This window comes from Pseudomonas botevensis (assembly GCF_019145475.1).
GTDB lineage: Bacteria > Pseudomonadota > Gammaproteobacteria > Pseudomonadales > Pseudomonadaceae > Aquipseudomonas > Aquipseudomonas botevensis.
The window spans coordinates 112232-168598 of the sequence record NZ_JAHTKI010000003.1 but is presented as its reverse complement, the minus strand read 5'-3'; the positions used below and the strand labels follow the sequence as shown (position 1 = coordinate 168598).

Here is a 56367-nt window from a genome sequence, read left to right as displayed (position 1 = left end):
GTGTCAAGATGCTGTCGATGACCATTGGCCCGATGATCCATTGGTTGCGGAAGCCACCGCAAAAGCCAAGCCTATAAAGACTTAACTTAAGTGGTAGATGACTGCATGCCTACCATGACGTTGATGTTGATGTTGATGTTGATGTTGATGTTGATGTTGATGTTGGTGTTGAATAGTTTGGCTAGCCTATCGCATCACGATAGGCCTGTCGTGATGCGATAGGGGCTCGATCCTTTTTTCAGTTTCACTGCGGAGCAAAGTCAACATTGACGGTGAAGCTCAAAAAACCAAGAAGTTGAGATATCTTCTGGGGAGTTGAGTTGGGAGGGCACTTGTTTAGAAAATCGTTTACTTCCTTGGTGATGCCGTAGCTAAAGTCTTTCCATTCCCCATATTCATACGAGAATCTTATTAGGTCGCACATTATGAAGGTCTCTTTGCCTTTGTGCTTGTTTTTCGGGCGATGAAATACTTTGCCCGCAATGAAAGCTACTTCCATATGTTCGGAGTAGGTGTCAAGGTGCGGGTGAATTATGGTGAATGAGTCTTTATCTCTTGGGTAAGCAGACTTGCCGTTTAGAGGGGCTATTAAGACGCTTTTGTCATGTTTGCTCAAATTGCATTCTTTGCAAGCCAGCGCGAGATTTAGTGGCTCAAATAAAAAACGTGGATGCTCTGACTTAGGGATTATGTGTTCGACGTCCCAAGTCAAGCCGTGTTTTTCTCGCTTGAGCATTCGGCAGTACGCGCAGACGAAACCTTGTTCTTCAAGGTAATGATCGCGAATGGAAGCTCTAAGCGGAACAATTGGCCCTGTTGTAGAGTTCCAAATACGATGGTTTACCCCATCGTATGCCTCTACAAATGTGAGGTCTGCACCTGTGAAGGCTATAGGTTTCATCAATACAGAGCCTCAAGCTGTCCGATAAGGTGATATACCGGGTCGGTGTCACTCATTTTGTTTTTGATCAGCAGAAGCTTATGGATTGTTTCTTTGTCTTCTAGTTCTAGTTTTTCGCGGCGAGTTATTTTTGTAAGAAGAAGGAGAGTTATTCGGAGTAAATATTCGTTGTTTTGCCCTGGGGAATGAAATATTTCTGCAAGTTGGAAATCTGCGGATCGTTTGGCGTACTCGTAAGAGTGATAAAGTCTTTTTTCTTCCAGGTTGAGCACGTAGCCGCTTTCGGTTGCGAGGCCGGACACTAACTGTGGGGAGTGAGTCGCGATTATGAAATGACAGCCATAGTAATCAGAGAACACTTCTTGTAGCTGTTTGACAAGGTTTGATTGCCATTGAGGGTGTAGACTAATTTCTGGCTCATCGATGCAGATTAATGATCCATTCTGAATTGAGCCCGCAATACCAAGCATAATGGTCAGCATACACTGCTGCCCTGAGCTTGCCTGGCTTAGTCTTAGTCTCGATTTCTCATTTGATTTGATCAGGGTTACATCGTAAATTTTTACGAGGCCGACCTTCAAGAGTGGTACTAAATCACTCAGAATTTCTCGATCTATTCCTGAGTCAAGGCCCCAAAAATTAAGTTCAATATGATATCTTTTTTGCCGCCTTAGTGTTTCATGAAATTTTATGCGATGGCTGTCGATAAACGGAATGTATTCTTGCTCGCCTGCCAGATATTCAATGAGGTCAGGATGGCAGCTCAGGTATAGTTCGTTCCTCTCCAATTCGCTTAATTTTTTTAACTGCTTCATATCCAGGCTAAGCTTGAGGTCGAGATAAGGAAAGAAGCCGAGATAATCAAAAATCTTCGAGAGCTTGTGCGTATTTTGTTGACCTTTTAATAGGCCATCTATTAGGGAAGCAATGCTGCTAGGCACGCTGCTTCCATGTGGTCGCTCTGTACCTATGTAGCTATAGCTCGATGACGCCAACTCTTTTTTAAACTGGCTTGAGTTTGGGAATCTATCGTGCCGCCCCGTGGATACAGCAATTACATGAGTAGGTGACCAAGTCGAACCTTTTGAAGGCATAACCTCCCCACGCCCATAACTGAGTGGTTCTTCAATTAGGTCGTCAGGATCGAAGTACGAGGATGTTAGCTCATTCTGATAATACAGCGCATGCCATATGTCCGGATGAACATTTGAGTTTGCAGGTATTTCTGTATCAGTATGCTTGTGGCTTGAGTAGTTGTTATTGTGATTGGAATAGAAAAGCTGGTAGTTAGGGTGGCGCTCACTAAATTCAAAATGCTCTTTGGTTTTGGGGCGAAAGTGCTCAAGATCTTTGTCGGCAAAAATATAGTTGCTGACGATTTTTCTCAATAGCCGACTTTTGCCCACCGCATTCTGCCCAACAATCATCGTGTAAATGTTGTCACGCATGTTTGTGAGTCGATTGTCGGTCAGCGGCACCCAGAAACCATCAGCCTGAACTGAATCAATTTGAAATCTCATCAATGATGATCCCTATCTATTACCAACCTAGCCGTCATCGCCTTCCGTTAGCCTGGAAAGCTTATTCAAGACGGCAATATGCCACTGCGGGAACGCTATCGCTAGCGTATCAATAGGTCACACCGTGCTGCTGTGGGCGCTGGACTGTTTTCTTACGGCCTGGACAGCTTGCCGGCATGGGTGGGTGGTGATGCGAGCCGGCAGGTTGCAGATGTGATCTAGAGCTCAGAACGTTGTTGGCTTGGAAGCGAAAGTGAGGCGATGAATGTTTGGATGATGAGCTTTGACGGTGCAGAATTCACTGGCACCAAGGGCCCCAGGATGACGGGTTGTCGACGTTCTCGATGCTCATGCTGAGCTCGCTCTGCATATCTTGGAATACGCGATCCAGGCTGGGTAGGACCTGAGATTCTCTAAGCGCATTCACGATTTGGAGCAACTGCCTGCCCTGGGCAACCGGCATTCGAATGTTGCAATAGACTGTATCGTCCTTTTCGTCCTGCATTGCCATCTTCAGGTTGGTTGGGGCGTGCTGCCTGCGGCAGACCGGCTGTCGTGAACCGAGCCGCAGCAAACTGCATCCGTCACAGCGCCACGACCAAGACCCTTGCGGCCTCGGTTCTTGCCCAATCGAACAAAGAGCGGGGTCAGTAACATGGCCCAGTATTTCGTTAACCACCGGGCTCAAGCCAACGGCGATCACGAGGTGCATACCAGTTAGTGCATCTACTTGCCGGCCCCCCACAATCGTCTCGACCTCGGCTACCACACGAGCGGTGTGAGCGTAGTGCGTCAAGCTCGCAATACGTACCAGCAGTCGAATGGCTGCCGGACGCGCGCCTCGGTGTGCCACACCCAATAGGCAAAGTCGTGAACCTATGGTTATGACTATTGGGGCTGCCGGCGCCTTCTTGGGGTGGCCCCAAAGTTCATCGCTGTAGGACTCTTCAGGAGTTTGAATCGTGAGCTCTTTGGTCTATTGCACCTTTGACCTGAAATATCCGTCGTCCAGCCTCGTTGGCTCTACCGGCTTTCCATGCGCATGAGGAAAGGTGTCAATGGTCTGCAGAGAGCAGGAATGGAGGGTGATTTCGGGGTGTCAATGGTGATGGCTGGGTAGGGTGATTTCAGTCAATCACTGGAGCTAGAATTGACAGTCAACCACCGTCGCACCCCGATTGAGCTAGGCCCCGGTTTTTCTGGGGGCAGGGGGTGTCAATCTTAAGAGCAGTCATTTGGTATGAGCGATTACTGGCCGGATGATCCTTTGGTGGCTGAAGCGACGGCGCGGGCCAAGCCGCGCAAGTAAGGGGAGGGCCAGCCTCCCCTCCAGGCTTCAGGCGAGAACACCGCTGATCAGGCCTCCCCGTAGAGGGCCTGGGCAGCGCTGCGTTTGTGTTTGATGCCGTAACAGATCCACATCAGGGCAATCCACAGCGGAATCGCATACACCGAAATCCGGTCGACCGGATCCATCAGCATGACACCCAATATGAACACCACGAATACCAGGCAAACGTAGTTGCCGTAGGGGTGCCACAAGGCCTTGAACAGGGGTGTCTGTCGGCTGCGGGTCATGTGCTGGCGAAACTTGAGATGAGACAGGCTGATCATCGCCCAATTGATCACCAGCGTCGCAACCACCAGTGACAGCAGCAGTTCCAGGGCATATTGCGGGATCATGTAGTTCATCACCACGGCGAGCAGGGTGACGGCGGCCGACGCGAGGATCGAGCGCACGGGGACGCCGCGTCTGTCGATCCTGACCAGGCCTTGCGGAGCGTCGCCTTGCTCGGCCAGACCCAGCAGGATACGGCTGTTGCAGTAGGTGCCGCTGTTGTAGACCGACAGCGCGGCAGTCAGCACCACGAAGTTGAGAATGTGCGCAGCCGTGTCACTGCCCAGCATCGACGACACCTGGACGAACGGGCTGGCGCTGTAGGTATCGCCAGAGGCGTTGAGCGAGGTCAGCAGGCTGTCCCACGGCGTCAGCGACAACAGCACGACGAGCACGCCGATATAGAAAATCAGGATGCGGTAGATCACCTGGTTGATGGCCTTGGGAATCACCGTGCGAGGCTTTTCGGCTTCGGCGGCGGTGAAACCGAGCATCTCCAGGCCGCCGAAGGACAGCATGATCACCGCCATGGACATCGCCAGTCCGCCCACGCCATGGGGCAGAAAACCGCCGTGTGCCCACAGGTTACTCACCGACGCTTGCGGTCCGCCGTTGCCGCTGACCAGCAGATAGCTGCCCATGGCGATCATGCCGATCACGGCCAGCACCTTGATGATTGCGAACCAGAACTCGGCCTCCCCGAAAATCCTCACGTTAATCAGATTGATCGCATTGATCAGCACGAAGAAGACGGCGGCCGATACCCAGGCCGGAATCTCCGGCCACCAGTAGTGAACGTATTTGCCCACGGCCGTCAGTTCCGACATGCCCACCAGGATGTACAGCATCCAGCAATTCCATCCCGACAGGAAACCGGCGAAGCCGCCCCAGTATTTGTGGGCGAAGTGGCTGAACGAGCCGGCGACCGGTTCCTCGACGATCATTTCGCCCAGTTGCCGCATGATCATAAAGGCGATCAGGCCACAGATGGCGTAGCCGAGGATCATGGCCGGACCGGCGGCCTTGAGGGCGCCCGCCGAACCCAGGAACAGGCCGGTGCCCACCGCTCCTCCGAGGGCGATCAGCTGGATGTGGCGATTTTTCAGGCTGCGCTTCAGTTCGCCTGAGGGCGCGTTGGATCCGCTCATGAGTAGGGCTCGCGTCAGTTTGATGAGTGGCGTTGCAGGGGGCTTGAAGCGCTACTACTCACGCGGCATCGATGAAGCGCCTGCGCCTGCAACGAATGGTTCGGTTTTTCAACGGTTTCAAAGCTTTTCGAGTCTGGAATTTTTCTTTTTTACATCAACAGGTTGGCGAGATCTCACGTGCCGGCGTCGGTATCGTTTTGCGAATTCGAACAATAAATCTTGCGGAAGAAACATATTTCTATCTGTTGAATTTGTAAATGGGGAATGGTACTTAATGCACCGCAGAAGGAAGTGCCGACGATTCCAGGGACGTGAGGAGTGATGGACGTGAAGGGCAGCGAGACAGCAGGAACATTCGATTTTGTGGTCAGCGGATACGCTGATCCGCAACGCTATTTTTCAGGCGCCGCAGACGATATCCGTGCCCGGTTGCTGAGTGAGGGGGCCGTTGTGATTCGTGCCGCCGATCAGTGCCGGGACCCGGGCGTTTTTGAAACGGCCATTGGCGCGCTGGGCTTTGAGACCCGGGACTACGTCGGCGGGAGTTCTCCGCGCTCGACCATTCAGGGAAAAGTCATGGAGGCGACTCGCACGCCTGCGGACTGGTCGGTGATCCTTCACCAGGAAATGGCTTATGTGAAAAGCCCGCCCGAGATCATTGCATTCGTCTGCGTGGAGCCAGCCGGCAAGGGCGGCGAGTCGGTCATCGGGGACATGCGCAAACTGGAGCGGTTGATTGATCCGAAGACGTTGCAGCAACTGACGGATCGCGGTCTCAAACTGCGCAGAACCTTGCCCGACCAGGCGCGGGTCAATCTCAAGCCGGGTGTGAAGAAAAGCTGGCAGGAGACATTTTCCACCGCCAGCGTGGCCGAGGCAGAAGTGCTCTGCCGGGCACGGGGCTGGGATTTCGAATGGAGCGGTGAAGACTTGATCCTCTGGCAGGACTGCATCTCGCCGTTGCGCCAGCATCCCCTGAAGGCGGCAAGCATCTGGTGCAACCAAGCGCACTTCTGGGGCGCGGCCGCGATGATCGAGTGGGCACGGATCGACGGTCGGGAGCAGGACGCAAGCGAGCTGATCAACGCGCACCGTCGCAGCCCGCAACTGCTCGAAGCCATGTGCTTTGGTGACGGTGAACCGCTTGCGCAGGATCTCACCCTCGAGCTGTTTCATACCGTCAGAGGGCTGGAGCGCGACGTCGATCTGGCACAGGGCGACATTTTACTGCTCGACAATGTTCAGTACGCCCATGGCCGGCGCGCTTTTTCGGGCAATCGGAAACTCAACGTGATCATCGCCGATTGGGCGGCTGGTCAGTCACACGCAGTTCAGGGATGAAAAAATGACGATTCAGGAAAAGAACTTCACGTCGGATGACGCATTTGTCCTCAACCCCGGTGTCGATGTCGGCCTCGCGGACCTGATCAGGTTCTCCCGGCCCGGAAAGAAAATCGTCGCATCGCAGGCCACGCGGCAACGGGTCCAGGCCTCGCGGGAAGCCCTGGAAAACCTGGTCGCACAAGGAGCGGTCATCTATGGCGTGAATACCGGAATGGGCGGTTTCGTCGACCATCTGGTGCCGATCGAGAAAGCCCACGAACTTCAGTCCAACCTCATTCAGGGTGTCTCGACCAACGTTGCCGAGCGCTTTTCCGACAGCATTGCCCGCGCGACGATGTTTGCGCGAATCGTCTCCTTGTCTCGCGGGAACTCGGCGCTCTCCCTGGAGAATTTCGACCGCTACATCGCCATCTATAACGCGGGGCTGATTCCCGAGATTCCGAGCAAGGGTTCCCTCGGCACCAGCGGCGACCTGGGGCCACTGGCGGCTGTCGCGCGGATGCTGACCGGAGACGGATTCGCCTATCTGGCCGGCACCCGGATCCCGGCGGCGCAGGCACTTGAACAGTTGGGGCTGGAACCGCTTCACCTGAGCTACAAGGAAGGTCTGGCCCTGATCAATGGCACCTCCTGCATGGTCGCTGTCGCCGCGATGAATGTGGTCGAGGCCAGAAGCCTGCTGGAGCAATACACCTCGATCTCAGCGTTTTCGTTCGAGTCGCTGCAGGCGCGGGTGCGTCCTTTCCACCCTGATGTCCATCGGTTGAAGCCGCATCTGGGGCAGCAAAAGATTGCGCAGGCCATCTGGAGCCATCTTGAAGGATCGGAACTGGCCATCGACGATCTTGAACTCTCCTCGCAATTGAGCGCGCTGCGCACCGATCAGGTTCGCCAGGAAGACATGCCCATCGAGGATGCCTACTCGATTCGCTGCACACCGCAGATTCTGGGGCCGGTTCTGGAAACCATCGAGTTCGTCGAGCGCGTGGTCGCCAACGAATTGAACTCCTCGAACGACAATCCACTGGTCACCCCCGAGAATGGCGAGGTTTTCCATAACGGGCACTTTCACGGGCAGTACATCGCCTCGGCCATGGACTATCTGACGATTTCCATGATCACCCTGTGCAACCTCTCCGATCGCCGGATCGACCGCTTCCTGACAAAAGCCAACAGCAATGGCCTGCCGTCGTTCCTGTGCGCGGAAAATGGCGGTCTGCGTTTCGGCCTCATGGGCGGGCAGTTCATGTCGGCCTCCCTGACGGCGGAAAACCGCTCGCTCGCCACGCCCGTGTCGATCCAGACCCTGACCACCACCGGTGATTTCCAGGACGTGGTGTCCTTCGGCCTGGTGGCTGCGCGCCGTGTCGCCGAAGTCCTGCAGAACACCCGTTACGTCATCGCTTTCGAATTGATCTGCGCCGCTCAGGCCGCCGATATCAGAGGCAGTGCGAAGTTGGGTCCCAAGGGCCGCGCCTGGCATGCGCAGGTGCGGGAGCGGGTGCCTTATCTTGATCGTGACATCGCCCTGACCGGGTATCTGGAAACGATCGTCGCCCAGATTCTGGGAGGGCATGCCCGATGAGTTCGGCAGGCAAGGATCATTTGCTCGAAGGCGCACAACCCGTGGCGGAGACCGGTAACGTCCGTTTGAATGCCAACGAAAACCCGCTTGGCCCGTCGGGGCTGGCACTGCACCTGTGCCAGTCGATGCCGCAGCTGCTGAGTGAATATCCCGAAGTGACTTACAAGGCCTTGCGCTCGGCGATCGGTGAGCGGTGGCGCGTCGATCCGCAGCGGCTGGTGGTCGGCGCGGGTTCCGATGAGCTGATCGATATTGCGCTGCGCAGCCTGTTGAAGCCCGGCAGCCGCATCGTGGCGCTGCACCACAGCTTCAAGATGTACAAAATCCGCTCGGCGTTGCTGGGTGCTGACTATAGCGAGATTTTTCCGGACGCCGGGGACAGCTATGAAACGGCGTTGAAGATCGCTCTGGAAAAACAGCCCGACGTGGTTGTGCTGGTGAACCCGTCCAATCCTCTGGGGGATTACCTGTCGCCCGCGCAGTTGTTATCGCTGGTGGCGGCGATCCCGGAAAGCACGACGGTCATCATCGATGAAGCGTACGCCGAGTTTGCGCCGGATCGTGAAAACTCGCCGGGCGTGCAAATTGTGAACACCCGGGAAAACGCGCTATGCCTGCGGACTTTTTCCAAGGCCTACGGCATTGCCGGACTGCGCCTTGGCTGGGCTTATGCCAGCGCGGATCTGCTCCCGGTGCTTCAGGCCCGACGGGCACCGTATAACGTCAGTTCGTTCTCGGCCCTCGCGGGAGAATACGTTCTCAAGGACTCCGAACATCTGGAGCAGACCGCCGAGCATTGTCGTGTATGGGGGCAGAGGCTGGTGGCCCTGTTCGAGGCCGTTGGCATCCGGGCCAGAAGCCGCTACGTCAACTTTGTGTTCGTGGAGTTCGCCAGTCAGCACCACTGCCAGGCGTTGCACGATTATTTGCAAAACCAGGGTTTCCTGACGTCGCCGTTGACCGATTACGGCCTCGACACCTGCCTCAGAATCTCGTTTGGCAACGAGGCTCAGATGACCCGGCTGTGCAGTGTGCTGCGCACGAAACTGGAATCCCAAACATGGGATTGATGTGAAGGGCTCATGCCGGCCCGGCTGACTGGCCCGGGTCGGCATCTCAATTCAGTGACACCGTACTCGAGGTAAACATGAGCGACACGCTGCCTTTATTTCACGAAAAGCCGTATCTGAAGCAACTGGAATGCCGCGTCGATCTGCTTGAGCGGGATGACGCCGGTCTGCCTTTTGCGCTCCTTGGCGAGACAGTTTTCTACCCGCAAGGAGGCGGACAGCTCGGAGATCGAGGTTTGCTGAACATCCAGGGCTCAGGGACGAGTGACGCGTTGCAGGCGTTGGAGATCGTGGCGACCCGCAAAAGGGACGATCAGATCAGGCACTACCTGAGTGTCGACGACGAGGCGTTCGCGCAGCTCAAGGAGCGGTTGATCGGCCAGCAGGCCACGGCCACGCTCGATTGGCCGTTGCGATATCATCAGATGCGTTTGCACTCGGCCATGCACTTGATGCACTGCATGCTTGAGGAGACGGTCGGGCGAGCCATTGCGCATCCGGTACGCTCTCCGCTGAGTGATGTCGGTGGGGAAAACCAATACGAATTCATCGGCGAATTCGACGAGGAAAGTCTGAGGCGGGCGACCGCTGCCTTGAACACGTTTTGCTCTGCAGGTCATGAGATTCGTACGGAAGCGGATACGAGCAAGGGACAGGGATTTCGTTGGTGGCAATGTGCGAACTGGTCGATCCCCTGCGGGGGCGTTCATGTGCGCAATACCCGGGAAATTGGCGTGGTAACTTCCAGTATGAAAATCAAGAAAAATACGACCAGAGTAATGGTCACCGTGTCGGCAGAGGCTGAAGAGCTTGGATAGTAAAAAGGCGTTTGGCGCGTTTCTCATGCAATGGCGGATCGAAACCGGGCATCTGAAGATCTCGACGTTTCTCGAGGAGGTCAATATCCCGTTTTCGGCCAACTACTACCGTGATGTCGAGGCCGGGAGAAAGTACCTGAGCATCGATGCGGCCGTTGAGTTGCATGACCATTTGGGTATCGACCCGTCAAGCAAAGTCAGCTTTGATTATTTTTGGCATTACTTCAGAGACCTGTTGCCTGCACACGTCCACGAGATGTTGTTCGGCAAGGGCGTCGAGGTCACGGATCTTTCCTCCAGGCTCGAGCTTCGGGAGCATGATTCGAAAATCCTGCGCCGGGCCTTGAGCCTGAGTCGCTATGAGCGAGAGTTCATCATCACCGAAGAAGTCATCGCGGCATTCGAAGAGAACTTCGAACTGCTGCCGCTGATGACGTATCTGTACATGGTGGACAGCGCTTCCGTCGCCGAAATCCGCCTGGTCTGCCATCAGCTCGGCCTGGTCTACGATCAGCGCACCGAGGACTTCTTGAACCTGGTCTCGAAAGAGCGCACGGCGCCTGAAGACCCGTTCGTTCGCCATGCGCCGACGTTGCGCATGCCTCGAACGGCCAGTGCGTTGAAGTTGAAGGATCAGTTCCTGCGTCATGAACTGGAGCGCTCGCTGCTCAAGCCCGAAAGAAGTGAATACTTCGATGTGTCGGGCTCTTTCAAATACAGCTCGATGGTGACCCTCAAGGACGCGGAAATCGAACAGATCCAGGATCGTCTGGTGGACCTGTTTTCTGTGATCGAAGTACACAACAAGTCCGGCAGCCAGCTCGAGGACCCAGGCGCCCAGCCTTACTTCTTCGGACTGATCGTTTCCGGCCGTCCGGAGTATGACGGGCGCGCGGGACGTACAAAAAAGAAACCCGGGACCTGATCAATGATCCTCGCCATCGACCGCTCACAGGAGTGCGCGGGATGGCGCGGCGATCCGGCAGACCCAAAGAACTCTGGCAGTGATCAGTTAGAACAGGGACGAGACTAATGAATACTCTGGTTGTTGAAAAACTTCGTCAGTTGTTTGGCGAGCGCCTGAAGCTGGAACCCGGCATCCGCAAGCAATTCTGCCAGGCGCCGCCGGGGATCGATCTGAGCCCACCCGATGCGGTCGTGAGCGTTTTCAGTGAAGAGGAAATCGTTCAGGTGGTGCGGCTGTGTCGCCAGCATGGCGTACCCCTGATCCCGGCCGGCGCGCGCTCATCCCTCGAAGGGCAGATCAACGCGCCCTGTGGTGGGGTGTGTATCGATTGTTCGCAGATGAACGCGATTCTCGACGTGAACACCATCGACATGACCGCCACCGTTCAGCCGGGCGTCACTCGGGAGCAACTCAACAGTTATCTGCGCGAGACGGGGCTGTTCTTTTCAGTCGATCCGGGTGCCAATGCCTCCATGGGCGGAATGGCGGCAACGCGCGCCTCGGGCACCAACTCCGTTCGTTACGGGACGATGGCCGCCAATGTCAAAGCGGCGCGCTGGGTCATGGCGGACGGGGCGGTGGCGCAAATCGGTTCCCGGGCACCGAAGTCGGCCATGGGCCTGGATCTGCTGGCAATCGCCGTGGGATCGGAAGGCACCCTCGGCATCTTCAGTGAGCTGGAAGTGCGGCTGCACCCCCAGCCGGAAGCCATCGTGGCCGGTGTCTGCGCATTTGACTCGGTCGACAACGCCGTACTGACCGTGGCCGGTGCGCTCGGCCAGGGCCTGTCGATTGCCCGCATCGAGTTGCTCGATGTCACGGCGGTTCGTGCGTGCAATGCCTATTCCCCCGCGTTGGATCTGCCGGAAACGCCCCATCTTTTCCTCGAGTTCCATGGGGACAGAGCCACTGTCGCAAGCAGCGTCGAGGCGTTCACCGATTGCGCCCGCGAGAACGGCGGACACGTCAGGATTTCCGAACGGCTCGAGGAGCGCACTGCCTTGTGGAAGGCCCGACATGACGCCTGGTGGGCCTTTCACGCGTTCTACCAGGGGCGCAAGGGACTGGCCACCGATGTCTGCGTGCCGCTGTCGTGCCTGAGTGCCTGCATCAGCGCCACAGCGGCGGACATCGCCGACTCCGGCCTCGACGCGCCGCTGATCGGTCATGTCGGGGACGGCAATTTCCACCTGCTCATCATGCTTCAGGAAGGCGCGGATGAAAGCGAGGAAATCCAGGCGTTCCTCGCGCGGCTGTCGAGCCGGGCGCTGGCATTCGGCGGCACGGTCAGTGGCGAACACGGCGTCGGTCAGGGGAAAGTGAAATGGATGTCGGCGCAACACGGTGCCGCGCTGCCATTCATGCAGGCAATCAAGTCGGCACTGGATCCGGAGAACATTCTGAACCCCGGCAAGATGTATCAGTCACTGGCCGCCAGTGCCCGCTAGTTCTCGATTTTTCATTTTTAGGGATGGATGTGAAAGATATGCGTCAGATTCTGATCGTTGGCATCAACAAGGTTTCCATCAAATATGTTTGCGCGGCGATTCGCAGTGCAGGGTTCGAGCCGATCCTGTCCGTTGACCCTGCAGGTTTTCACGCGACGGCGAAAGCGGTGTTCGAAGGCGTGACCTGCATTCCGGCGTTCGCCGACAAAGAAGCCTTGTCCGCCTACTTGCGGGCCAATCAAGAGTTGGTCAGCCGGATTCACAGCATTACCACGTTCTTCGACGAGCTGTTCCCGATGGTCTCGGCGATTGCCGAGGCGTTCGGCTTCAACGCGCCGCCAGCGGTATTTGCAAAACTGTCGGCAAAGGAGTTCGTGGGCAGCCTGATACCCGAGCATGTGCCGGCCGAGTCCTGCCTTTCACTGGCAGACGGCGACTTCGTAATTCCCTGGCTGACGCCGGGCGTGGACAACGACGTTGTCCTGAAACCTTCACTCGGCTCCGGCGCGGTGGCCACGACCCTTCTGTCGATCAAGGCGAATGATGATCCGGTCAGCGTGATCAGGTCCGCCATCCTCAACAGTGGCATTGAGGCTCCCGAGAGCATCGCCTGGATTGTCCAGGCGCATTGCGTGGGCGATCTCGTGAGCCTGGAGGGTTTCGTTCAGGAGGGGCGGGTGGTTTTCCTCGGGCTGTCCAAGCGCGATCGTGTCGGCTTCACCGAGGTCGCCAACCGGTTTCCGGCCCACTCGCTGATTGCCCCGGACGTTCGCTCGAAAATCGAGACAGCGGTGCGGGACCTGATTTCGCGCTCGGGATTCGACAACGGGTTCTTTCATTGCGAGTTCATCGCGACGCCGTCCACGGCGTATCTGATTGACGCCAACATGGGCCGGCTGGGCGGTGCGAGCATCGTCGAGCAAATCGCATTGGCCTATGAACTGGACCCCGCAACCGTGCTCCAGCAGGTGGCGCTGCTGCCCTTGCGACTGCTCGAAAGCCGGCTCGAATACAAACCCGTCGAGCAGTGCCGCCCGACCCTGAGCTACTGGTATTGCCTGGACCACGAAGCCATCGTGCATGACTGGGAGCTGCCGCAACTGGCCTCCATTCACACGCCGATTGCCAATGTCGGCAGCGTGATCCAGCCCATCGGCACCTCTGACTATGCCTGGATCGGCATGCTCACCGGTTACGCCGAAGTCGTCGCGCGGGAGATCGGCCAAGTGCGTGTCCATACCGATCGTGGCCCTAGAAGTCCGGTATTCAAATGATCTATTTCGTCCGCTTTCTTTCGTCAGCCGCCTGGAGTTGTTTCTATCCGTTCATGGCCATCTGGCTCAATACCGCCGTAGGCCTGAGCACCAGCGCTGCCGGTATCGTCGTCGGGTTCGCGATTGTCTCGAACCGGATCGGCGCGCTGGCCTTTCAAGGGCTTCTGGACCGGGTCGACCGCCGCCGGGAAATTGCCCTGGCGTTAGCCTGTGTGGCCGTGGCGGCGTTGCTGATGCTGCTCACGGCGGCGATGGCGATCACCAATGTGTTCATCTGGGTGGCGCTGGTCGTGGTGTTTGGCGTGGCCAATTCGGTCGCCACGATTTCGCAGATCTCCTACATCGTTCAGTACTTTCGCGAGGGCGAACACGAGCGCGTGCTCTCCTACGAGAACGTCGCCGCGAACGCTGGCGCCGGTATCGCGCCTTTTGTCGCTTCGTTGATCCTGGCCGGCGCCGGTTACTGGTTCGTGGCACTGCCATTGCTGTTGGGCGTGCTGGCGACCGCTTCCACGACGTTGATCCCTCATGTGGCGCGGTCGATGGGCCTGGCATCCGGCGGATCTTCCACGCTGGATGGCGTTGAAACGTCCCCCAAAGTGATCGCATTCCTGGCGATCAATTTTCTGACCATGATTGGTTACGCGCAGTTTTATTACGTGTTTCCAACCTATGCGACCGAACGCTTTTCCAGCGAGCTGGTGGGCGTGCTGTTTCTGTTGGCCAGCGGGATCATCATTTTCACTCAGGTCTATGTCACGGCGCTTTCGCAACGGGTGTCGCGGCTGTGGCGGGTGATCGTCTCGAACCTGTTGATCGGAGCCGGATGCCTGTTGCTGATGATTTCCGCGCAAGCCCAGGCGATTCTGTTTGTCGTGGTGGTCTTCATCGTGATCGGCGAGATGATCTGTGGCCCGTTATATCAGGCCCAGGCCGTAAAGATATGGCGAGGGCGCAGCTCGGTCGCCATGGCTGTGCAGACCTGTGTCTGGGGGGCGGCGGAGGCCACCGCCGCCGTGCTCGGGCTGCTGGCGGTGGCTCGGGAACTCAGCTTCATGTCCTTCCTGCTGGGATTCACCGCTTGTGTGGTCGCCGCCGTGGGGGCGTGGGTATCGATAGCCCTGAAGCGCCCGCTTATCGGCATCGAACTCGAGCAGCGTTCGCCCCAGGTTTCCTGAGAGGTCAGGCACTGGCCTGGGCGGTCAGTTGTTCCCGACAATAGTCGGCGAACAACTGCGCCGGTTTGGTCAGTTGCCCGCGCTTCAACCACGCCGCCACCAGCCCCGATCCGGTGACGTCTTCGACGATGTCCACGCACACCACTTTCTTGCCGTCGTAGGTGCATTCCGAGTGCGGTCGGGTCACCAGGATCGAGAAGCCGAAACCCTGGCCGACCATGCCGCGCACCATTTCGATCGACGGCGAGCTGAACTCGATACGGGGCGCCAGGCCCAGCTCTTCGAACAGGCTGACGAAGTAGGTGCGGCTCGGTTGCACGTCGAGCAGGATCATCGGTTCCAGGCACAGGTCGCGCAGCGACACTTGCTTGTGCTGGGCGAAGCGATGATCGGCCGGGAGCAGCGCGTAAGGCCGTTGCGCGGGCATCAGCGGTTCGGTTTCGATGGTGGCGTCGAGGTCGTGCTTGTACAGGATCGCCAGGTCGAATGCGCCCGAGGTCAGGCCTTGCACCAGCTCCTGTTGTTCGCCGTCGCGGATGCGGATCTTCACCCCCGGATACAGCGCCGAGAACCCGGCGATCAACTGCGGCAGGTACAGCGGTGCCACGGTTTCGAAGCAGCCGACGTCGATCTGCCCGGCCACCACGTCGTTGTCGGCCAGGGCGTTCTGTTCGAACTCTTTGGCCATGCGCAGCAACTCCTGAGCCTTGCGGAAGAACCGCGCACCGCTGGGTGTCAGGGACACACCCTGGGCGTGATGACGGATCAGCAGTTGCACGCCGAAGCTGTCTTCCAGCCCTTTGATCGCCGTGGAAATCGCCGGCTGGGCGATGTACAGCTTGCGTGACGCTTCGGCGACGCTGCCGCACTCGACGGTGGTGATGAAGTATTTCAACTGACGCAAGTTGTAAGCGGCCACGGTAAACCTCAGGTCGAACGGATCTCGACATCCACGCAATTCATGTGCCGCCATCCTCCGTTCCAGCGACGGTATTTTTGTCCCTGAACAATAGCCTCATACGCGCGCGAGGGGGTTATCCACTGGTTAGCTTTTTCATTGTCTGCGAAGACATTTTTACTGGTTTTGCCTTGAGCGGGCCTGAGCGACTATCGATCACACAAGAAAAGGCTTCACCCCAAAAAGTCCAGGGAGCATCCGATCGTGTTCGAGCTTGCAGATTGGCAGCGCAAGGCCGCTGAGTTGAAGTTTCCCGCTCATGCCGTGATAGATGGCAAACACCGGGCGGCGCAGTCGGGGCAGACCTTTGCCGCGATCAACCCGGCGACCGGCCAGCGTCTGGCCGATGTCGCGGCATGTGGCGAGGAGGATGTCGACGCGGCGGTGCGCAATGCGCGGCAGGTATTCGAAGCCGGCACCTGGGCCGGGCGATCGCCGGTGGAGCGCAAGCAGGTGTTGTTGAAATTGGCCGATCTGATCATGGCCAACCGCGAAGAGCTGGCATTGCTCGATTCGTTGAACATGGGCAAACCGGTGATGGATGCCTTCAACATCGACGTGCCGGGCGCCGCCGGGGTGTTTCGCTGGTACGCCGAAAGCCTCGACAAACTCTACGATCAGGTCGCGCCCAGTGCCTCGAACGTATTGGCGACCATCACCCGCGAAGCGCTGGGCGTGGTCGCCGCGGTAGTGCCGTGGAATTTTCCGCTGGATATGGCCGCGTGGAAACTCGCCCCGGCGCTGGCGGCGGGCAACTCGGTGATTCTCAAACCCGCCGAACAATCACCGTTTTCCGCATTGCGGCTGGCCGAGCTGGCGCTGGAGGCCGGGCTGCCGGCCGGTGTGTTGAACGTGCTGCCAGGGCTCGGCGAGCAGACCGGCAAGGCGCTGGGCCTGCACCCGGATGTCGATTGCCTGGTGTTCACCGGTTCGACCCAGGTCGGTAAATATTTCATGGAGTATTCGGCGCACTCCAACCTCAAGCAGGTGTGGCTGGAGTGCGGCGGCAAGAGCGCCAATCTGGTGTTCGCCGATTGCCAGGATCTGGATCTGGCGGCGCAGAAAGCCGCGTTCGGCATCTTCTTCAATCAGGGGGAAGTCTGTTCGGCCAACTCGCGGTTGCTGGTACAGCGCTCGATTCACGATGCGTTCGTCGAACGCCTCAAGGCCCAGGCCGAGCGCTGGTTGCCGGGCGATCCGCTGGACCCGGCGAGTGCCGCCGGTGCCATCGTCGACGAGCGCCAGACCGCGAGTATTTTGCGTTTTATCGCCGAGGCCGAACGCGAGGGCGCGACCCGCGTCTGCGGCGGTCGACAACGGCACTTCAACGGCTCGGGCAACTTCATCGAACCGACGATCCTGACCGGCGTGCAGCCCCACATGCAGCTGTTTCGCGAAGAGGTGTTCGGCCCGGTGCTGGCGGTCATTCCGTTCGATGACGAGGCCCACGCCTTGCAACTGGCCAACGACAGCGTCTACGGTCTGGCGGCGTCGTTGTGGACCGACGATCTGCACCGCGCGCACAGGGTGGTGCGGCAATTGCGAGCAGGAACGGTGTCGGTCAACTGCGTCGATGCACTGGATGTGACCGTGCCGTTCGGCGGCGGCAAGCAATCCGGTTTCGGCCGCGACCTGTCGCTGCATTCATTTGATAAATACACCCAGTTGAAAACCACCTGGTTTCAGCTGCGCTCATGAGCCGCTCATAAAAAGAAGGAGATCCGGCGATGACCAACCCACGTGAAACTCGCGACTACCAGGCCGCCGATGCAGCGCACCACATTCATGCGTTCGTCGACCAGAAGGCCCTCAACGACGAAGGCCCACGGGTGATGGTGCGCGGTGAGCGCCTGCATCTGTGGGACAACGACGGCCGGCGTTACCTCGATGGCATGTCCGGGCTGTGGTGTACCAACCTGGGTTACGGACGCCAGGACCTGAACGCCGCCGCGAGCCGGCAACTGGAGCAGTTGCCGTACTACAACATGTTTTTCCACACCACCCACCCGCAGGTCATCGAGCTGTCCGAGCTGTTGTTCAGCCTGTTGCCGGGGCACTACAGCCACGCGATCTACACCAACTCCGGCTCCGAGGCCAACGAGGTGCTGATCCGTACCGTGCGCCGTTACTGGCAGGTACTGGGCAAGCCCGAGAAGAAAATCATGATCGGCCGCTGGAACGGTTACCACGGTTCGACCCTGGCCGCGACGGCGCTGGGCGGCATGAAATTCATGCACGAGATGGGCGGGATGATTCCCGACATCGCCCACATCGACGAGCCGTACTTCTTCGCTCACGAAGGCAACCTGACCCCGGCGGAATTCGGTCTGCGGGCGGCCCGGCAACTGGAAGCGAAGATCCTCGAACTGGGCGCGGACAAGGTCGCCGGTTTCATCGCCGAACCGTTCCAGGGCGCGGGCGGGATGATCTTCCCGCCAGAGAGTTACTGGCCGGAAATCCAGCGCATCTGCCGCCAGTACGATGTGCTGTTGTGTGCCGACGAAGTGATCGGTGGCTTCGGCCGTACCGGTGAGTGGTTCGCCCACGAACACTTCGGTTTTCAGCCGGACACCTTGTCGATCGCCAAGGGCCTGACCTCCGGTTACATCCCGATGGGTGGCTTGATTCTGTCGAAGAAAATGGCGGATGTGCTGGTGGAGCAGGGCGGTGTCTTCGCCCATGGCCTGACCTATTCCGGGCACCCGGTGGCGGCAGCGGTGGCGATCGCCAACCTCAAGGCGTTGCGTGATGAAGGGGTGGTGACACGGGTCAAGGATGACATCGGCCCGTACCTGCAACAGTGCCTGCGCGAGGTGTTCGGCAATCACCCGCTGGTCGGCGACATTCAGGGCACCGGCATGGTCGCGGCGTTGCAACTGGCCGAGGACAAGGCCAGCCGCAAGCGTTTCGCCAATGAAAACGACATCGCCTGGCGCTGCCGCACGATCGGTTTCGAGGAAGGGGTGATCATTCGCTCGACGCTCGGGCGGATGATCATGGCGCCGGCGTTGATTGCCAGCCGCGAAGAAATCGATGAGCTGGTGGGCAAGACGCTGAAGGCGGTGGATCGTACGGCGCAGGAGTTCGGCCGGCTCTGAAACTCCTGCAAGGCTCAAGGGCCTCTTCGCGGGCAAGCCCGCTCCCCTGTGGGAGCGGGCTTGCCCGCGAAAGCGGTTGTCCGTTCACCCGGTTTCCAACGTCTTGCACCTTCCTCGGGCACCCCCGCCTGTCGCGCCTTTTCGCAGTGCGCACTACCCAGTTTTTTCATCGTTCCCAGCCAACTATTTCCTCGTTTTCCTGAAGCCGGGCCTGGGTCAACATCGATTTCGCCAGCGCCATCGCTTGCCCCGCCAGAGTCCAACAGAGACCGCAGCAGGCAATCACCCGATGACCGCCGGCCGTACTGCCCATGACAACTAAATCAACAGCGTTGGGAGTGCTCCATGAACAAGTCCTTGTTTACCCGTCTTGCCTGTCCTCTGGCGGTTTCCGCCCTTTGCGCCACCGGCGCTCATGCCGGCACCTTGTCGATCGGCCATACCACCTGGGTCGGTTACGGCACGCTCTATCTGGCCCAGGATCTGGGCTACTTCAAGGAAAACGGCCTGACCGTCGAATTGCCGGTGGTCGAAGAGGCCTCGATGTACATGGCCGCCCAGGCCTCGGGCGAATTGTCCGGCTCGGCCTCGACCATCGACGAAGTGCTCAAGTACCGCCCGCAATTCTGCTTCAAGGCCGTGGCGGCGCTGGATGACAGCCACGGCGGCGACGGCGTGCTGGTCGGCAAGAATGTGAAGAGTCTGCAAGAGCTCAAAGGCCAGGCGGTGGCGGTCAATGAAGGTTCGACCTCGCAGTTCTGGCTGTCCTACCTGCTGAAAAAGAACGGCATGAGCATGAGTGACATCACCGTGCAGAACATGACCGCCGATGACGCCGCCACTGCGTTCATCGCCGGTCGAGTGCCGGCGGCGGTGACCTGGGAGCCGCATCTGTCGATGGTGCGCGACAAGCAGCAGGGCAAGGTGCTGATCGACAGCAGCAGTACGCCGGGGGTGATCGTCGATGTGGTCGCGCTCAATTGCTCCGTCATCGAGAAGCAGCCGGAGGATGTGAAAGCGCTGGTCGCCGGTCTCTACAAGGCGGTGCAGTACACCAAGGATCATCCCGAGAAAGCCTACGAAATCATGGCCAAGGGCGTTGGCGGTTATCTGGCCGATCCCAAGGAGCTGGCCGCTGCCGCCAAAGGCGTGCGCTTCTACGATCAGGCGATGAGCGAAAAACTGCTCGGCGCACCGGGCAAGCCCGGCGACAGTGAACCGCTGATCAAACTCGCCAACGAGACCGCCAGCGAATTGCAGGGCAAGCCCTACAACGTCAGCAACGACGATCTGGTCGACAACCGTTTCGTCAGCCCGCTCTAGGAGGCCCGTCATGTTCAAGCGCAATTCATGGCTGAGCCGCTGCATCACGCCCAAGACCGGTTTGCCGGTGTCGGTGGTGTGGAGCGCCAGTGGCCTGGCCTGGGTGTTGTTGGTCGGCCTGTGGGCCGGGTTGTCCTACGGCGGCATCGTGCCGGGGATGTTTCTGCCGACGCCGGGGGCGGTGGTTGAAGCCGCCCTGCGCCTGACCCGCGACGGGACGCTGGGCCTGCATGTGTGGGCCAGTGTCGAAGTGGTGATGGTCGGGTTTATCGTGTCGTCGCTGGTGGCGGTGCCGCTGGGGCTGCTGATGGGCAGCTTCCGCATCGTCCAGGCGTTCCTCGAACCGCTGGTGAACTTCATCCGTTACCTGCCGGTGACCTCGTTCGTGCCGCTGTTCATCCTGTGGATCGGCATCGGTCTGGAGCAGCGGGTTTCAGTGATTATCTTCGGCGTGTTCTTCCAGCAACTGGTGATGGTCGCCGACGTCTCCAAAGGCATCTCCAAGGATCTGATCAACGCCTCCTACACCCTCGGCTCCAATCGCCGCGATGCGGTGTTGCATGTAATCGCTCCGGCGTCCCTGCCGGGCGTGCTCGACACCCTGCGGGTGACCATGGGCTGGGCCTGGACCTACCTGGTGGTCGCTGAACTGGTCGCCGCCTCCAGCGGCCTGGGTTATCTGAGCCTGAAGGCCATGCGCGGTTTTCAGGTCGATGTGATTTTTCTCGCCATCGCGATCATCGGCCTGCTGGGCCTGGTCACCGATCAACTGTTCCGCTTTCTGCGTTTGAGGATTGCCGCATGGGCTCAGTAACCGCCGCCAATCATCGTTTCATCGAGCCTGTCGTGCAGCCGGCACACGCGGCCCCACGGTTGCAGGTGGACAAGGTCAGCCTGAGTTACACCAAGCCCGGCGGCGGTACGTTTACCGCGCTGGAGCAGGTGTCGTTCGAAGTGCCGGATCAGCAGTTCGCGGTGCTGGTCGGGCCGTCGGGTTGCGGCAAGTCGAGCCTGCTGTATCTCACCGCCGGTCTGGCCGAGCCGACGTCCGGCGAGATCTACGTCGGTGGTCAGCAAGTGCAGGGGCCGGGTGCGGATCGCGGGATGGTGTTCCAGAGCTACACGTTGTTCCCGTGGCTGACGGTGCGGCAGAACGTCGAGTTCGGCCTCAAGCGCCGGGGCATGCCGGCGGCGAAGCGCAAGGAAATCGTCGATCACTACGTTCACGAAGTCGGCCTCGACGGCTTTGCCGACAACTACGCCAAGCAGTTGTCCGGCGGCATGATGCAACGGGTGGCGATTGCCCGGGCGCTGGCCAACGATCCGCAGATCCTGCTGATGGACGAGCCCTTCGGCGCCCTCGACAGCCAGACCCGCCTGCAGATGCAGCAACTGCTGTTGCGGGTGTGGGGCAACAGCAAGAAAACCGTGCTGTTCGTCACCCACGACATCGACGAGGCGATCCTGCTCGGCGACCGGGTCTACGTGATGGGCGCGAGGCCTGGGCGGATCAAGCAGATTCTCGACGTGCCGATCGAGCGGCCACGCACGCTGGACATGGTCATGGAGCGCTCATTCATCGACATGAAACGGCAGATCTTCGGCCTGCTGCACGACGACCTCGAAGAGACCCACTAAGGAACCCCGGGAGGATGCTTTGTTCTAGGGCGTAGCGGGCAGGAGGAACCGGGCGATCACTGGCAAATGATCGGAGATGCGCAGGGTGTCGTCCTGGCGCACGGTGGCTTCGACCCGTTTGATCTTCGGGCTGTAGAACAGGTAGTCGACCGTGCGATCCGGGCCGTTGAGGCCCGGATCGTTGGGGTAGTGGGTCAGCCAGTTGGCGCGGTCGATGCCGCTGGCTTCGTTGTTGGTCGGGATCATCGGGTATTTGTCCCACAACAGGTGCAGCGCGCTGTCGACGGAGTAGGGCGTGCGCTGTTCGGCGGGCAAACGTTGGTACTGGCCGAGCGGCAGCAGGTTGAAATCACCGCCGATCAGCCATGGCAGGCCGTGGCTCTCATACTTGTCGAGTACCTTGGTCACCGCCGCGACTTGTTTCTGCAAAGTGTCGTCGGGCTGGCTGGCGCGATCCAGATGAGTGTTGAGCACGGTCAGTTGTCCGCCATCGCTGAGCGGCAGGGTGGTGACAAGCAGGGCATCCTTGGGCTGGAACTGCCGGCTGATGACATTGGCCGGCGCAACCGGCAACTGCACGCGTTCGGCATGCTCGATGCGATAACGGCTGAGGGTGGCGAGTTGTCGGCCGACGCTGCCGAAGACATGCGGATCGGGGACGAAGTCGGCCTTCCAGTCGAAGGCGTGGGCGCTGCACGGATACAGATCGGCGACCCGTTCCTGCAACAGTTTCAACTGGTTTTGATAGTCGCTGGCCTTGGCGCCGTCATCCAGCTCCTGCAACAGCACCACATCCGGTTGCTCATCGCGGATCACCCGCGCCACTTCGTCGAGGCTGAACGCCATGTCTTCGGGTGTCGGTGCTTCATCGTCGCCCTGGGCCAGATCATTCCAGAACACATAGCGCTTGCCCGCCAGGTACTGCACGTTCCAGGTCATCACTTTCAGCGCCTGGCCGGGCACCAGCGTCGGCGGTTTGCCGTTGCAACTGACCGGCAGGGTTTCCCGGGCGTCAGGGCGCCAGGTCAGGCTGAAGATCGCCAGTCCGGCGACGATGATGGCCAACACAACGAACAGCAGCAGGTAGCGCAGTAGACGGGTCATGGCTCGGCTTATAGCGATACGAAAGTGCTCCCGAGCATACCCGAGTGAGCCACAGCGCCCAAGGCCGAAGCGGTCAGGCCGATCCGATCCGCTTGTCAGGCAATTCGCTGATCAACATGAACAGGCGGAACAGCACCACGCTGGTGAACAGTTGCAGGAAGCTGTGGCCGCTGTCGATCAACACCGCCAGCAACGGGTTCTGCGGCTCGGGATAGAGTTGCAGGGTCAAACCCTTGAGCAGCCACAACGGCCCCATCACACACAGGATGCACACCAGAATCCGCAGGAAATGCCCACGGCTCAGGCGCAGGCTTTCCTTCATCGCCTGCAACGGATTGAGGCCGCGCAGCACCAGCAGGTATTCGCCGAACGCCAGCGTCACCATCAGCCACAGGCCCGGCAGGAAATACAGCGACAGGCCCAGCAGGATCAGCAACGTATTGAGGGCGGTGAGCAACGCGAAGCGTGGCCACAGACGCGCGGCCATCGCCAGCAGGTCGAGGGTGGCCGGGGATTCGCCACGGGTGCGGGCGTCGAGGAACAGAATCAGCGCGCCGGTGTACAGCGGATAGACCAGCAGGCCAACGATCACGCTGATCGCCGAATAACCGTCCGGGTCGCTGGCGCGATCCACCACCTGTTGCAGCGCCGCTTCGAAAATCACCAGCGGCAGGCACAACTGGACGATACGGCCCAGGTGGCGTTTGAAGAAATACAGAGAATCGCGCAGCACATCAAAGGCATTCATACAGGGGTAATCGCAGGTCAAAAGCAGTGGCCCACTTTAACCGATGATTCGCGAGGCGTCGCAAACGTAAACGTTCGGTAAAGACCATTGAAACATCCTGTCACCGTCTCCATTACGGATAAGCACCTTGTCCAGCGTGGACGAGGGCAACGTTATCCCCGGCAATCTACGAGGTCGCCATGAACAGCGAAGAGCAAACCCTGATCGATGGACTGTTTTCCCGGCTGCAACAGGCCGAAACGGAGGCAGCCCCGCGCGACGCCCAGGCCGAGGCGCGGATCAAGGAACACCTGACGCGCCAGCCGGCGGCAGGTTATTTCATGACTCAGGCGATTCTGGTGCAGGAGTCTGCCCTCAAGAGCCTCGATGAACAGAACAAGCAACTGACCCAGCAAGTCCAGCGTCTGCAGGCCGAACTGCAAGCGGCCAAGGCCCAGAGTGCGGCCCCGGCTCCGGCGTCGAGCGGCGGTGGTTTCCTGTCGAGCATTTTTGGCGGCAGCCCGCGTCCGGCGCCGGCCCAGACGCCTGCGCCGTCCACCGGTGGCTGGCGTGAGCCGGCACCGCAGCAGAACTTCGCGGCGCCTGCACCGCAACAGAACTTCGGCGCCGCGCCACCCAACTACGCCCCGCAACAAGCGGCCCCGGCGGCGGGCAGCAGCTTCCTCGGCGGCGCGCTGAAAACCGCTGCCGGCGTCGCGGGTGGCGTGATGCTGGCACAAGGCATCAGCAGCCTGTTCAGCCACCACCAGCAGCCAGAGGAAATCGTCGAGGTCATCAAGGAAGAGCCGGCCCAGGTCAACGATCAGGGCAACAACGGTTGGGGCGATGACCAGCGCATGGCCAACAACGACGCCTGGAACAATAACCAGGGCGGCTTTAGCGACACCGACTACAACGATGACAACTCATCGTTTTTCGATGACGACGACTCCTTCGTCTGATTCATCGCGTAACCTGCGGTGAGGGCCGGCGCCCTCACCGCACGGCCGATTATTCGCGGAACCTTCCTTCGGGCTGGCATACTGAGCGCCTTTTTCGGGCCTGGCGCCTGATCCCGCTTCGAGCGCTTGTGCGCCCACAGGAACTCCGGTGAAAAAAATCGCAGTGTTCGCCGACGTGCAGAACCTCTACTACACCGTGCGTCAGGCCTATGGTTGCCATTTCAACTACGCGGCGCTGTGGGCGGACATCAGCAAGCAGGGCCAGATCGTCGAGGCCTACGCCTACGCCATCGATCGCGGCGACAGCAAACAACAGCAGTTCCAGCAGATCCTGCGCAACCTCGGTTTCACCGTAAAACTCAAACCCTACATCCAGCGCAGCGACGGCTCGGCCAAGGGCGACTGGGACGTGGGCATCACCCTGGACATCATGGACGCTGCCGATCACGTCGACGAAATCGTCCTGGCCTCCGGTGACGGTGATTTCGACATGCTGCTCGAACGCATCATCAATAAACACGGCGTACAAGCCGTGGCCTACGGCGTACCCGGCCTGACCGCCAACTCGCTGATCCGCGCCGCCAGCCGTTATGTGCCGATTGAAGGCGCACTGCTGTTGAAAAATTGAGCACAAGCTCAAGCATTGATTTGAACGGAGTACCACCCGGTTTGGAACGCATTGCAGTCATCGACTTTGAAACCACCGGCATCTCGCCAAGCAGCAGCTGCCGGGCCACGGAAATCGCCGTGGTCATGCTGGAAAACGGCCGCATCGTCGAGCGTTACCAAAGCCTGATGAACGCCGGCGTGCGTGTCCCGGCCTTCATCGAACAACTGACCGGCATCAGCAACGCCATGCTGCGCACCGCGCCCTCGGCCGAACAGGTGATGAACGAGGTCAACGAATTCGTCGGTTGCACGCCGCTGCTGGCGCACAACGCCGCGTTCGACCAGAAGTTCTGGGATTTTGAACTGGGCCGGATCAGACGCACACGCCTGCAAAACTTCGCCTGCTCGTTGCTGTTGGCCCGGCGGTTGATGCCGGCGGCGCCGAATCACAAGCTCGGCACACTGACGACCTACGCTCGTCTGCCCCACACCGGCCAGGCCCACCGGGCGATGGCGGATGCGGAGATGGCGGCGAACCTGCTGGCGCATCTCGCCGGGGAGCTGCGGGACAAGCACGGCGTGCGCGAGCTGTCCCATGACCTGTTGTGCAAAATCCAGAAAGTCCCGGCGGCGAAGGTCAGCGAACACCTGCAGCGTTATCGCTGATCCGAGGCGTGTGGGAGCGGGCTTGCTCGCGACGGTGGCCGAATGGCATGGCCAAGACCGTTGCGTCCACAGGAGAAATCGTGAGTTTCAGGATTTTCCGTTGCTTTCGATGTGCCCCAGCGGCACGCGCTTTTCGATGGCACTCGACAACACAATCGACGTCTTGCTGAACCCGAATTTCGCCACCCGGTTGATCAACTCTTCCAGCTCGATCATCGAACCCACCGCCGCCTGCATGATCACGCACGGATCACCTGTGACCCGGTGGCACTCTGTCAGTTGCGGAATTTTGATCAGTTCGTCGTACACCTTCGGGTTGCCGTGCTGGTTCAGGCGCAGTTCGATGACGCACTGGATCGGCAGGCCGAGTTTGGCCATGTCGACTTTCGCCTGGTAGCCGGTGATCACGCCCGAGGCCTCCAGCTTGGCGACGCGCTCGGCCACGGCGGGGGCGGAGAGGTTCACTTTGCGCGCCAGGTCGGCGTAGGACGCGCGACCGTTTTCCAGCAGGGCGCTGAGCAGCATGCGATCGTATTTGTCCATGGTGAACTTCCTGAAAACGCCAGACTTTCGAAATCGTGGTTTATGCCGCCGATCTCCGTGATTTCAAAAGTGTACCGGCGCTATAAACAGGTTTTGTAACTTATTTTTGCCGCTGTGCCTTCTTAGAATAGCCATTCTCCCTGCCTCTGACGTCGAGTTGCCCCATGTCTGCCGTGCGCCGTTTTTCCTTGCCGCTGATCGCCGCGTTTTTTGCGCTGTATGTGATTTGGGGATCGACCTATCTGGTGATCCGTATCGGCGTTGAATACTGGCCGCCGCTGATGCTTGGTGGCGTGCGCTTCGTCATCGCCGGCAGCCTGATGTATGCCTTCCTGCGCTGGCGTGGGGCGCCGGCACCGACCTGGGCGCAGTGGAAGGCCGCGGGGATCATCGGGATTCTGTTGCTCAGTTTCGGTAACGGTGCGGTGACGCTGGCCGAGCACAGTGGGGTGGCGTCGGGTGTTGCCGCGCTGGCGGTGGCGACGGTGCCGCTGTTCACCTTGCTCTGTGGTTATTTCTGGGGCGCGCGCAATACCCGCCTGGAGTGGGCCGGGGTGGCGATGGGGATTCTGGGCATCGCGATGCTCAACATGGGCTCCAACCTGCAATCGAGTCCGCTGGGGGCGGCGTTGCTGATTTTCGCGGCGGCGAGTTGGGCGTTCGGCTCGGTGTGGAGCAAACACTTGCCGTTGCCGCAAGGTGCGATGGCCAGTGCCGTGGAAATGCTGGTCGGCGGTGTGGTGCTGCTGATCGGCAGCGCGGTCAGCGGTGAACACCTGCAGGCCATGCCGCCACTGGAAGGCTGGCTGGCGCTGGCCTACCTGATTTTCTTCGGCTCGATCATCGCCTTCAACGCTTACATGTATCTGTTGAAAAACGTCCGTCCGGCGGCAGCCACCAGTTATGCCTACGTCAACCCGGCGGTGGCGGTGTTGCTGGGGATCGTGTTTGTCGGTGAAACCATCGGGATCGAAGAGGCGCTGGCGATGCTGGTGATCATCGGTGCGGTGGTGCTGATCGGCCTGCCACAGTGGCGTCGCCCGGCGCAGCCGCCAGTCGTAGCGCCGACAGCCGTGCCGACGGAACAGCGTGTGAATTAGGGTAAACTGCGCGCCATCGCACACTTGCTCTGATTTTTCCTACGGTATTCCCATGACTTTCGCCACCCTTGGCCTGATCGAACCCTTGCTGCGCTCCCTCGAGACGCTCGGCTACCAGACCCCGACGCCGGTGCAGGCGCAAGCCATTCCGGCGGTGCTGGCCGGCCGCGACCTGATGGCCGCCGCCCAGACCGGCACCGGCAAGACCGCCGGTTTCGCCTTGCCGCTGTTGCAGTTGCTGGCGATGGAAGGGCCGAAAGTCGCGCCTAACTCGGTGCGCGCACTGATTCTGGTGCCGACCCGCGAGTTGGCTGAACAAGTCCACGAAGCGGTGCGCCAGTACGCCGAAAACCTGCCGCTGCGCACTTACGCGGTGTATGGCGGCGTCAGCATCAACCCGCAGATGATGAAGCTGCGCGGTGGTGTCGATTTGTTGGTGGCGACGCCGGGGCGTCTGCTCGACCTGTTCCGCCAGAACGCGCTGAAGTTCAACCAGTTGCAGACGCTGGTGCTGGACGAAGCGGATCGCATGCTCGACCTGGGCTTTTCCGAGGAGCTGGCGAACATTTACCGCGCCCTGCCGAAGAAACGCCAGACGCTGTTGTTCTCCGCGACCTTCTCCGACGACATCCGCCTGCTGGCCGGACAGATGCTCAACGATCCGCTGAGCATCGAAGTCAGCCCGCGCAACGTCGCCGCCAACACCGTCAAGCAGTGGATCGTGACGGTGGACAAGAAGCGCAAGCCGGAGCTGTTCGTGCACCTGATGCGCAAGAACAAGTGGAAGCAAGTGCTGGTGTTCGCCAAGACCCGCAACGGCGTGGATGCGCTGGTGGAAAAGCTGCAGGGCCTGGGCGTGAATGCCGATGGCATCCACGGCGACAAGCCGCAAGCCACGCGCCAGCGGGCGCTGGATCGTTTCAAACTCGGTGAAGTGCAGATGCTGGTCGCGACGGATGTAGCGGCCCGTGGTCTTGATATCGAAGATCTGCCGCTGGTGGTCAACTTCGATCTGCCGATCGTGGCTGAGGATTACATTCACCGGATCGGCCGGACTGGCCGTGCGGGCGCGACCGGGGAGGCGATTTCTCTGGTGTGTGCCGATGAGGTGAACCTGCTGTCGGCGATCGAGATGCTGACCCGCCAAACCTTGAAGCGCCAGAACGAGCCGGAGTTCGAACCTGAGCATCGCGTGCCGGACACCGACGCCAGCGGCCAGGTGATCAAGAAGCCGAAGAAACCGAAAAAGCCGAAGACTTCCGGGGGCGGCGGCAAGCGCAACCTGGGCAAGTGGGTGGACAGTGGGGATACCCAGGCGCCGGAGCCGACGATCAAGCCTGTGCGCAAGGTGCCGGCGTTCAATACCGGGCCGCGCAAGCGCAAGCCTTAAAGATCAAGAGCCCCTCACCCTAACCCTCTCCCGGAGGGCGAGGGGACTGAGCGGGGGATGCTCGCGATGCCCGCCGACCTGATGTTTTTGCTGTGAATCCATCATCGACCCGGTCTTTCAGGTCGATGTATAGCGCCAGACACCTCGGTCGGCTCCCTCTCCTGGGAGAGAGGGCTGGGGTGAGGGCCAAGGGGCGGCTCAATTTCCGCGCCGTAACCACTCCAGCATCCCGAATCCCGCCGCCCGCCCACTGGCGAAGCAAGCGGTGAGCAGGTAGCCGCCAGTCGGTGCTTCCCAATCGAGCATCTCGCCCGCGCAGAAAACTCCCGGCAAGGCCTTGAGCATCAACCGCTCATCCATCGCTTCGAACGTCACCCCACCGGCGCTGCTGATCGCCTCGTCCAGCGGCCGGGTCTTCAGCAGCGTCAGCGGCAAGGCCTTGATCGCCCGGGCCAGCAGGGCCGGGTCGGCGAAGGTCGCTGCGGATGTCAGTTCACGCAACAACGCCGCTTTCACCCCATCGATCCCCAACTGACTGTGCAGATGCTTGGACATCGAACGCGATCCGCGTGGCTTGCTCAACGCCGCTTGAATCTTATCCACAGGCCGGCCGGGCAGCAGATCGATATGCACCAGGGCGGCGCCATCGCGGTTGATTGCTTCACGGATCGGTGCCGACAGGGCATAGATCAGACTGCCTTCGATCCCGGTCGCGGTGATCACGCATTCACCCAAACGCGGAATGTCATCGTTCAAACCGATGGCGATATTTTTCAGCGGCGCACCGGCGAATTTGCTGACGAGCAGATCGCTCCAGGCCTGCACCTCGAATCCACAATTGCTTGGCTGCAATGGCGCCAGTCCTACGCCGCGCTGTTCCAGCGCCAGCATCCACGCGCCATCGGAACCCAGCCGCGACCAACTGCCGCCGCCGAGGGCGAGCAAGGTCGCGTCAGGTTTGAGGGTTTTCTCACCGTCCGGGCTGTCGATGCGCAGCGCGCCGTGTTCATCCCAGCCGAACCAGCGGTGGCGGGTGTGGATAACCACGCCGCTGTCGCGCAGGCGCTTGAGCCAGGCACGCAGCAGCGGCGCGGCTTTCATGTCGGTGGGGAACACCCGGCCGGAGCTGCCGATGAAGGTTTCGATGCCCAGGTCATGAATCCACTGGCACAGCGCATCGGCGTTGAACGCGCGCAGCAGCGGGGCGATCTGCGGCGCTCGTTCGGCGTAGCGCGAAAGGAACGCCGGGTAGGCTTCGGAGTGGGTGATGTTCATGCCGCCGACCCCGGCCAGCAGGAATTTGCGGCCCACCGAGGGCATGCCGTCGTACAGGTCGACGCGCACCCCGGCCTGGCTCAGCACTTCGGCCGCCATCAGGCCGGCAGGGCCGCCGCCGATGATGGCGATGTGAGCGGGGAGGGGGGCAGAGGTCTGGGTCATGGCGTGCGCTGCGGTATGGCGGAATAGCCGCGCATTCTAGCAGCCCTGATCTTTGTGGGAGCGGGCTTGCTCGCGAAGCGGATATCTCGGCCCGCATCCATGTGGATTGTTCTGCCGCATTCGCGAGCAAGCCCGCTCCTGCTCGGGGGGATCAAAGGCTGGTTAAAAAATAACCATCACGCTGCAGACCATGTTCAGCATGGGCTGTAGTCCCTTTCACTCAGGTTATCCACAGGCCGTTCCACAGCCATTGTGGGTAACGCAGCACAATTCAATGACAACCCTGTGAATCCCAGACCCGCTGCGCGCTGTGGTGGAGGATGCCGTGGCGCCGGGCCAGAGCCTGGCGATCCTTGCTGTAACCGCCGCCGATAACCCCGACCACAGGAATGTCGCGGCCCAGGCAGTGGCGCATCACGCTTTCATCGCGGGCGGCGACGCCGGCGTCGGTCAGTTGCAGATAACCGAGGGCGTCGTCCTTGTGTACATCGACACCGGCGTCATACAGCACCAGGTCCGGTTGATACAGCGGCAGCAGATAGTTGAGCGCATCGTCGACGACCCTCAGGTAATCGGTATCGCCCATGCCTTTGGGCAGCGGAATGTCCCAGTCGCTTTCGGCTTTGCGTGCGGGAAAATTCTTTTCGCAGTGCAGGGAAACGGTGATCGCTTCCGGCGTGTCATGCAGAATCCGCGCGGTGCCATCGCCCTGATGCACGTCGCAATCGAAGATCAACACCCGGTTGACCCGACCACTTTGCAGCAGGTAATGGCTGATGATCGCCAGGTCATTGAAGATGCAGAAACCGGCGGGGTAGTCGTAATGCGCGTGATGAGTGCCGCCAGCCAGGTGGCAGGCAAGGCCATGTTCCAGGGCCTTTTCCGCCGCCAGCAGCGAACCACCGACCGCGCGCACGGTGCGTCGGGCCAGCGCTTCATTCCACGGCAAGCCCAGGCGCCGCTGGTCTTCGCGGGACAACTCGCCGCTCATGTAGCGTTCGATATACGCGCGGTCATGGGCGAGGGCGAGAATGTCCGCCGGGCACAGCTGCGGGCGCAGCAGGTCGGCGTCGCGGGTCAGGCCGCTGTCCACCAGGTGATCGCGCAGCAGGCGGAACTTGTCCATCGGGAAGCGGTGATCCGCCGGAAACTCGGGGCTGTAGTCTTCGTGGTAGATCAGCGGCACTGGCATAACGAATTCTTGTAGGACGGTAGGGAAAGAGTGAAGGATCCTACCAGCGATGTAGACTTGCGGCATGGAAACGGAGGGCACGATGGAGCCGATACTGGAACTGGAAAGCGCAAGGCTGGTGATGCGTCAGTGGCAGGACGAGGATTTGCCGGCATTTGCGGCGATGTGTGCCGATCCGCAAGTGATGCGTTACTTTCCCGCGCCCTTGAGTCGGCTGGAAAGCGCCGCGCTGATCGGTCGGGTGCGCGGCCATTTTGCCGAGCACGGCTACGGTCTGTGGGCGCTGGAGCGCAAGGACAGTGGCCAGTTCATCGGTTTCACCGGGCTCGGCGTGGTCGGTTTCGATGCGCCGTTCACCCCCGCCGTGGAGATTGGCTGGCGTCTGGCCCGCGAGCACTGGGGCCTGGGGTACGCCAGTGAAGCGGCGTGGACCGCGCTGCGTGCAGGCTTCGACCGGATCAAGCTGGACGAGGTGGTGTCGTTCACCAGCGAAACCAACCTGCCGTCACAGAAGGTCATGCAAGCCATCGGCATGCATCACGCGTCAGAGGATGATTTCGACCACCCGCGCGTCGCGGAAGGTCACCCGTTGCACCGGCATGTGCTGTATCGCATCACCCGCGAGCAGTGGCTGGAAACCTTGCATGGATAAGCAGGCACGGACGTTTACAATGGCCGCCACATTGGTGTCGGTCAGAACCTGAATCCCCGCCGCAGCCAAGACTGCGCGGCATTGCTTTGTGTGAGGAGAGTCTGAATGAGCCAAGTGTTGGAAGATCTGGTGGATCTGCTGACCCTCGAGCCGATCGAGGAAAACCTGTTTCGTGGACGCAGCCAGGACCTGGGTTTTCGCCAGTTGTTCGGGGGCCAGGTGCTCGGTCAGTCGCTGTCGGCGGCCAGTCAGACCGTAGAGGAAACCCGTCATGTGCATTCGATGCACGGTTATTTCCTGCGTCCGGGCGATGCCAAGCTGCCGGTCGTCTATTCGGTTGACCGCGTGCGCGACGGCGGCAGTTTCAGCACCCGCCGGGTCACGGCGATCCAGAAGGGACACCCGATTTTCACCTGCAGTGCGTCGTTCCAGTACGACGAGGAAGGCTTCGAGCACCAGAGCCAGATGCCGCAAGTGGTCGGCCCGGAAAACCTGCCGTCGGAGCTGGAACTGACCCAGCAACGTGCACACCTGATCCCGGAACACATGCGCGAAAAACTGCTGTGCCCGAAACCGATCGAAGTGCGCCCGGTCACCGAAAAAGACCCGTACAACCCGCAGCCGGCAGATCCGGTCAAGTACGTGTGGTTCCGTGCCGACGGGGCGCTGGCCGACATTCCGGCCCTGCACAAATACCTGCTGGCCTACGCCTCGGACTTCGGTCTGCTGACCACGTCGATGCTGCCTCACGGCAAATCGGTGTGGCAGAAGGACATGCAGGTCGCCAGCCTCGATCACGCGTTGTGGTTCCACAATGACCTGCGCGCCGATGACTGGCTGCTCTACGCCATGGACAGCCCATGGGCCGGCAACTCCCGGGGCTTCTCCCGGGGCAGCGTGTTCAACCGCGCCGGGCAACTGGTGGCCTCGGTGACCCAGGAAGGCCTGATTCGCCATCGCAAGGACTGGGCATGAGCCTGACCGAGGTGAAGCATTGGGTGTTCGACATGGACGGCACCCTGACCGTCGCCGTGCATGATTTCGCGGCGATCCGGGTGGCGCTGGCGATCCCGCCGCAAGACGACATCCTCACCCATCTCGCGGCATTGCCGGCGGATGAGGCGGCGGCGAAACATGCGTGGTTGCTGGAGCATGAGCGCGATCTGGCGCTTGGCTCGATCCCGGCCACCGGTGCGGTGGAACTGGTGCGCGAACTGCACACGCGCGGTTATCGCCTCGGCATCCTCACCCGTAATGCCCGTGAGCTGGCGCATGTGACCCTGCAAGCGATCGGTCTTGCCGACTGCTTCGCCGAAGAGGATGTGCTGGGCCGCGACGAAGCGCCGCCCAAGCCGCATCCCGGCGGATTGCTGAAACTGGCCGAGGCTTGGGCGGTGCCGACGAGCGAGATGGTGATGGTCGGCGATTACCGCTTTGATCTGGATTGTGGTCGGGCGGCGGGCGCGCACACGGTGCTGGTGAATCTGCCGGACAACCCGTGGCCGGAGCTGACCGACTGGCATGCGCAGGATTGCGTTGAGCTGCGGCGGATGCTTATGGCCTGAGTGACGGGGCGTCTGGGCGGTGGCCTTCACGGGCACCCGCTCCCACAGGGGCCTTGCATTCCAGGGTGGGAGCAAGGGCAGGCCGGTTCAGCCAGCAGAAAACCTACTGATCGAACAACACCTTCAGTCCTTCCGGCGACGTCAGCATCCCGTCACCGTTATGCCCAACCCCGGGCACTTCCACCAGCCGCTGGTTCACGCCTTCGGGATGGCGGCGCAGCAGGTAGCTGAAAAACAGTTTCCCGCGCGTCAGTCGATAGGCGCCTTGCGCTTCGGCGGCGCAACTCTTGTCCAGCGCCGGGTGCTGCGGGTCGATGTCCTGCTGGCCGAGCAGATAAATCACCTCGCGTTTGACGTAACTTCCTTCAAGTTGCGCAGGCGTTTGCCCACCGGCGTAGATCGGCGGATCTGCCAGGCCGTACTTCCAGCGATTGAAACCCGGGCACTGCGCGTGATCGAACGCCACCGGCCGCTGTTCGTTGAAGTAGGCATACGACGACGGATTGGCCACCACATAACGCAAGCGGATGCCTTCGCTCTTCAGCGCCGGTTGGTCTTTGGCGAGCAGGGCGTAGCGCTGCACCACCTGACCGCCGCCGGAATGGCCGAAGATGACGATCTGCTTCACATCCGGAAACTGTTTGCGGTCACTCAGGCGCGCGATGATTTCATCGAGGGCGGCATAGGAACTCAGCGGGTTCGGGCCTGTGGATAACCCACCGCCCATCCACTCATTGCCTTTCCAGCGCAGCGTTGTGGCGGGCAACGAATACAGGGCGACATCGCTTTCATTGAGAAACTGCGGAGCGATCACCAGGGTGTTGGCGGTCTGCCCGGCCAGCTCGGTCGCGGTTTCACCACTCTTGCGATAGGTTTCGGCGTTGCGCAGACGGCCATGAACGACGATCAGCACCCGTTCGATTTTCGCTGGCGCCGGGCCGATGCCCACCGCCATTTCCCCGGCCTGCAATTGCAGGCGTCCGGGGCTGATCGCATCGACACCGGCCGCTTGCGCCGTGCCGCCAATAAACAGGAAAACCAACCACCATTTATGCATTTACAGGTTTTTCGCCGCAAAGGTATCGCACTGGCCGACCTGGCCCTGGGCGAATCCGGTTTTGAACCAGCGCACCCTTTGCGCCGACGTACCGTGAGTGAACGAGTCCGGCACCACGCGGCCCTGACCCTGTTGCTGCAAGCGATCATCACCGATGGCGTTCGCCGCGTTCAAGGCCTCTTCGATGTCGCCCGGTTCCAGCCAGTTCAAACGCTTCTGCGCGTTGTAGGCCCAGACGCCGGCCAGGCAATCGGCCTGCAATTCCTGGCGCACCAGCAAACCGCCGTCGCCTTGCATCTGCCGACCTTGCTGGCGGGCTGCCTGAATTTTCGCCGAGACGCCGAGCAACGTCTGTACATGGTGTCCGACTTCGTGAGCGATCACGTAGGCCTGAGCGAAGTCACCGGCAGCCTTGAAGCGTTGGGACATTTCCTGGAAAAACGCCATGTCCAGATAGACCTTCTGGTCGGCCGGGCAGTAGAACGGGCCGGTGGCGGAGGTCGCCAGGCCACAGGCGGAGTTGACCCGGTTGCTGAACAGCACCAGGGTCGGGTCTTTATATTGGCGGCCCGCCTGCTGGAAGATCGCGCCCCAGGTGTCTTCGGTGTCGCCGAGGATCGAGCGGACGAATTCAGCCTGTTCATCATTGGCCGGCGGCGCCTGGCGGGTTTGCGAGGAGGGTGCCGATTGCTCGGACATCTGCCCGGTGAGCTGGCCGAGGATCTGCAACGGATCCTGGCCGGTGATCCAGCCAATGCCGACGATCAGCAAAATCGCGCCGAGGCTCAGGCCCTTGCCGCCCCCGAAACGCATGCCGCCACCACCGCCCATGTCATCGCCACGGGCATCGACGACGTTGTCACTGCGTCGGCCTTTTCTCCATAACATGTGGGCATCCTCTGTTCGTCTGTGGTGATGAGTGTTGCTGGTGTGTGAGTGTGGCGCCAGTCCGGCCGTCCGTCTATTCGCACGCGGGGGTGGGAAGTCGGGCCTGTTATGGACGATCTGGCGTGCTGTGAATTCAATCCGCAGGTGAATTTATTTCGAATGGATGGTTCCAGATTTTGCGTATGGGTGGATATATTTTAGAATTAGCCGACATTTCATTCGGATCTCTCCATGGCCGGCAGTCAAATCGAACGGGTTTTCAGCGTGCTGGAAAACCTCACCCATGATCCGCGCGGGATGCCGATGCAGGCCCTTGCCGAGCAACTGGACATCCCGAAAAGCGCGACCCATCGCTTGCTCGCCGAGCTGATTCGCTTGGGGTACGTGCGGCAGAATGCGGAAACCCTGCGTTATCACCTGTCGACCAAACTGGTCGCGATGGGCTTTCGTTATCTGTCGAGCAGCGGCGCCGACATCGTGCAGCCGGTGCTTGATCGACTGGCCCGGGAAACCGGCGAGCTGGTGCGCCTCGGCGTGATCGAGGGCGAGCGGCAGATCTGGATCGCCAAGGCCCAGGGTGCCCGCACCGGGCTGCGCTACGACCCCGACATGGGCCGCGATGCGCCGTTGTTCTATACCGCTTCGGGGCATGCATGGCTGGCCTGCATGAGCGATGCCGAGGCGTTGTCGCTGGTCGAGCGCCAGGGCGCGCCAATGCCGGCGGACATCGGGCCGAATGCCCCGCGCTCCAACATCGAATTGCTGGAGCGTCTGCGGCTGGCGCGGGAGCAGGGGTATGCCTGCGTCGAGGAAAGTTCGGCGGTGGGAACTTCGGCGATTGCGGCGGTGGTCAAACATCCCGCCGATGACCGGGTGATTGGCGTGCTGAGCATCGCCGGGCCGAGTGCGCGGATGCCGGGCGCACGGTTGCATGAGTTGGCGCCGCTGCTGTTGACGTTCACTGAAGAGTTGTCGGCGGCGAGCCTGGCTTCGGAGTTGTTCATATAGTCCGGGCCCGCTCCCCCAAGGGGAAACGGAAAGTTGTGCGCTGTTCGCCCACTTTTTAGTGTGGCAGGTGTCGGAATCTGGAACCTGGTTCTAAATTATCCGCAAGGTTTATGAAATCGATGCGGTACAAGGAAAAGCAATGACCGTCAGCACTCCGCTCTCCGGTGTCAATCAACCCTTCAAGGGGATCTTGCTGATTGTCGTGGCGACGTTCCTGTTCTCCAGCCATGACGCCTTGTCGAAGTACCTCTCCGGGTTCTATCCGATCGTCATGGTGGTGTGGGCGCGGTATGTGGTGCACACGTTGTTGATGGCGGGGATTTTTCTGCCGCAGTCGGGGCTGCGTGTCCTGCGTACCAAACGACCGTTATGGCAGTTGGCGCGGGCATTGTGCCTTCTGGGCACCAGCCTGTTTTTCACCACGGCGCTTTTGTACATCCCGCTGGCCGAAGCCACGGCGGTCAACTTTCTTGCGCCGGTGCTGGTGACGGCGCTGTCGGTGCCGCTGCTCAAGGAGCGGGTATCGCGGGGGCAATGGATTGCGGTGATCTGCGGATTCGTCGGCGTACTCATCATTGTCCACCCGGGGGGTGAACTGTTCACCCCGGCGATTCTGCTGCCGTTCTGCTCGGCGCTGTTTTTCTGCTTCTATCAATTGCTCACGCGCAAGCTCGCCGAGGTCGACAGTCCGACCACCAGCAACTTTTTTGCCGGGCTGTGCAACACGTTGGTGATGAGTGCGCTGGTGCCGTTCTTCTGGCAGGTGCCGACGCTGACTCACGCCGGGCTGATGCTGGCGTTGGGCAGTTGCGGGATGACCGCGCACCTGTTTCTGACCCAGGCTTTCCGCCATGCCGCACCGGCGTTGCTGGCGCCGTTCGGTTATTGCCAGATCGTGTTCGCGGGATTGTTGGGCTGGCTGCTGTTCAATCACACACCGACTTTGATGACCGTGATCGGAATCGCCGTGATCTGTTGCAGCGGTCTGGCGGCAGCCTGGCAGCAGCGCCGAAGCTGAAATGAAAACCGGCCTGAAGTCAGGCCGGTTTGAAGCAGGCGGGGTGAGTCAGGAAGGTGACTCGGTAAGGGTCGGAATCTTGCGCGGCGCCATGAAGTACATCCAGGTCAGCGCAATGAAGTACATCGCCGGAATCAGAGTGAACAACACCGTGTAGTTGTTGTGGGTGACGGTCAGGATATGGCCGACGATCTGGGTCATGAACATCCCGCCGATCGCCGCGCACATGCCGCCGAAACCGAACACGGTGCTCATCATGTGCTTGGGCGTGTAGTCCATCACCAGGCTCCAGATGTTGGCGGTCCAGGCCTGGTGCGCGCCGATGGCCAGGGAGATGGCCGCCACGGCGACCCACAGATTGCTGGAGCCGGCCGCCATGACCACGCCGATGATGCAGCAGGCGAACAGGAACATCGACAGCAGCCGTGCCTTGATCGGATTGACCCCGCGACCGATCAGGAACGAGGACAGAATCCCGCCGCCCACGCTGCCGAAGTCAGCAGTTACATAGATGATGATCAGCGGAATGCCCATCTGGGTCACGTTGATGCCCAGGTTGTATTGCTGGTTGAGAAACGGCGGCAGCCAGTACAGGTAGAACCAGAACACCGGCGCGGTCAACGAATATGCAAGGGCGAACGCCCAGGTGCCGCGCATGCGCAGGATCTTCGAGAACGGCACGCGGGCCTGCTCCGGTTCGACTTCTTTCTGGATGTATTCCAGCTCCGATTGTTTAACGCTCGGGTGATCTTCCGGATTGAAATACTTCAGGCCCCAGAACAGCAGCCAGATCCCGCCCAGTGCCGACATGCACAGGAACACGGCCTGCCAGCCCCACACATGCAGGATCAGCGGCAGCAGCATCGGAGTAAACATCGCGCCGACGTTGGTGCCGGCGTTGAAGATGCCGGTGGCCACCGCGCGTTCACCGGCCGGGAACCACAGGCGCGTGGTCTTGACGCAGGCCGGGTAGTTCGCCGCTTCCGTCAGGCCGAGGATGAAGCGACAGACCATGAAGCCCACCGCCGAAGTCGCCAGGCCATGGGCGCCGGTCGCCAGGCTCCAGAGCAGCACCGCACAGAAGAACACGCGCTTGACCCCGACCCTGTCGATCAACCGGCCTTGCAGCACGAAGCCGATGGCGTAGCCGACCTGAAACCAGAAGTTGATGTTGGCGTAGTCCATCGCCGTCCAGCTCATTTCCTTGGCGAGGATCGGCTGCATGACGCCGAGGGCGGCGCGGTCGATGTAGTTCAGCGTGGTGGCGAAAAACACCAGCGCCAGCATGCCCCAACGGGTCGTGCCGACAGCCATGGCGCTACGGATCTTGGCGCCGATGCCACCGGTGGCAGTGCTCACGGCCGGGGCCATGCGGGAAGTCTGTGAAGGAATCATGTGTTCCACCCGTTTTTGAATTTGTTATGTGGTGTTCTTTTTTGTCGAGCACTGCGACCGGTGGTTCATGTCCGGACTCAATGTGCGATGGATGTTGGGCAGCGGACGAAAAATCGTCAATTCGTCAAATCGGCATTGTGTTCGATAATCGCACGAAAAACTAACCGGGTAGTACACTTTAAATTGCCGCCTGCGACGATGCAGCCAATAATTTCCCTCACGATAAAAATGACCCCTACAGGTGCCGCCGAAGGCTGTTCCTGCACAGAGGCGGCGTAGCCCACGAAGCCGGAGTTCAAGCATGCAGCGATCCATTGCCACCGTTTCCTTGAGCGGCACCCTGCCGGAAAAACTCGAAGCCATTGCCGCCGCCGGGTTTGACGGGGTGGAGATCTTCGAGAACGACCTGCTGTATTACGACGGCAGTCCCCGGGAAATCAGGCAGATGTGCGCCGATCTCGGAATCGCCATCACCCTGTTCCAGCCATTCCGTGATTTCGAAGGCTGCCGCCGTGACCGGCTGGAGCGCAATCTGGAACGGGCCGAGCGCAAGTTCGACCTGATGCAGGAACTGGGCACCGATCTGGTGCTGGTGTGCAGCAATGCTTCGCCCGACAGCATCGGCGATCAACAGATTCTGGTCGATGACCTGCGCCTGCTGGCCGAACGGGCCGGCGCGCGCGGGCTGCGCATTGGCTACGAAGCCTTGGCCTGGGGCCGTCACGTCAACACGTATCAACAGGTCTGGGACATTGTGCGTCAGGCCGATCACCCGAGTCTGGGCGTGTTGCTCGACAGTTTCCACACCCTGTCGCTCAAGGGCGATCCGCGTGGGATTGCCGAGATTCCCGGTGACAAGATCTTCTTCGTGCAAATGGCCGATGCGCCGATCCTGGCCATGGATGTGCTGGAGTGGAGCCGGCATTTCCGCTGCTTCCCGGGGCAGGGCGAATTCGATCTGCCGGGCTTTCTCGCGCCAATCATCCAGAGCGGTTACACCGGGCCGCTGTCGCTGGAGATCTTCAACGACGGGTTCCGCGCCGCGCCGCCTCGGGCCAACGCCGCCGACGGTTTGCGTTCGCTGCTGTACCTGGAGGAGAAAACCCGCCAGCGTCTCGAGCAGCCAACCGCGCCCGTCGCCAACCGTGAAATCCTTTTTGAAACGCCCAAGGCCAGCGAATACAACGGCGTCGAGTTTCTGGAGTTCGCCGTCGACGAAGCCCTCGGTGCCAAGCTGTCGAACTGGCTGGAGCGTCTGGGTTTCGTCAAGGCCGGCCAGCATCGCTCGAAAAGCGTCAGCCTGCTGCGCCAGGGCGATATCAACCTGATCCTCAACTCCGAGCCTTATTCGTTCGGCCACAGCTTTTTCGAAGCTCACGGCCCGTCGCTGTGCGCCACCGCCGTGCGAGTCAAGGACAGCGCCAGCGCCCTGGCCCGCGCCGTTGCCTACAAGGGCCAGCCGTATCGTGGCCTGGTCGGCCCCAACGAACTGGAACTGGCGGCGGTCCGCGCACCGGACGGCAGCCTGATTTATCTGGTGGATGAAGCGGCGGATGTCTACGGCACCGACTTCAATCTGCAACCGGGCGCGGAGGCCCGTGGCGGGCTCAAGCGCATCGACCACATGGCCATGGCACTGCCGGCGGACAGCCTCGACAGTTGGGTGCTGTTCTATAAGAGCCTGCTGGATTTCGAGGCCGACGACGAAGTGGTGCTACCCGATCCTTACGGGCTGGTGAAAAGCCGCGCGTTGCGCAGCCGCGACAGTTCGATTCGTTTGCCGCTGAACATTTCCGAGAACCGCAACACCGCGATCTCACACGCGCTGTCGAGTTATCGCGGCTCGGGGGTGCATCACATCGCCTTCGATTGTAATGACATCTTCGCCGAAGTCAGTCGCGCGAAAGAGGCGGGTGTGCCGCTGCTGGATATTCCGCTCAACTATTACGATGACCTGGCGGCACGCTTCGATTTCGATGACGAATTCCTCAGCGAACTGGCGTACTACAACGTGCTCTATGACCGCGACGCCCAGGGCGGCGAACTGTTTCATGTGTACACCGAGCCGTTCGAGGGGCGTTTCTTCTTCGAGATCATCCAGCGCAAGAACGGTTACGCCGGCTATGGCGCGGCCAACGTCGCGGTGCGGCTGGCGGCGATGGCCAAATCCCGCAGTGGCGCGGTGCGCCAGGCGAAGTTGTAGGAATTTCGTAAACGCGGGATTAAACACGGGCTGCGCGGCTTCCTTCACTGTGTCGCGCAGCCCATAATCGCCAGCTTATGCAGTGATGGCCGTGAGCCCGCAATGACAATGACTTCAGAACTTTCCGCAGCCCCCGTCGAACCCGCCGCAGAGCCGCGCAAAAGTCGCAAGAACAACCCGGAAAAAACCCGTGAAAACATTCTGCAGGAGGCGATCGTCGAATTCGTCCAGCAGGGTTTGTCCGGCGCCCGCGTCGACGCGATCGCCGAGCGCATCCACACCTCCAAACGCATGATCTACTACTACTTCGGCAGCAAGGAGCAGTTGTACGTCGAGGTGCTGGAGAAGCTCTACGGCGATATCCGCAGTACCGAAAGCCGTCTGCATCTGGCCGAGTTGCCACCGGTGGACGCGATCCGGCGGCTGGTGGAGTTCACCTTCGATCACCACGACCGCAATGTCGATTTCGTGCGCATCGTCTGCATTGAAAACATCCACAACGCCGAGTTCGTGAAGCGCTCCGACGCGATCAAGGCGATGAACAACACCATCCTCGACTCCCTTGGCGAGATCCTGCGTCGCGGTGCCGATGAGGGGCTGTTCCGTAAAGGCCTCGATGCCCTGGATGTGCATCTGCTGATCAGTTCGTTCTGCTTCTATCGCGTCTCGAACCGTCATACCTTCGGTGAGATTTTTCAGATTGATCTGCCGGACGAAAGCGTCAAGCAGCGTCATCGCGAGATGATTTGCGAGTCGGTTCTGCGCTATCTGCAAGCCTGAAAAAGTGCCTGCCCCTGTCGGAGCAGGCGCGATATTTAGTCGTTCATGCCTTGGAAGTGCGCGAGCATCCGCTGCGCATCCGCCGCCACACCGCTGAACAACTCGAACGCCTTCACCGCTTGAAACACCGCCATGTTGCCGCCGTCCAGGGTTCGGCAACCCAGCGCCCGGGCATTGCGCAGCAGTTCGGTTTCCAGCGGGAAGTACACGATTTCCGCCACCCATAACGCTGAGCGCAACAACTCCACCGGCACCGGCATGCCCGGCAACTTCGCCATGCCCATCGGCGTGGTGTTCACCAGACCGTCAGCCTTGTTCATTGCCTGCGGCAAATCATGCCCGGCCACGGCCCGACCGCTACCGAAATGCTGGTTGAGGTTGTCCGCCAGACTTTGCGCGCGGCTGACATCCACGTCGAAAATGCTCAGTTGCTGTACGTCTTCGCTGAGCAGCGCGTGGGCCACTGCTGCGCCCGCGCCGCCAGCGCCCATCTGGACTACACGCTCGCGGGCGGCATCCTTCAGGTTGCGGCGAAAACCCTCGGCAAATCCCAGACAATCGGTGTTGTGACCGACGCGCTTGCCATCCTTCAACACCACCGTATTCACCGCGCCGATGCCCGAGGCTTCCGGCGACAGTTCGTCCAGCAGCGGGATGATCGCCTGCTTGCACGGGAACGTGATGTTCAACCCGGTGAAGTTCATGCGTTGGGCGGCGAGCAGCAGGTCGGGCAGGGCACTGACGTCCAGTTGCAGTTGATCAAGGTCGATCAAGCGATACAGATAGCGCAGGCCTTGGGCGTCGCCTTCATGTTCGTGTAGCGCCGGGGTGCGGGAAGCCTGGATGCCGGCGCCGATCAGGCCGGCCAGAATCGCGGTGTCGCGGCTCATGCGGTTTTCCCCAGCAGGCGTTGGCTGAAATGTTCCAGGGCCAGGCGATAGCCGTGGCTGCCGAAGCCGCACATCACGGCGGTGGCGATGGCCGAGACGAACGAGTGATGGCGGAACGGTTCGCGGGCGTGGACATTGGACAGATGCACTTCGATCACCGGCAGTTCGCTGGCGATCAGTGCATCGCGGATGGCGACCGAGGTGTGCGTCCAGGCGGCCGGATTGATCACGATCCCGGCGCAACGGTTGCGGGCGCCGTGAATCCAGTCGAGCAATTCGCCTTCGTGGTTGGTCTGGCGAAACTCCACGGCGAGCCCGAATTCATCGGCGGCGCGCCCGCACAGGGCGGAAATGTCGGCCAGGGTTTCGTGACCATAGGTGGCCGGTTCACGGGTGCCGAGCAGGTTCAGGTTCGGGCCGTTGAGCACCAGAACGATAGGGGGCATGGGACAGACTCCACTTATTGTTTTTGGCATTGGCCGAGGGTTTCGGCCTGTGGAGATAAAATGTACCAGCCGGTTACTTTAAGCAATTGATCGGTGGCAGACGAGAAGGGTTCTGTTCGGTAATCGCACAATCAGCGCGGCAACTGCTCCACCAGAAAATCAATGAACGCGCGAACCCGCAACGGCATATGGCGGTTCTGCGGATACAGCAGGGTGAACGGCCGCGACCGCCCGCTATAGGGTTTGAGCACTTCTACCAGCGAACCCTCGGCCAGTTCTTTTTCGACGATGAAGCGATAGGTCTGGAACAGCCCGGCACCATGTCTGGCCAGGGTGACGCCGCCGAGCACGTCATCGGAGCAGCAGAAATTGCCCTCGGCGAGAATCTCCCGGGGGATGTCCTGATCGAAAAACAGCCAGGTAATCCGCCGCCCGCTGCTGGGCAATTCGAACTGGATGCACTCGTGTTGTGCAAGGTCGTCGAGGGTCTGGGGCGTTCCGGCACGTTTCAGGTACTCGGGGCTGGCGACCATCACCAGCGCCGCATCCTCCAGGTGCCGGGCAATCAGCGCCGAATCGGGAATCGCCCGCACGCGGATCGCCATGTCATAGCCCTCGCCGACGAAGTCGATGTTGCGATTGCTGATGTGCATCTCGACCTTTACCTGCGGGAAGCGCATGCGAAACGCCGGGAGCAGTGGCAGGATCCGGTGATGGGCGTAGGTCGTGGGAATACTGATGCGCAGGGTGCCGGACGGTTCCTGCTGGCGGCCCATGACCTCCCGCTGAGCCTCGACCAGTTGCGCCAGCGCCTGACGACATTCCTCGTAATAGCGCCGGCCACTGTCGGTCAGCTTGACGCTGCGCGTCGTGCGCGCGAACAGCCGCACCCCCAGGCGTTCTTCCATCCGCGACACCGAGCGACTCACCGCAGCCGGCGTCACCGCCGCCGCGAGCGCCGCCCCGGTAAAACTCCCGGCCTCGGCGGCCAGACAAAACAGCTCGATGCTGCCCAACTGAAGATCGTCGAAATGTCGCTGCATGATTGATTACACCGGGGATCAAATGGACGGCAATGCCTCGAATATAGGGCGTATCAATGGTTGATTCAAAACCTGAGGCGCACAAAAAAGCCGTCAATCACGACGGCTTTCTTGTCTCAGGCACCGGCGATCAACGCCGGGTCAGCAGCACACCCGATTCCATGTGGTGAGTCCACGGGAACTGGTCGAACAGCGCACAGCGGGTGATGCGGTGGGTGTCGTGCAGTTGGGCGATGTTGGCCGCGAGGGTTTCCGGGTTGCAGGAGATGTACAGGATGTTGTCGAAGCGTCGGGTCAGTTCGCAGGTGTCCGGGTCCATGCCGGCCCGTGGCGGGTCGACGAACACGCTGCCGAACTCGTAGCTTTTCAGGTCGATGCCGTGCAGGCGGCGGAACGGCCGCACTTCGTTCAGCGCTTCGGTCAGTTCTTCAGCGGACAGACGCACCAGGGTGACGTTATCCACAGCATTTTCGCTGAGGTTGCTCAGCGCAGCGTTGACCGAGGTCTTGCTGATTTCGGTGGCCAGCACTTTGCGCACACGGGTTGCCAGCGGCAGCGTGAAGTTGCCGTTGCCGCAGTACAGCTCCAGCAGATCGTCGCTGCGATCGCCGAGTGCTTCGTAAGCCCAGTTGAGCATTTTCTGGTTCACGGTGCCGTTGGGCTGGGTGAACGCACCTTCCGGCTGGCGGTAGCTGAAGGTGCGACCGCCGACGTCGAGTTTCTCCACCACGTAATCGTGGCCGATCACTTCGCGTTTGCCCTTGGAACGACCGATCACGCTGACGTCGAGATCCTTCGCCAGTTGCGTCGCGGCCGCGTGCCAGTGCTCGTCCAGTGGCCGGTGATAGCACAGGGTAATCATCGCATCGCCCGCCAGGGTGGTCAGAAACTCCACCTGGAACAGCTTGTGGCTCAGCGCCGCGCTGGCTTGCCATGCTGCCTTCAATTGCGGCATCAGTTGATTGATGCGCAGGCTGGCGATCGGGAATTCTTCGATCAGGATCGGCGTGCGTTTGTCGTCCTGGGAGAACATCGCGTAGTGTCGCTCGCCGCCTTCGCGCCACAGGCGGAATTCGGCGCGCAGGCGGAAGTTCTGCAGCGGCGAGTCGAACACCGCAGGTTCCGGTGCATCGAACGGGGCCAGCAGGTCACGCAGGCGCGTGACCTTGTCTTCGAGTTGCGTGGCGTAGGCCTGGGAATCGAAAGTCATGCGTTGAACCAACCCAGCTTGATCACGAACAGAATCGACAGAATCACCAGCGCCGGGTTCAGCTCACGGGCGCGGCCGGACAGCAGTTTGATCGCGGTCCAGGCGATGAAGCCGAAGGCGATGCCGTTGGCGATGGAATAGGTGAAGGGCATTGCCAGCGCGGTGACTACGACCGGCGCGGCAACGGTGATGTCTTCCCAGTCTATTTCCGCCAGGCCCGAAGTCATCAGCACGGCGACGAACAGCAGCGCCGGTGCGGTGGCGAAGGCCGGTACGCTGGCGGCCAGCGGCGAGAAGAACAACGCCAGCAGGAACAGGATCGCGACCACGATCGCGGTCAGGCCGGTGCGGCCTCCGGCGCTCACGCCGGCAGCGGATTCGATGTAGCTGGTGGTGGTCGAGGTGCCCAGCAGGGAACCGGCCATCGCGGCGGTGCTGTCAGCGATCAGCGCACGACCCATTTTCGGCATGTGGCCGTCCTTGCCCATCAGGCCGGCGCGCTTGGCGACGCCGATCAGGGTGCCGGAGTTGTCGAACAGGTCGACGAACAGGAAAGCGAAGATCACGCTGACCAGACCGATGTCCAGGGCGCCCTTGATGTCCAGTTGCAGGAAGGTCGGGGCCAGCGATGGTGGCATCGATATCACGCCGCCGAACGCGGTAACGTTCATCAGGATCGAGACGACGGTCACCGCCAGAATCCCGATCAGTACGGCACCGCGCACTTTCAGGGCTTCCAGAGCGACGATCAGGGCGAAGCCTAGGGTGGCGAGAATCGGCTCCGGTTTCTTCAGCTCACCAAGGCCGACCATGGTATTGGGGTTGCCAACCACGATGCCGGCGTTGTGCAGGGCGATCAGCGCCAGGAACAGGCCGATACCGGCGGCAATCGCCGAGCGCAGTGGCAGCGGGATGCTGTTGATGATCCATTCACGGATGCGGAAGATCGACAGCAGGAAGAAGCACACCGCCGAAATGAACACCGCGCCCAGCGCCACTTGCCAGGTGTGGCCCATGTGCAGCACGACGGTGTAGGTGAAGAACGCGTTCAGGCCCATGCCCGGAGCGAGGGCGATCGGGTAGTTGGCGATCAGGCCCATGACCGTGGAGCCGATGGCGGCTGCCAGGCAGGTGGCGACGAACACTGCGCCCTTGTCCATGCCGGTCTCGCCGAGAATGCTCGGATTGACGAACAGAATGTAGGCCATGGCCAGGAACGTCGTGACGCCCGCCAGAATCTCGGTCCGCACGTTGGTGTTGTGTGCCTTGAGTTGAAACAGCCTTTCCAGCATCTCTGCTCCCCGTGGCGCGCATGGCGCCGTGAATGTATCGACCTCAACAGCAAAGCACAGACCGTACCAGGCGCCTGGAAATTTGTGGTGGGTCGGAAAAAGCCGCGCATCATACCAGCAGCGTGAAGAATATGGCGGTTGTTGGCGGCGATCGTCGGCGAAGTTTTGCGCCGGGGACAAGTGCGCCATACTGCGCGCTGTTTTTTTCGGGGATGGATCGCATGAACAAGCGTTGGATGACGACCGGCGGGTTGATGGCCTGGCTGTTGAGTGGAGTGCCGGCGGCGTTCGCGGCGTCGGCGCCACCGCTGAGCGAGGTGAAAGTCATCAAGGTGCAGTCGGCGTCCTGCGGGCTGGAAGACATCACCGATGGCCAGACGCAGACCCGTTGCGATCACGGCGGTCCGGGGATCAAGGTCTACGTGCTGGAAATCGGCTACGGCCAGAGCCAGCCTCAGGCAACGCTGGATGGCTTTGAGGTGAACGGCACGCGCAGTCCGGTCTGCGCCTTCGATACGGGCAATCTGACCGAGTGCTCGCCTGGCCGCAAAACCGTCGGTTCTCTCTATACCTTCGACCTGGCGGGCAAGCAGGAGGGCACCTTCAGCTTCAGCAACACCTCGATCAACGCGCCGCGCAACACCCTGTCGACCCAGCTTTACATCAAGTGACAGCCGCTGCCGAACGGGACGGGGCAAAGCTGGCTACGCTTTAAAGATCACCCAGCGGATAGTGCTTATGACCTTTAGAGCCCTGATTACCCTCGCCGAGGGCATCGATGATCTGCAAAGCGTGACCCTGATCGACGTGTTGCGCCGCGCGGGCATCGAGGTGGTGGCCGCCAGCATCGAAGGCCGGCGCATGCTGACCTGCGCTCGCGGTACTCGGCTGACGGCGGACGGCATGTTGATCGACGTGCTGGCGCAAGCCTTCGATCTGATCGTCCTGCCCGGCGGCACCGTCGGTGCACAGCACCTGGCGGCCCATCAACCCCTGCAACAACTGCTCAAGGACCAGGCCCGTGCCGGACGCCTGTTCGCCGCCATCGCCGAATCCCCGGCCGTGGCACTGCAAGCCAGCGGCGTATTGCGCCAGCGCCGGATGACTTGCCTGCCGAGCGCAAGCCATCAATTGTCGGGTTGCACCTTCATCGATCAACCGGTGGTGGTCGACGGCAACTGCATCACCGCCCAAGGCTCCGGCGCAGCACTGGAGTTTGCCCTGACGCTGGTCGAACAACTGGCCGGCAAAGCCGTCAGGGCGAAAGTGGCGGGGGAGTTGTTGATCTGAACGCCTCAGGCGTGAGCTGCGATGGGTTCGATCACCGGTTGTTCCCGATGCTCGGCTTGCCAGAGATCGTAATCGGTTTGAACGCCTAGCCAAACGCGGGCTTTACCGATGCCTGCCCGCTCCAGCCGTACCGCCAGATCCGGACTGATCGGCGCGTGCCCGTGCAATACACGAGAAAGGTGAGGGCGAGCGAACCCGAGGTGTCGTGCCAATTCGGTGACGCTGATGCCCAGTTCGGGCAAGACATCCATCAGCAGTGTTTCACCGGGGTGTGGCGGGTTGTGCATGGGCATGGGCCTGCCTCCTGTCAGTGGTAGTCCAGATAATCAATCAACTCGATATCCGAACCTGCAAATCGAAAGATAACCCGCCAGTTTCCGGAAACACTGAGCGACCAATACTCGGCAAGCTCCCCCTTCAGTGGATGCAGGCGCCAACCGGGGAGGTCCAGGTCTGTGGGAGCCGCTGCGCGATCCATGAACTGGAGCATGCGCGACAACCGCTTTGCGTGGTCGGCGCGAATCCCGCGAGTCGAACCTGTTTCATAGAAGCCACGAAGGCCTTTGTGCTGAAAGGATTTGATCATGCGGCGAGTGTAAGGCGATACCTTACACTCAATGCGGTATCTATGTACCGCACCTCGCCGACTAATTTGTGCCTGGCTTGCCGTTTGGCGGGATGAAGTCCTGTAACTAGGCCTTCACTTCTTCCACCGGCACATGCATCCGGTCGCGGCTGGCGAGCGTCGGGAACAGTTTGATCCACGTTCCGGTCACCACCAGGGTGCCGATTCCGCCCATGACCACCGCCGGCACGGTGCCGAACCAGTGGGCGGTGAGGCCGGATTCGAATTCGCCCAGCTGGTTCGAGGCGCCGATGAACAGGCCGTTCACCGCGCTGACCCGGCCGCGCATTTCGTCCGGGGTTTCCAGTTGGACGAAGGAGGCGCGGATCACCATGCTGATCATGTCCGCCGCGCCGAGTACCACCAGTACCGCCAGCGAGAACCAGAACGAAGTCGACAGGCCGAACGCGATGGTCGCCACGCCGAACACGCCGACGGCGGTGAACATCACGCGACCGACGTGGCGCTCCACGGCAAATCGCGCGAGGAACAGCGACATCCCCAACGCGCCCACGGCCGGTGCCGAACGCAGCAGACCGAGGCCCCACGGGCCGGTCAGCAGAATGTCCTTGGCGAAGACCGGCAGCAACGCCGTGGCGCCGCCGAGCAGCACGGCGAACAGATCCAGCGAGATCGCCCCGAGAATGTCCGGGCGGCTGCGAATGAAGCGAATCCCTGCCAGCAACGAGTCCAGGGTGGCCTTGCCCTTGTTCAACGGTGTCTGCCGCGCGGGCAGGTTGAGCATCAGCGTGCAGGCGATGACATACAGAATCACCGTCGGGCCATACACCCAGACGCTGCCGAAGGCGTAGAGCAGGCCACCGAGGGCCGGGGCGACGATGGTTGCCGATTGCTGGGCCGACTGAGCGGCCGCCACCGCCCGTGGAAACAGCGCACTGGGTACGATGCTCGGCAGCAGTGCCTGGGTGGTCGGCATCTCGAAGGAGCGCGCCGCGCCGAGCAGGAAGGCGAGGATGAAGATCATTTCCCGGGTGACCTGATCGGTGGCGCTGCCGATGGCCAGGGAAAGTGCGATCAGCGCCTGCAAGGACTGGCAGATAGCCGCGACCTTGCGCCGGTCATAACGGTCGGCGACATGCCCGGTGTGCAGCATGAACAGCACGCGCGGGGCGAATTCCACCAGACCCACCAGGCCTAGATCGAGCACGTTGCCGGTCAGTTGATAGAGGTTCCAGCCGATGGCCACAGTGAGCATCTGAAAACCGCTGGCGGTGAAGATCCGGGCCAGCCAGAACGCGAGAAACGGACGATGGTGACGTAACAGCAAAGGCGCTTGGCTGGGCATCTGGAGGCAGGTCTGGTTCGTGGGGGAACCGCGAGGTTATCACCAGTCTGTAACAGGAAGTTGCTATGAAAAAAAATTTAGTTAGCCAGACATCGATTTTCCCGGTCCTGCCGACAAATCCGCCCGACGATGTATTTCAGCGCTTTGCCAATGCTCTGAGGCAACTTGTCACGCGGCAAAAGACCACGCGGTTCGTCGTCGGAAATGGGACTACTCTTTCTACGTTGATTGATCCAGATCAAGACCCATCACGGAATTGACCCGGCCACCAGTCGGCAGGAACCCTGCGTTGCGATGCCTGTAAAAAAAAGAACGAATCCGAATTCGCCGCACTCCATACCCGTGGGGGCAGTGGTGCAAGGCCAGCCAGCCTTGTAACCGTTATCTGATAGAGGAAAGCTTATGTTCGGTTTAGAGGCTCTGGATCTCGCCCGAATTCAGTTCGCGTTCACCATCTCGTTCCATATCCTGTTTCCGGCAATCACCATCGGCCTGGCGAGTTACCTGGCGGTACTCGAAGGTCTGTGGTTGAAGACCGGCAACAACACCTACCGTGACCTCTACCATTTCTGGTCGAAGATCTTCGCCGTCAACTTCGGGATGGGCGTGGTTTCCGGTCTGGTCATGGCCTATCAGTTCGGCACCAACTGGAGTCGCTTCTCGGATTTCGCCGGTTCGGTCACCGGGCCGTTGCTGACCTATGAAGTGCTCACGGCGTTCTTCCTCGAGGCGGGGTTCCTGGGGGTGATGCTGTTTGGCTGGAACAAGGTCGGACGCGGTCTGCACTTCTTCTCCACGGTGATGGTGGCGATCGGCACGCTGATCTCGACCTTCTGGATTCTCGCCTCCAACAGCTGGATGCAGACGCCGCAAGGCTTCGAAATCGTCAATGGCCAGGTCATCCCGACCGACTGGCTGGCGATCGTGTTCAACCCCTCGTTCCCGTATCGCCTGATGCACATGGCGACTGCCGCATTCGTTGCCACCGCCTTCTTCGTCGGCTCGTCGGCGGCCTGGCACTTGCTGCGCGGCAAGGACAACCCGGCGATCCGCACCATGCTCTCGATGGCGATGTGGATGGCGCTGATTGTCGCGCCGATCCAGGCCGTGATCGGCGACTTCCACGGCCTCAACACCCTCGAACATCAGCCGGCGAAAATCGCCGCGATCGAAGGCCACTGGGAAAACGTCGGCGACGAAGCCACGCCGCTGATTCTGTTCGGCTGGCCGGACATGAAAGAAGAGAAAACCAAATTCGCCGTCGAAATCCCGTACCTCGGCAGCCTGATCCTGACTCATTCGCTGGACAAACAGGTGCCGGCGCTCAAGGAGTTTCCACCGGAGGACCGGCCGAATTCGACCATCGTGTTCTGGTCGTTCCGGGTCATGGTCGGCCTTGGTTTCCTGATGATTTTCACCGGCCTCTGGAGCCTGTGGCTGCGCAAGCGCGACACGCTCTACACCTCGCGGCCGTTCCTGTACCTGGCGTTGTGGATGGGGCCATCCGGCCTGATCGCGATCCTCGCCGGCTGGTTCACCACTGAAATCGGCCGTCAGCCGTGGGTGGTCTATGGCTTGATGCGCACGGCGGATGCTTCGTCGAACCACAGCTTCATGCAGATGAGCATCACCCTGATCACGTTCGTCGTGGTGTATTTCGCGCTGTTCGGTGCGGGCCTGGGCTACATGATGCGCCTGGTGCGCAAAGGGCCGAAAACCGACGAAGGCAAGGAAACCAACCACGGCGGTCCTGGCCAGAAACGCACGCCGGCTCGTCCGCTGTCTGCTGCTGACGACGATGTCGAGCACAGCCCCAGCCTGACCAAGGAGATTTGAGTCATGGGTATTGATCTTCCGCTGATCTGGGCCGTGATCATCATCTTCGGCATCATGATGTACGTGGTCATGGACGGCTTCGACCTGGGGATCGGGATTCTTTTCCCGTTCATTCCAGGCAAGACCGATCGCGACGTGATGATGAACACTGTCGCCCCGGTCTGGGACGGCAACGAAACCTGGCTGGTACTGGGCGGCGCGGCGTTGTTCGGCGCGTTTCCGCTGGCTTACTCGGTGGTGCTCTCGGCGTTGTACCTGCCGCTGATCTTCATGCTGGTGGGGCTGATTTTCCGGGGTGTGGCGTTCGAGTTCCGCTTCAAGGCCAAGGACGACAAGCGCCACTTGTGGGACAAGGCGTTCATCGGCGGTTCGGTGGCGGCGACGTTCTTCCAGGGCGTGGCACTCGGCGCGTTCATCGATGGCCTGCCGGTGGTCAACCGCCAGTTCGCCGGCGGCTCGCTGGACTGGCTGACACCGTTCACGATGTTCTGCGGCGTCGCGCTGGTGGTGGCGTATGCCTTGCTCGGCTGCACCTGGCTGATCATGAAGACCGAAGGCAAGCTCCAGGAGCAGATGCATGACCTCGCCCGGCCGCTGGCGTTCGTGCTGCTGGCAGTGATCGGCATCGTCAGCATCTGGACGCCGCTGGCCCATCCGGAAATTGCCTCGCGCTGGTTCAGCCTGCCGAACCTGTTCTGGTTCATGCCGGTGCCGATTCTGGTACTGGTGACGATGTATGGCCTGATCCGCGCGGTGGCGCGCAATGCCAACTACATGCCGTTCCTGCTCACTCTGGTGCTGATCTTCCTCGGCTACAGCGGTCTGGGCATCAGCCTGTGGCCGAACATCGTGCCGCCATCGATCTCGATCTGGGACGCCGCCGCACCGCCGCAGAGCCAGGGCTTCATGCTGGTCGGCACGCTGTTCATCATCCCGTTCATCCTGGGGTACACCTTCTGGAGCTATTACGTGTTCCGCGGCAAGGTCACCCATGAGGACGGCTATCACTAGTCTGTAGAGCCCTGTCGGAGCGCGCCTGATGCCCGGCGCGTCCCGACGATGGCATCGGTTGCGACGCCATCGTTCTGGAAGAGGATCGAAGCAATGAGCGGCAAACATTCCCTGCACGACATTGAAGAAGCCGAAAAAAAGCCGCTGTGGCAGCGGCTCGGCTGGTTGGCCCTGATCTGGGTGGGTAGCGTCGGCGCTCTGTTCATCGTCGCCAGCCTGATGCGCATGTTCATGAACGCGGCCGGCCTGACCACTCACTGACACACCGCACATCCCACCCCGCTGCCTATGGCGGGGATTTACGACCCTCCGTCTGGAGGGTTTTTTTTGTCCGGATTATTTGCGCGCCTTGAGGATCACGAACTTCGGTGTCGCCGCCACTTGCTCGACACCCCGAAACAGCCGCGCCAGTTTGCTGTGATAACCCAGATGACGGTTGCCGACGATGTACAGCGCGCCGCCCACCACCAGCGCTTCGCGGGCCTGCTGGAACATGCGCCAGGCGAGAAAGTCGCCAACCACTTGCTGTTGGTGGAAGGGCGGGTTGCACAACACCACGTCCAGCGATTGCGCCGGTTGTCCGGCCAGACCGTCACCGGCACGCACGGTGACGTCACGTTCGCCCAGCGCTGCACGCCAGTTTTCGGCCGCCGACTGCACGGCCATGAACGACTCGTCCACCAGCGTGTAATGGGCATCGGGGTTGTGCAGGGCGCTGGCGATGGCCAGCACGCCATTGCCGCAACCGAGGTCGGCGACGCGCGCAGCTCCGAGGTTTTTCGGCAGGTGCGGGAGGAAGGCGCGAGTGCCGATGTCCAGGCCTTCGCGGCAGAACACGTTGGCGTGGTTGAGCAGTTCGATCGCTGGCTCATCGAGGCGATAACGGCTCGGATAGGGCGACACGGCGGGCGTTTTGTCTTCTGGCGTGGCGATCAGCAAGCGTGCCTTCTTCACCGCCAGCGAAGCCTGCACCGGCCCGATGTAGCGTTCCAGCAGATCACCGGCCGCACGTGGCAAGTGCTTGACCATCGCCGCTGCGATGACCTGGGCGCCGGGCGCCAGTTGGCCTTGCAGGCGAATCAGTTGTTCCTCCAGCAGCGCCAGCGTCTTCGGGACGCGGATCAGCACCCGGTCGAACGGCCCGACCAACGGCTCGCTGGCCGCAATCGCGCGTACCGCGTCGAAGGCCTGACCGTTGCGCAGCAGGTTTTTCTCCAGCCCCTGGAAGCCGAGAAACGAATCGCCGCTGCTGCTGACCTGCACCTTGCCCGTCAGGCTGATGGCGAGGGCGCCGAAACTGTCGTTGAGCACCAGTACCCGGGTCTGCGCGGTCGGCTGCTGTGCGGCCAGATGATTGAGCAGATACTCGTCGGCGGCATCGAAAGCCTGCAGCGGCTCGTTCTGCTGTTCGGGCTGGCGGATCAGGTCGAGTTGGGCGAAGGGGGTATCGAGCAAAGGCATGGGGCGGGGACTCTGGGTAATCGACGGATGTCCCGCGGCCCAGGGTGTCGTGCGGCGGAACCGTCTGAGTGGACTTCGGCGTGCGGGGCACGTCATCACTCAGAGAGGCTGCGAATGGTACGTTTTTTTTGGGGCTAATACTCGTCTGTTTTAAGAGATGAAAGGGAAAGCGGCTAGATGATTCCGGCCTTGGCGGCGGCGATGACGGCGGAGATCTTGTTGCAGACGTTGAGCTTCACGATCATGTTCTGTACGTGATAGTTCACGGTACGCTCGCTCAGATTGAGGATTCTGGCGGTCTCATAGGCGGTCTTGCCGGAGGCGCATAACTTCAGCACCTCGATTTCCCGGGGCGATAACCGCGCCTGGCGGTTTCTGCTCAAGCGCATGGGCAGCGTGCGGGCGAACAATTCACTCAGGTGGCTGGTGACGTAGAACATGTAGCCAAAGTGTTCATACAGTTCCAGCGGGCTGATCGAACAATGCGGTCTGGCCAGACTCAGAATACTGCACAGGCCACTTTCCTCATGATGAAACGATTGCGACCATCCATGTTTCAAACCTTGATCCTGAAGTCTCTCCCATAAGTCAGGTATGTTTGAGAATGTTTCTTCTTTCCAGATAATCGGCAACATTGAGCGATTGCAATGTGATATTACCGGGTCGATTTCTTCGTAACTTTTTTCTTCATATTGTTGATTCCAGGTCCGTGGGTAGTTGTTGATATGCAAGGACTTGAACGAACTGCGTTCAGGCGAAGTAATTGAAATGCCACAAAAACTGAAGCCGATGTTCTTCGCGAAGTTCAGCAGAATCGGGAAGGCTGTATCGATTCCCTTGGCGAAGGTCAGCTGTCTTATTTGTGACTCCTTCCACATTTCCATTTGAAGTCTCCGGATTTGACGCGTGGGGGAGCAGTTGGATCCAAAAATCGCTGCACGGAAACGAGTGTAGGACGCTTCTTCTATATATGTTTAAATTTTTTTGCTCTTGATCAGTGTGTTTAATTGAGTATTTTCTTTTATGCGAAGTTTTTTATATGAGGTCTGGCATTTGAAGGCTGAGTTGTAATACATGGTTAACAGTTATATTTGTCCAATACCTGTACAAACTCTGGGTGTTTAAAAAGCTTTTATTGAGCAACACTGATGGCATTTGAAGGAGTGCCACATGACTGCCAGCGTGGAAAAATTCAGCCGCCAGACTTTGCTCGATGTACAACCGTTGACGCCGAGCCTGTTCACACTGCGCACCACACGAGACGCGGGGTTCCGTTTTCGGGCAGGGCAGTTCGCCCGGTTGGGCGTCACCAAGGCCGATGGCAGCACGGTATGGCGCGCTTATTCCATGGTGTCCTCGCCGTTCGACGAATTCCTCGAGTTCTTTTCCATCGTGGTGCCGGGGGGCGAGTTCACCAGTGAGCTGAGCCGGCTTCAGGTGGGCGATACGCTGCTGGTGGACCGGCAAGCCTTTGGCTACCTGACCCTGGACCGCTTCACCGACGGCCGCGATCTGTGGCTGTTATCCACAGGCACAGGGGTGGCGCCGTTTCTTTCGATCCTGCAGGACTTCGAGGTCTGGGAGCGATTCGAGCGGATCATCCTGGTGTACAGCGTGCGGGAAGCACGAGAGCTGGCTTATCAACGGTTGATCGCTGAACTGACCCAGCGCGATTACCTGGCCGAATACGCGCACAAGCTGCAATTCATTGCGACGGTCACCCGCGAAGCGTATCCCGGCGCGCTGAACGGCCGAATCACCACGCTGATC

At 60.5% G+C, this 56367-nt stretch carries 53 protein-coding genes (1 of these 53 running past the window's edge); 31 read left to right on the top strand and 22 right to left on the bottom strand.

Annotated elements, in window-relative coordinates:
- Window positions 1-244: 244 nt before the first annotated feature.
- From KVQ74_RS06310 to KVQ74_RS06300, 3 genes are all read right to left on the bottom strand, one after another.
- A complete protein-coding gene (locus KVQ74_RS06310; RefSeq protein WP_217830136.1) occupies window positions 245-901 on the bottom strand; it encodes an HNH endonuclease in 657 nt (218 codons plus the stop codon).
- On the bottom strand, window positions 901-2421 hold the full coding sequence (locus KVQ74_RS06305; protein WP_217830135.1) for an AAA family ATPase: 1521 nt from the start codon (window positions 2419-2421) through the stop codon (window positions 901-903). Before KVQ74_RS06305 ends, KVQ74_RS06310 begins: the two co-directional genes overlap by 1 nt.
- 1356 nt (window positions 2422-3777) lie before the next feature.
- Complete coding sequence (locus tag KVQ74_RS06300) at window positions 3778-5187, bottom strand: amino acid permease (protein WP_217830134.1); 1410 nt, start codon at window positions 5185-5187, stop codon at window positions 3778-3780.
- 321 nt (window positions 5188-5508) lie between these two features.
- Here KVQ74_RS06300 and KVQ74_RS06295 point away from each other — a divergent pair, with 321 nt between their 5' ends.
- From KVQ74_RS06295 to KVQ74_RS06260, 8 genes are all read left to right on the top strand, one after another.
- Window positions 5509-6528: a TauD/TfdA family dioxygenase gene (locus KVQ74_RS06295; protein ID WP_217830133.1), complete on the top strand. Its 1020-nt coding sequence runs from the start codon at window positions 5509-5511 to the stop codon at window positions 6526-6528.
- Between the two features lie 4 nt (window positions 6529-6532).
- Complete coding sequence (locus tag KVQ74_RS06290; protein WP_217830132.1) at window positions 6533-8116, top strand: phenylalanine aminomutase (D-beta-phenylalanine forming); 1584 nt, start codon at window positions 6533-6535, stop codon at window positions 8114-8116.
- Window positions 8117-8136: 20 nt separating this feature from the next.
- Entirely contained in the window at window positions 8137-9186 is a 1050-nt protein-coding gene (locus KVQ74_RS06285) for a pyridoxal phosphate-dependent aminotransferase (RefSeq protein WP_225929884.1), read from the top strand.
- 77 nt (window positions 9187-9263) lie between these two features.
- A complete protein-coding gene (locus KVQ74_RS06280) occupies window positions 9264-10004 on the top strand; it encodes an alanyl-tRNA editing protein (protein WP_217830130.1) in 741 nt (246 codons plus the stop codon).
- The gene (locus KVQ74_RS06275) at window positions 9997-10929 is read left to right on the top strand and encodes a hypothetical protein (RefSeq protein ID WP_217830129.1); all 933 of its coding nucleotides are present in this window, start codon (window positions 9997-9999) and stop codon (window positions 10927-10929) included. The genes KVQ74_RS06280 and KVQ74_RS06275 overlap by 8 nt, the downstream gene beginning before the upstream one ends.
- Window positions 10930-11036: 107 nt before the next feature.
- On the top strand, window positions 11037-12419 hold the full coding sequence (locus KVQ74_RS06270) for an FAD-binding oxidoreductase (protein WP_217830128.1): 1383 nt from the start codon (window positions 11037-11039) through the stop codon (window positions 12417-12419).
- A 23-nt stretch (window positions 12420-12442) separates the two neighbouring features.
- Entirely contained in the window at window positions 12443-13693 is a 1251-nt protein-coding gene (locus tag KVQ74_RS06265) for an ATP-grasp domain-containing protein (RefSeq protein ID WP_225929896.1), read from the top strand.
- Entirely contained in the window at window positions 13690-14871 is a 1182-nt protein-coding gene (locus KVQ74_RS06260; protein ID WP_217830127.1) for an MFS transporter, read from the top strand. The genes KVQ74_RS06265 and KVQ74_RS06260 overlap by 4 nt, the downstream gene beginning before the upstream one ends.
- Before the next feature lie 4 nt (window positions 14872-14875).
- Here the strand turns inward: KVQ74_RS06260 and KVQ74_RS06255 are convergent, their stop codons facing one another.
- Entirely contained in the window at window positions 14876-15790 is a 915-nt protein-coding gene (locus tag KVQ74_RS06255; protein ID WP_217830126.1) for a LysR substrate-binding domain-containing protein, read from the bottom strand.
- A 243-nt stretch (window positions 15791-16033) separates the two neighbouring features.
- Between KVQ74_RS06255 and KVQ74_RS06250 the strand changes: the two genes are divergently transcribed.
- The 5 genes from KVQ74_RS06250 (at window position 16034) to KVQ74_RS06230 (ending at window position 21888) form a co-directional block, all read left to right on the top strand.
- A complete protein-coding gene (locus tag KVQ74_RS06250; RefSeq protein ID WP_217830125.1) occupies window positions 16034-17527 on the top strand; it encodes an aldehyde dehydrogenase in 1494 nt (497 codons plus the stop codon).
- Between the two features lie 29 nt (window positions 17528-17556).
- On the top strand, window positions 17557-18927 hold the full coding sequence (locus tag KVQ74_RS06245) for an aspartate aminotransferase family protein (protein WP_217830124.1): 1371 nt from the start codon (window positions 17557-17559) through the stop codon (window positions 18925-18927).
- A gap of 345 nt (window positions 18928-19272) precedes the next feature.
- Complete coding sequence (locus KVQ74_RS06240; RefSeq protein ID WP_217830123.1) at window positions 19273-20250, top strand: ABC transporter substrate-binding protein; 978 nt, start codon at window positions 19273-19275, stop codon at window positions 20248-20250.
- A 10-nt stretch (window positions 20251-20260) separates the two neighbouring features.
- Window positions 20261-21064, top strand: coding sequence for an ABC transporter permease (locus tag KVQ74_RS06235; protein WP_217830122.1), 804 nt, complete (start codon window positions 20261-20263; stop codon window positions 21062-21064).
- Window positions 21052-21888, top strand: a complete 837-nt coding sequence (locus KVQ74_RS06230; RefSeq protein WP_217830121.1) for an ABC transporter ATP-binding protein — start codon at window positions 21052-21054, stop codon at window positions 21886-21888. Before KVQ74_RS06235 ends, KVQ74_RS06230 begins: the two co-directional genes overlap by 13 nt.
- Before the next feature lie 24 nt (window positions 21889-21912).
- Here the strand turns inward: KVQ74_RS06230 and KVQ74_RS06225 are convergent, their stop codons facing one another.
- Both KVQ74_RS06225 and KVQ74_RS06220 read right to left on the bottom strand, forming a co-directional pair.
- Window positions 21913-22992: an endonuclease/exonuclease/phosphatase family protein gene (locus tag KVQ74_RS06225; RefSeq protein ID WP_217830120.1), complete on the bottom strand. Its 1080-nt coding sequence runs from the start codon at window positions 22990-22992 to the stop codon at window positions 21913-21915.
- 73 nt (window positions 22993-23065) lie between these two features.
- Complete coding sequence (locus KVQ74_RS06220) at window positions 23066-23740, bottom strand: YciC family protein (RefSeq protein ID WP_217830119.1); 675 nt, start codon at window positions 23738-23740, stop codon at window positions 23066-23068.
- 179 nt (window positions 23741-23919) lie between these two features.
- Between KVQ74_RS06220 and KVQ74_RS06215 the strand changes: the two genes are divergently transcribed.
- The 3 genes from KVQ74_RS06215 (at window position 23920) to KVQ74_RS06205 (ending at window position 25956) form a co-directional block, all read left to right on the top strand.
- The gene (locus KVQ74_RS06215) at window positions 23920-24681 is read left to right on the top strand and encodes a DUF2076 domain-containing protein (RefSeq protein ID WP_217830118.1); all 762 of its coding nucleotides are present in this window, start codon (window positions 23920-23922) and stop codon (window positions 24679-24681) included.
- Between the two features lie 148 nt (window positions 24682-24829).
- Window positions 24830-25309, top strand: a complete 480-nt coding sequence (locus KVQ74_RS06210) for a LabA-like NYN domain-containing protein (RefSeq protein WP_217830117.1) — start codon at window positions 24830-24832, stop codon at window positions 25307-25309.
- A 41-nt stretch (window positions 25310-25350) separates the two neighbouring features.
- The gene (locus KVQ74_RS06205; protein WP_217830116.1) at window positions 25351-25956 is read left to right on the top strand and encodes a 3'-5' exonuclease; all 606 of its coding nucleotides are present in this window, start codon (window positions 25351-25353) and stop codon (window positions 25954-25956) included.
- An 87-nt stretch (window positions 25957-26043) separates the two neighbouring features.
- On the opposite strand, the gene KVQ74_RS06200 is transcribed toward KVQ74_RS06205, so the two are convergent.
- Window positions 26044-26499: an Lrp/AsnC family transcriptional regulator gene (locus KVQ74_RS06200; protein WP_217830115.1), complete on the bottom strand. Its 456-nt coding sequence runs from the start codon at window positions 26497-26499 to the stop codon at window positions 26044-26046.
- Window positions 26500-26663: 164 nt separating this feature from the next.
- Here KVQ74_RS06200 and yedA point away from each other — a divergent pair, with 164 nt between their 5' ends.
- Window positions 26664-27599, top strand: a complete 936-nt coding sequence (gene yedA / locus KVQ74_RS06195) for a drug/metabolite exporter YedA (protein WP_217830114.1) — start codon at window positions 26664-26666, stop codon at window positions 27597-27599.
- 52 nt (window positions 27600-27651) lie between these two features.
- The gene (locus KVQ74_RS06190) at window positions 27652-28989 is read left to right on the top strand and encodes a DEAD/DEAH box helicase (protein ID WP_217830113.1); all 1338 of its coding nucleotides are present in this window, start codon (window positions 27652-27654) and stop codon (window positions 28987-28989) included.
- A gap of 198 nt (window positions 28990-29187) precedes the next feature.
- Here the strand turns inward: KVQ74_RS06190 and KVQ74_RS06185 are convergent, their stop codons facing one another.
- Both KVQ74_RS06185 and KVQ74_RS06180 read right to left on the bottom strand, forming a co-directional pair.
- Window positions 29188-30429 (bottom strand): TIGR03862 family flavoprotein, encoded by a 1242-nt coding sequence (locus tag KVQ74_RS06185; RefSeq protein WP_217830112.1) that lies wholly within the window; start codon window positions 30427-30429, stop codon window positions 29188-29190.
- A gap of 271 nt (window positions 30430-30700) precedes the next feature.
- Window positions 30701-31621 carry a histone deacetylase family protein gene (locus tag KVQ74_RS06180; protein WP_217830111.1) on the bottom strand — a complete coding sequence of 307 codons (921 nt, stop codon included), beginning with the start codon at window positions 31619-31621 and terminating at the stop codon, window positions 30701-30703.
- An 82-nt stretch (window positions 31622-31703) separates the two neighbouring features.
- Between KVQ74_RS06180 and KVQ74_RS06175 the strand changes: the two genes are divergently transcribed.
- The 3 genes from KVQ74_RS06175 to KVQ74_RS06165 all read left to right on the top strand — a co-directional run bounded on the left by KVQ74_RS06175 (window position 31704) and on the right by KVQ74_RS06165 (window position 33838).
- Window positions 31704-32273, top strand: coding sequence for a GNAT family N-acetyltransferase (locus KVQ74_RS06175; RefSeq protein WP_217830110.1), 570 nt, complete (start codon window positions 31704-31706; stop codon window positions 32271-32273).
- A gap of 105 nt (window positions 32274-32378) precedes the next feature.
- Complete coding sequence (gene tesB, locus KVQ74_RS06170; protein WP_085608733.1) at window positions 32379-33248, top strand: acyl-CoA thioesterase II; 870 nt, start codon at window positions 32379-32381, stop codon at window positions 33246-33248.
- Window positions 33245-33838, top strand: a complete 594-nt coding sequence (locus KVQ74_RS06165) for an HAD family hydrolase (protein ID WP_217830109.1) — start codon at window positions 33245-33247, stop codon at window positions 33836-33838. The genes tesB and KVQ74_RS06165 overlap by 4 nt, the downstream gene beginning before the upstream one ends.
- Window positions 33839-33941: 103 nt before the next feature.
- Here the strand turns inward: KVQ74_RS06165 and KVQ74_RS06160 are convergent, their stop codons facing one another.
- Window positions 33942-34895 carry an alpha/beta hydrolase gene (locus tag KVQ74_RS06160; RefSeq protein ID WP_217830108.1) on the bottom strand — a complete coding sequence of 318 codons (954 nt, stop codon included), beginning with the start codon at window positions 34893-34895 and terminating at the stop codon, window positions 33942-33944.
- Window positions 34896-35783, bottom strand: a complete 888-nt coding sequence (gene ypfJ / locus KVQ74_RS06155; RefSeq protein WP_217830107.1) for a KPN_02809 family neutral zinc metallopeptidase — start codon at window positions 35781-35783, stop codon at window positions 34896-34898.
- Window positions 35784-36014: 231 nt separating this feature from the next.
- Between ypfJ and KVQ74_RS06150 the strand changes: the two genes are divergently transcribed.
- Complete coding sequence (locus tag KVQ74_RS06150) at window positions 36015-36791, top strand: IclR family transcriptional regulator (RefSeq protein WP_217830106.1); 777 nt, start codon at window positions 36015-36017, stop codon at window positions 36789-36791.
- Window positions 36792-36930: 139 nt separating this feature from the next.
- A complete protein-coding gene (locus KVQ74_RS06145) occupies window positions 36931-37809 on the top strand; it encodes a DMT family transporter (RefSeq protein WP_217830105.1) in 879 nt (292 codons plus the stop codon).
- 48 nt (window positions 37810-37857) lie between these two features.
- On the opposite strand, the gene KVQ74_RS06140 is transcribed toward KVQ74_RS06145, so the two are convergent.
- Window positions 37858-39204, bottom strand: a complete 1347-nt coding sequence (locus tag KVQ74_RS06140) for an MFS transporter (RefSeq protein WP_217830104.1) — start codon at window positions 39202-39204, stop codon at window positions 37858-37860.
- Between the two features lie 301 nt (window positions 39205-39505).
- On the opposite strand from KVQ74_RS06140, the gene quiC reads away from it, so the two are divergent.
- Both quiC and KVQ74_RS06130 read left to right on the top strand, forming a co-directional pair.
- Window positions 39506-41407, top strand: coding sequence for a 3-dehydroshikimate dehydratase QuiC (quiC, locus tag KVQ74_RS06135; RefSeq protein ID WP_217830103.1), 1902 nt, complete (start codon window positions 39506-39508; stop codon window positions 41405-41407).
- Window positions 41408-41509: 102 nt separating this feature from the next.
- Entirely contained in the window at window positions 41510-42187 is a 678-nt protein-coding gene (locus KVQ74_RS06130; protein ID WP_217830102.1) for a TetR family transcriptional regulator, read from the top strand.
- Window positions 42188-42222: 35 nt separating this feature from the next.
- Here KVQ74_RS06130 and KVQ74_RS06125 read toward each other — a convergent pair whose 3' ends face one another.
- From KVQ74_RS06125 to KVQ74_RS06105, 5 genes are all read right to left on the bottom strand, one after another.
- Window positions 42223-43077: a shikimate dehydrogenase gene (locus KVQ74_RS06125; protein ID WP_217830101.1), complete on the bottom strand. Its 855-nt coding sequence runs from the start codon at window positions 43075-43077 to the stop codon at window positions 42223-42225.
- Window positions 43074-43523: a type II 3-dehydroquinate dehydratase gene (aroQ, locus tag KVQ74_RS06120; protein WP_217830100.1), complete on the bottom strand. Its 450-nt coding sequence runs from the start codon at window positions 43521-43523 to the stop codon at window positions 43074-43076. Before aroQ ends, KVQ74_RS06125 begins: the two co-directional genes overlap by 4 nt.
- Before the next feature lie 131 nt (window positions 43524-43654).
- Window positions 43655-44566, bottom strand: coding sequence for a LysR family transcriptional regulator (locus KVQ74_RS06115; RefSeq protein WP_217830099.1), 912 nt, complete (start codon window positions 44564-44566; stop codon window positions 43655-43657).
- Between the two features lie 130 nt (window positions 44567-44696).
- Window positions 44697-45776 carry a tRNA (uridine(54)-C5)-methyltransferase TrmA gene (trmA, locus tag KVQ74_RS06110; protein WP_217830098.1) on the bottom strand — a complete coding sequence of 360 codons (1080 nt, stop codon included), beginning with the start codon at window positions 45774-45776 and terminating at the stop codon, window positions 44697-44699.
- The gene (locus tag KVQ74_RS06105) at window positions 45773-47068 is read right to left on the bottom strand and encodes an NCS2 family permease (protein ID WP_217830097.1); all 1296 of its coding nucleotides are present in this window, start codon (window positions 47066-47068) and stop codon (window positions 45773-45775) included. Before KVQ74_RS06105 ends, trmA begins: the two co-directional genes overlap by 4 nt.
- A 221-nt stretch (window positions 47069-47289) precedes the next feature.
- Here KVQ74_RS06105 and KVQ74_RS06100 point away from each other — a divergent pair, with 221 nt between their 5' ends.
- Window positions 47290-47739: a DUF4879 domain-containing protein gene (locus tag KVQ74_RS06100; RefSeq protein WP_217830096.1), complete on the top strand. Its 450-nt coding sequence runs from the start codon at window positions 47290-47292 to the stop codon at window positions 47737-47739.
- A gap of 67 nt (window positions 47740-47806) precedes the next feature.
- Complete coding sequence (locus KVQ74_RS06095) at window positions 47807-48358, top strand: DJ-1 family glyoxalase III (RefSeq protein ID WP_217830095.1); 552 nt, start codon at window positions 47807-47809, stop codon at window positions 48356-48358.
- 5 nt (window positions 48359-48363) lie between these two features.
- Here KVQ74_RS06095 and KVQ74_RS06090 read toward each other — a convergent pair whose 3' ends face one another.
- The 3 genes from KVQ74_RS06090 to KVQ74_RS06080 form a co-directional block, all read right to left on the bottom strand.
- On the bottom strand, window positions 48364-48651 hold the full coding sequence (locus KVQ74_RS06090) for a HigA family addiction module antitoxin (protein ID WP_217830094.1): 288 nt from the start codon (window positions 48649-48651) through the stop codon (window positions 48364-48366).
- 14 nt (window positions 48652-48665) lie between these two features.
- Window positions 48666-48944, bottom strand: a complete 279-nt coding sequence (locus tag KVQ74_RS06085; RefSeq protein ID WP_217830093.1) for a type II toxin-antitoxin system RelE/ParE family toxin — start codon at window positions 48942-48944, stop codon at window positions 48666-48668.
- Between the two features lie 106 nt (window positions 48945-49050).
- On the bottom strand, window positions 49051-50289 hold the full coding sequence (locus KVQ74_RS06080; protein WP_217830092.1) for an MFS transporter: 1239 nt from the start codon (window positions 50287-50289) through the stop codon (window positions 49051-49053).
- A 402-nt stretch (window positions 50290-50691) separates the two neighbouring features.
- Here KVQ74_RS06080 and KVQ74_RS06075 point away from each other — a divergent pair, with 402 nt between their 5' ends.
- The 3 genes from KVQ74_RS06075 to KVQ74_RS06065 all read left to right on the top strand — a co-directional run bounded on the left by KVQ74_RS06075 (window position 50692) and on the right by KVQ74_RS06065 (window position 53397).
- Complete coding sequence (locus KVQ74_RS06075) at window positions 50692-52125, top strand: cytochrome ubiquinol oxidase subunit I (RefSeq protein ID WP_217830091.1); 1434 nt, start codon at window positions 50692-50694, stop codon at window positions 52123-52125.
- A 3-nt stretch (window positions 52126-52128) separates the two neighbouring features.
- Window positions 52129-53136, top strand: coding sequence for a cytochrome d ubiquinol oxidase subunit II (gene cydB, locus KVQ74_RS06070; protein WP_217830090.1), 1008 nt, complete (start codon window positions 52129-52131; stop codon window positions 53134-53136).
- 93 nt (window positions 53137-53229) lie between these two features.
- Window positions 53230-53397, top strand: a complete 168-nt coding sequence (locus KVQ74_RS06065) for a DUF2474 domain-containing protein (protein ID WP_217830089.1) — start codon at window positions 53230-53232, stop codon at window positions 53395-53397.
- A 75-nt stretch (window positions 53398-53472) separates the two neighbouring features.
- Here KVQ74_RS06065 and KVQ74_RS06060 read toward each other — a convergent pair whose 3' ends face one another.
- Window positions 53473-54597 (bottom strand): methyltransferase, encoded by a 1125-nt coding sequence (locus tag KVQ74_RS06060; protein WP_217830088.1) that lies wholly within the window; start codon window positions 54595-54597, stop codon window positions 53473-53475.
- A gap of 173 nt (window positions 54598-54770) precedes the next feature.
- Window positions 54771-55481, bottom strand: a complete 711-nt coding sequence (locus KVQ74_RS06055) for an autoinducer binding domain-containing protein (protein WP_217830087.1) — start codon at window positions 55479-55481, stop codon at window positions 54771-54773.
- A 286-nt stretch (window positions 55482-55767) separates the two neighbouring features.
- Here KVQ74_RS06055 and KVQ74_RS06050 point away from each other — a divergent pair, with 286 nt between their 5' ends.
- Window positions 55768-56367 carry the 5' portion of a ferredoxin--NADP reductase gene (locus KVQ74_RS06050; protein WP_217830086.1) on the top strand. The gene runs 177 nt beyond the window's last position, so only the first 600 of its 777 coding nucleotides appear in the window; its start codon is at window positions 55768-55770; the stop codon falls past the right edge of the window.

Coding starts and splice junctions, on each gene's coding strand:
- KVQ74_RS06225 (WP_217830120.1), bottom strand. CDS start 22,992: ATGACCCGTCTACTGCGCTACCTGCTGCTGTTCGTTGTGTTGGCCATC.
- KVQ74_RS06180 (WP_217830111.1), bottom strand. CDS start 31,621: ATGCCAGTGCCGCTGATCTACCACGAAGACTACAGCCCCGAGTTTCCG.
- KVQ74_RS06150 (WP_217830106.1), top strand. CDS start 36,015: ATGGCCGGCAGTCAAATCGAACGGGTTTTCAGCGTGCTGGAAAACCTC.
- quiC (WP_217830103.1), top strand. CDS start 39,506: ATGCAGCGATCCATTGCCACCGTTTCCTTGAGCGGCACCCTGCCGGAA.
- KVQ74_RS06215 (WP_217830118.1), top strand. CDS start 23,920: ATGAACAGCGAAGAGCAAACCCTGATCGATGGACTGTTTTCCCGGCTG.
- KVQ74_RS06280 (WP_217830130.1), top strand. CDS start 9,264: ATGAGCGACACGCTGCCTTTATTTCACGAAAAGCCGTATCTGAAGCAA.
- KVQ74_RS06295 (WP_217830133.1), top strand. CDS start 5,509: ATGGACGTGAAGGGCAGCGAGACAGCAGGAACATTCGATTTTGTGGTC.
- KVQ74_RS06145 (WP_217830105.1), top strand. CDS start 36,931: ATGACCGTCAGCACTCCGCTCTCCGGTGTCAATCAACCCTTCAAGGGG.
- KVQ74_RS06125 (WP_217830101.1), bottom strand. CDS start 43,077: ATGAGCCGCGACACCGCGATTCTGGCCGGCCTGATCGGCGCCGGCATC.
- KVQ74_RS06175 (WP_217830110.1), top strand. CDS start 31,704: ATGGAGCCGATACTGGAACTGGAAAGCGCAAGGCTGGTGATGCGTCAG.
- KVQ74_RS06245 (WP_217830124.1), top strand. CDS start 17,557: ATGACCAACCCACGTGAAACTCGCGACTACCAGGCCGCCGATGCAGCG.
- KVQ74_RS06090 (WP_217830094.1), bottom strand. CDS start 48,651: ATGCCCATGCACAACCCGCCACACCCCGGTGAAACACTGCTGATGGAT.
- KVQ74_RS06230 (WP_217830121.1), top strand. CDS start 21,052: ATGGGCTCAGTAACCGCCGCCAATCATCGTTTCATCGAGCCTGTCGTG.
- KVQ74_RS06190 (WP_217830113.1), top strand. CDS start 27,652: ATGACTTTCGCCACCCTTGGCCTGATCGAACCCTTGCTGCGCTCCCTC.
- KVQ74_RS06080 (WP_217830092.1), bottom strand. CDS start 50,289: ATGCCCAGCCAAGCGCCTTTGCTGTTACGTCACCATCGTCCGTTTCTC.
- KVQ74_RS06085 (WP_217830093.1), bottom strand. CDS start 48,944: ATGATCAAATCCTTTCAGCACAAAGGCCTTCGTGGCTTCTATGAAACA.
- ypfJ (WP_217830107.1), bottom strand. CDS start 35,783: ATGTTATGGAGAAAAGGCCGACGCAGTGACAACGTCGTCGATGCCCGT.
- KVQ74_RS06060 (WP_217830088.1), bottom strand. CDS start 54,597: ATGCCTTTGCTCGATACCCCCTTCGCCCAACTCGACCTGATCCGCCAG.
- KVQ74_RS06065 (WP_217830089.1), top strand. CDS start 53,230: ATGAGCGGCAAACATTCCCTGCACGACATTGAAGAAGCCGAAAAAAAG.
- KVQ74_RS06270 (WP_217830128.1), top strand. CDS start 11,037: ATGAATACTCTGGTTGTTGAAAAACTTCGTCAGTTGTTTGGCGAGCGC.
- KVQ74_RS06115 (WP_217830099.1), bottom strand. CDS start 44,566: ATGCAGCGACATTTCGACGATCTTCAGTTGGGCAGCATCGAGCTGTTT.
- KVQ74_RS06220 (WP_217830119.1), bottom strand. CDS start 23,740: ATGAATGCCTTTGATGTGCTGCGCGATTCTCTGTATTTCTTCAAACGC.
- KVQ74_RS06100 (WP_217830096.1), top strand. CDS start 47,290: ATGAACAAGCGTTGGATGACGACCGGCGGGTTGATGGCCTGGCTGTTG.
- KVQ74_RS06305 (WP_217830135.1), bottom strand. CDS start 2,421: ATGAGATTTCAAATTGATTCAGTTCAGGCTGATGGTTTCTGGGTGCCG.
- KVQ74_RS06130 (WP_217830102.1), top strand. CDS start 41,510: ATGACAATGACTTCAGAACTTTCCGCAGCCCCCGTCGAACCCGCCGCA.
- yedA (WP_217830114.1), top strand. CDS start 26,664: ATGTCTGCCGTGCGCCGTTTTTCCTTGCCGCTGATCGCCGCGTTTTTT.
- KVQ74_RS06105 (WP_217830097.1), bottom strand. CDS start 47,068: ATGCTGGAAAGGCTGTTTCAACTCAAGGCACACAACACCAACGTGCGG.
- KVQ74_RS06260 (WP_217830127.1), top strand. CDS start 13,690: ATGATCTATTTCGTCCGCTTTCTTTCGTCAGCCGCCTGGAGTTGTTTC.
- KVQ74_RS06240 (WP_217830123.1), top strand. CDS start 19,273: ATGAACAAGTCCTTGTTTACCCGTCTTGCCTGTCCTCTGGCGGTTTCC.
- KVQ74_RS06290 (WP_217830132.1), top strand. CDS start 6,533: ATGACGATTCAGGAAAAGAACTTCACGTCGGATGACGCATTTGTCCTC.
- KVQ74_RS06235 (WP_217830122.1), top strand. CDS start 20,261: ATGTTCAAGCGCAATTCATGGCTGAGCCGCTGCATCACGCCCAAGACC.
- tesB (WP_085608733.1), top strand. CDS start 32,379: ATGAGCCAAGTGTTGGAAGATCTGGTGGATCTGCTGACCCTCGAGCCG.
- KVQ74_RS06095 (WP_217830095.1), top strand. CDS start 47,807: ATGACCTTTAGAGCCCTGATTACCCTCGCCGAGGGCATCGATGATCTG.
- KVQ74_RS06165 (WP_217830109.1), top strand. CDS start 33,245: ATGAGCCTGACCGAGGTGAAGCATTGGGTGTTCGACATGGACGGCACC.
- KVQ74_RS06055 (WP_217830087.1), bottom strand. CDS start 55,481: ATGGAAATGTGGAAGGAGTCACAAATAAGACAGCTGACCTTCGCCAAG.
- KVQ74_RS06160 (WP_217830108.1), bottom strand. CDS start 34,895: ATGCATAAATGGTGGTTGGTTTTCCTGTTTATTGGCGGCACGGCGCAA.
- trmA (WP_217830098.1), bottom strand. CDS start 45,776: ATGACTTTCGATTCCCAGGCCTACGCCACGCAACTCGAAGACAAGGTC.
- KVQ74_RS06140 (WP_217830104.1), bottom strand. CDS start 39,204: ATGATTCCTTCACAGACTTCCCGCATGGCCCCGGCCGTGAGCACTGCC.
- aroQ (WP_217830100.1), bottom strand. CDS start 43,523: ATGCCCCCTATCGTTCTGGTGCTCAACGGCCCGAACCTGAACCTGCTC.
- KVQ74_RS06310 (WP_217830136.1), bottom strand. CDS start 901: ATGAAACCTATAGCCTTCACAGGTGCAGACCTCACATTTGTAGAGGCA.
- KVQ74_RS06185 (WP_217830112.1), bottom strand. CDS start 30,429: ATGACCCAGACCTCTGCCCCCCTCCCCGCTCACATCGCCATCATCGGC.
- KVQ74_RS06265 (WP_225929896.1), top strand. CDS start 12,443: ATGGATGTGAAAGATATGCGTCAGATTCTGATCGTTGGCATCAACAAG.
- KVQ74_RS06200 (WP_217830115.1), bottom strand. CDS start 26,499: ATGGACAAATACGATCGCATGCTGCTCAGCGCCCTGCTGGAAAACGGT.
- KVQ74_RS06300 (WP_217830134.1), bottom strand. CDS start 5,187: ATGAGCGGATCCAACGCGCCCTCAGGCGAACTGAAGCGCAGCCTGAAA.
- KVQ74_RS06075 (WP_217830091.1), top strand. CDS start 50,692: ATGTTCGGTTTAGAGGCTCTGGATCTCGCCCGAATTCAGTTCGCGTTC.
- cydB (WP_217830090.1), top strand. CDS start 52,129: ATGGGTATTGATCTTCCGCTGATCTGGGCCGTGATCATCATCTTCGGC.